The following is a 57,671-nucleotide window of genomic DNA, read 5'->3' on the forward strand; positions in this document are numbered from 1 at the left end:
TCATAATAATCATGCACTCTGCGGCTCTGGTGAGAGCGTTAAAAATAATGCGGGATTTATCTCCTCGCAAGATGCATTGAAGCTATTAAATAGTATTTCTTTTGACAAAGATAAAAATCATTAAATTAAAACAGACAATTAGCGGAAGAGAGTTATAATGAACCAACAATTATCATGTTAAGAAATTTAACCATTGGTTTTATTTTTATAATAAACCCAGAATTTGCATATGCAAATAAAATTGACTACTGCAAAACAATTGAATTCTCAGCAGGAGTTTTCAATAAAATGGAAATACAAAAGTCATCCGAGAAAGATGGTTGTCGAGAAAAGCCAGTGCCAATATTTTACAATGGCATTAAAGACTATTTTTACCTTTCTAAGGAGGCTTATCCACCAGGGGGCATAAGCTACATAACTTGGGATGGTGCGAAAAATAAATATGGTTACGATCCAAAAGAACTCAATACAACAATTGACAATATCATAAAAGAAAACACAAGCTTGAGTTATTTAAACAGTTTAAAATATCACGTCAACATCGAAACCTCCCCCAGAAAAAACGGTGCGCTAGTCATTTCTGACGTTATATTCCTAGATAAGAAAGATGCACCCATCAGCCTTATAAAAACATTGTTTTTTTACTCTCAGGATAATTATGCTGCCACTTATTACTCTGGACCAGTACAATATTCTGATGCAAAAAGAATTGACTATCTGATTAAGGTCACAGATTTATTCAATACTATGGAGATAAATTGGTAGCTATTTAATCATGCAAGACTTAAAATTTCCGAAAGCAAGATGCATCACCCTACTTAAATACTATTTTTCATCATGCGGTTAGGCAAGTCAATTTTATTTATTCTTGATATTCCGACAAAACCTTCCACATCGAAATTTAATTTCACGCAACAGCATATAATTACAACAACACAAACAGTTTCATAGTCAAACCTGAGAAATATAGTGGAGTAATTAAAAACTTAAAAAAATGACTGATAAAAAGCAACCTTAAATAACACCCTAACTATAACCCCTAAAAGTAATGAAAAAGGAGTAACATGAACAAGCTAATATTCCTTATTTATTTTGCGATATCCTTTCCAGCTCATTCGGCTACCGGAATATACAAAAGCGTATGGATGGATATGAATGGCAAACATGACGTAACATTAACGGTTATGGATGGTGGTTTTGATAGGGAATCATCTGCTGTCATTCTTCATGGTGAAGGGAAATTAAACAACAAGAAAGAATGGGTAATTAATGACAGCGTAAAAAACTGTACTGAAGATTCCGATATATCTATATATCCTAATTCATTCGAGCTCTTGGATTTATTAAAAAAAGATAATTATTACATCCTTTTTTCATACAGAATAAGTTGTAGTGGAGGCATTGATCCTGGAATTGTTAAATATTTTGCATATCGAAATGGTATAAAATACTCACTGCGGGGGGAGGAGCATATCATCATGGGAAGTGATAATTTTGGTGGGGAGGTATCTCCAGCACCAGACTTTAACCTCAAAAATAACAAACCCCTTCTGGAGTATATGCTTAAAAAATGGCCCTCCGTTTCGACTACTAGAATTAATTAGCTTTTCAAAAACTGATTAAACCATATGAATTCATCTCTTAATGAGTCACGCACTAAAAGACTCTAGCATTATAAAAACAAGTAAAATAAATTATGTTATTTATGACATATTTAAACCGAAATGACTTAGGAATATTTAATTTAAGAAAAGCTTTTCATAAGTCATTAGCATATTTTCATCTGTGCGGATACTGACAATTTAACTCTCCATAATTTATATTCGAGCCCAAAACATGCCAGTAAACCTAAATAATATACCTGCCCCCTATCTACGCCCTACTCCGCCCAAGCCATTGCGCTGGTTAGCTGCGTTGGTATGCCTTGTCGCGACAGGAATATTACTGATGCGATTATTGGGGAAATTGGTGGGCGATGCCACTTTTTGGTGGTTTGCCATAGGCATTCCCGTCATTTTTTGGCTGGTATTAATGGGAATTCGAATGGCTATTTACATGATGCAGCAAATTCAGGCCAACGCTTGGGACAAACGCCGTGAACAGGTGATTTTGCAGGAAGTACGGCGTGGGCGCCGTGCGTTGCAAATTCTGGCAGCGACTTTCAGCACAGCTCATCTGGCAAATGCTGAATTCACCGACGGTACCGAAGCTATGCTTCGTAATCAGCCAATGTTAACACCGCAAACTAGCTGGAAAAAAGAAAGTACTGTCCGCCACAGTAAATTGCCGACTTCCGAAGATCATGAGCCTCATGACCGCATTGCCGCTGCCTTTGCTGAACTTTTGGAAAGTTTCGTGAATACGTTCGCCTTTATCCGGCCAGATCATCCTATTGCTGTTTTACTCGAATCCGCCTCTTCAATACCTGATGCACAGGTGAAAGAGATCTGGCAGAAGGCCTGGAAAAAGAGAGCGTTTCCTCAGCCTATGCATTTTGTTCGGGGGAGCGGGCTTAGGGTGATCGACAACTGGCTGGATAACCATATCCAAGATGAAGATTTGCTATTGGTTGTCGCCTTGCATATCGCGCCTGATATAACCCTGTTCAGCGCAGAAGCCGTGGTCGGACTGTTACTCGGCAACCGGCTGACACAAAAGGATTTGTTACCCCTTGCTCTGCTTCATCGGCCAGAACTTTCGGAAGCGAATGATGAAATGTTACGCGCCACTGCTGTGCAGGCTGCGGACTGGGTACCTATGAGCATCGATAAAGTGCAGCACCTGTGGTTAACAGGAATATCGGCTAAAAGCGATGCTTACAGAGCGATCCTCAAAGTCAAAACTGCGCTGCCATTTACCGGCCTTGGGCAACAAAGTGACATGCACCATATAGACAGTTTTCTTGGCAATACGGCACTTGTAGCCCCTTGGCTAGCCATTGCCGTTGCTGCCAAGGCGATGAGCTATTCCCCTGCCCCACATTTTATTTTTAACGGCGAACAAGGCAGCGAAAGTGTCTGGAGTTGTGCCGTCTCTCCCAATGCTTCTCACAAGGAGAACATAACGTGAAGCGCATTGCCTTACCGATTAAAAAACCAGAAGTCTGGTTCTGGATTATTGCCTTACTATTTTTACTTACAGGCGCGCTACTTTGTTGGCTAGTCTGGCAGCACCCAGAACAGGTTGGGTTAATGCCAGACACGCCGCAGCGAGATCGCTGGCTGACAGGGTTGATGGTAGGAACTGGCGTTCTGAGCTGTTGCGCGTTGTTAACCTATGCCGGTACGCGGCTTTCGGGTAAAAAGCATTTTGATGAAATTCGTCAACAAGCCAAAGGGGATGATATTCCTAAGCCTGAAAAAGTAGCGAAAGATAAATCTCTGAACAAAATGGTGTTTCTGAAGCGCCATCTGCGCCTTCGCTACGGCCTGTTCTGGCGCAATAAAGTTCGTTTGCTGATGGTAATGGGTGAAGCCGAACAGGTTGCCGCGCTGGCACCTACTCTGGCAAGTCAGGGCTGGCTTGAAGGTCAGCGCACGTTGCTCATTTTTGGTGGCAGCCTGCATGAAGAAGGCGATCACTCGCGTCTGACTGAGTGGCGAAAGCTGCGCCGCACTCGGCCCTTCGACGGCATCGTCTGGGCGATGGCTGATGGGCAAAGCCGAAACGCTCAGTGGGTCGATGACGGCCTGCGATCTTTGGAAAAAATCGGCGATACGCTGCGCTATCAGCCTGCGGTTTATCTCTGGCAGGTGGTTGAAGGGAAAGCTGAGGGTCTCTCGCGCACGGAACAATCGATAGGAGCCATTTTCCCTGCAAAAATGTCATCCGAGTCGATTCAGTCTCAACTTAAATCCTTAACACCGCAGCTGCGCGAGCAGGGTTTACAGCAGGTATTTGTCGATCAGCAGCATGACTTCCTGCTGCGCCTTGCTCAATCACTGGAGAGCAGCACCGCCGCGCATTGGGGGAAAATACTCACCCCGTGGCTCGCCAGCTATGGCAAACGCATCCCTTTACGCGGCTTAATGTTCAGCCAGCCGGTATCATCGGCCACCTCTGCCGGCGTCCATGAAAAAACCTGGTCTGCACCCGTAACTTGGCAAGGGGTTTTAGAGGATTGTCGCGCGGCGCGTGGACAACGCGTTGGCCTGCCATGGGAGCAAACCCTGTGTTACAGCCTACTGGCGCTGATTATGCTTTGGGCAGCAGGAAGCCTGATGTCGTTTGCAGTTAATCGCCATCAAATGGTCTCAGCCAGCGAACTGGCGCAGAATCTGGCGAAGCCGCTTCCAGTGTCTGATGCGCAACTGATCGCCCTACAAGCCCTGCGCAATGATATCGGACGTTTACAAACCCGCGTTCAGCACGGCGCTCCTTGGTATCAGCGTTTTGGCTTAGACCAAAATGCGGCACTGCTTGATGCCCTACTCCCTTGGTATCGTCAGGCGAATAATCGCCTGATACGCGATGCCGCTGCGGACAGTTTGCAGCAGAAACTGAGCGTGCTGGCCAACCTTCCGGCGAATAGCCCGAAACGCGCTGTGCTGGCGAAATCAGGCTACGACCAGTTAAAAGCCTACTTGATGATGGCGAGACCAGAAAAAGCCGAAGGCCAGTTTTACGCGCAAGTGATGAAATCCACTGAGCCGCGTCGTGCAGGCGTCTCTTCCGGCCTGTGGCAGAGCCTGGCGCCAGATTTATGGCAGTTTTATGCTTCTAACCTGCCGACTCAGCCAAGTTGGAAAATCAACGTCGATAGCAGTCTGGTCACTCAGGCTCGTCAGGTGCTACTGGGTGAAATTGGTCAGCGCAATGCCGAAAGCACGCTATACGAAAATATGCTGCTGTCGGTTCGTCGCAACTATGCCGATATGACGCTGACTGATATGGCGGGCGATACCGATGCCCAGCGCCTGTTCCACACTGATGAAACCGTGCCGGGCATGTTCACGCGCAAAGCCTGGGATGAGCAAATCCAGCAGGCGATTGATAAAGCCGTGGCGTCGCGCCGCGAAGAGATTGACTGGGTGCTGAGTGATAATCGTCGCTCAGTTGCTGATGAAATCTCACCTGAAGCCCTGAAAAAACGCCTGACAGAACGCTATTTCATTGATTTTGCAGGCAGTTGGTTGAACTTCCTCAACAGTCTTCATTGGAACGACGCTCATAATTTATCTGATGTTATTGACCAGCTCACCCTGATGAGCGACGTGCGCCAGTCGCCATTGATTGCCTTAATGAACACACTGGCGTGGCAGGGGCAGACCGGGCAAAAAGATCAGGCCCTGTCGGACTCTCTGGTGAAATCGGCGAAAGCCTTGATCAATAAAGACGCGCAGCCAGCCATCGACCAACAGGCCCACGGCCCGGTCGGGCCGCTGGATGAAACCTTTGGTCCCCTGCTCGCCTTGATGGGCAAAGGCAGTGCGCAAAATATGATGCCTTCCGACAGTTCGCTCAGCCTGCAAACGCTGCTGACCCGCGTGACTCGCGTCCGTCTTAAACTTCAGCAGGTTGCCAATGCCTCTGACCCACAGGAGATGACACAGGTACTGGCGCAGACGGTATTCCAAGGCAAAAGCGTCGATCTGACCGACACCCAAGAGTACGGCAGCCTAATCGCCGCCAGTCTGGGAGAGGAATGGAGCGGTTTTGGGCAATCTATGTTTGTTCAGCCTTTGACTCAGGCTTGGGAAACGGTGCTGCAACCCTCTTCCGCCAGCCTCAACGATCAGTGGAAAAACGCCATTGTCGCTAACTGGAAATCAGCGTTTGACGGGCGTTATCCGTTCGCCATCAGTAAGAGTGATGCGTCACTGCCGATGTTGGCCGAATTTATTCGCAAAGACAGTGGCCGTATCGACAGCTTCCTGACCCGCGAACTGAGTGGCGTGCTGCATAAAGAAGGCACTCGCTGGGTGCCAGACAGGGTTAACAGTCAAGGATTGAGCTTTAATCCGGCGTTTCTCGAGGCGATTAATCAACTCAGCCAGATTTCCGACATCCTGTTTACTGATGGCAGTCAGGGTATGCGCTTCGAGCTGCTCGCCCGCCCCGTGCCAGACGTAGTGGAAACCAACCTATCAATTGACGGACAAAAGCTCAAATACTTCAATCAGATGGAAAGCTGGCAGAGCTTCCGCTGGCCGGGCGATACCTATAAACCGGGCACCATGCTGACCTGGACGAATGTTAACGCTGGCGCCCGTTTATACGGCGATTATCAGGGAACCTGGGGATTGATTCGTTGGCTGGAACAGGCAAAACAGCAAAAGCTTGATGAGGGGCGCTATCAGCTCACCTTCACAACCACCGATAAACAGCCGCTCCAGTGGATATTGCGCACCGAGCTCGGCAAAGGCCCGCTGGGCCTATTGCAGCTGCGCAACTTCACGCTGCCGACAAAAATCTTCCTGACATCAGAGACGCAAGCTACTGCTGAAAAGCCCTTTGACGCCGATGCAATAGCCCAAGAGTGATCTCCGCCCCTCTCGCTTAAAAATTCAACAGGACCCGTAATGACCACATTAATCACGCTGCAAGAGGCTTGCAGCGCCGAGTCTTCATCACTCTTGCAATTGGCAACTGAGCAGGCCGCACTCTGGAATAACTGGTTAAAACCGATCTCAGCGGATCAGCCTGCCGGTGAAGATCCGGGCTACGACGACGACTTTCAGCAAATGCGCGAAGAGGTGAATAAGCTCTCAGGTGCGAATACCACGCTTATCTGCGAGCTGTCGGAGAAATTGCTTACCGCCTATTGCAAGGATGTGCGGGTCGCCACCTATTACATCTGGGCGCGTCTGCATCGCGATGGCGAAGCCGGCTTTGCTGATGGTCTCTCCTTGTTAGCGGCTCTCCTTGGCGATTACGGCGAAATGCTCCATCCGCAACGTGCCACCAGCAGAAAAACGGCGCTCGAATGGCTTGCAGGCTCGCGCATGCTGGACAGCCTTTCACTCTATCCCGAGGTCGATAAAGCCGATTTTTCCCGCATCGTGGCGGCCCTGACACTTATCGAACATGGCGTAAGCACATGGCCTGAAGCGAGTCGCCCACAGTTCGGCGCACTCTACGCCGTGCTGGAAAATCGCCTCGCGCAGTCTGGCGGGATGCATGCCGTGGTGCCGCAAAATAGCGGCTCTTCAAGCCCCTCGACGGAATCCACCAACGCGTCCCCCTCACTGCGACCAGTGCAGTCCGGCCGCGACTTGCTGGATCAAGCAAAGACGCTGGCAAAATACCTGCGCGACCAGCCTCAGGGGTGGCTCTCGGGTCATCATCTGATCAAGAGCGTGCGTTGGGATACGGTTCATGAACTTCCTCCGCTGGACGCCAGTGGGCGCACTCGCTTACTGCCGCCGCGCCCGGAGTATCGCGCGCAGCTCAAGCGTCTTTACTTGCAACAGAGTTGGGTAGAACTGCTGGAACAGGCAGAGTCGATGTTTGCCGAAGGCGTTAACCACTTTTGGCTCGACGTGCAGTGGTATCTGCATCAGGCACTTAGCAAGGCGGGAGCGCCCTTCGACAGCTGGACCAGCTGTATTACTCAGGATTTGCGCCTGCTGCTGACCCGTCTCACCGGACTGGAAAGCCTGTGCTGGAGCGACGGAACGCCTTTCGCGGATGAAGTCACGCAAGATTGGATTAATCAGCAGGTGCTGGAATCGATCACTGGCTGGGGCAATGAACCCGCCGCTGCCGTCACCTCCGGCGAGGACGATATTCTACAGCTTGAAAGCGAGGCGCTGGCACAGGCCGACAGTGACGGCGTTGAAACCGCGATCCTCTGGTTGCAAGCACGTCCAGGAGTCACTACCCCGCGCCATCAATGGTTGTTACGACTGGTGATGGCCCGCGTCGCCGAGCAATATGGCAAGAACGACATGGCGCTCCACCTGCTTGCGGATCTAGATAACGGCGGCTCGTCACTCACTCTAAACCACTGGGAGCCGGGATTGGTTTTTGAGGTCAAAGCCCGACGCCTCAAGTTACTGCGTATGAAGGCGCAGCGCAGTGACAGCGACAAACTTCGCCTGCACAGCGATATGGAAACCTTGCTCAGCGGGCTAATAGCGCTCGACCCGGCAAGGGCTGCGGTGTTGTGTGGTTAACATTTAATAAGGGATTATTTTATGACACAAGGTTATTACTTGGTGGTGGAAGATGAAACCACCTGTGGCGGTATCATCATTGAAGGTGATACAACCCACACACTGTTCGGCAGAGCCGTGGCTCGCGAGGAAGATCGCGTAACCTGCGGCAAACACCCCGGCACTTACTTTATTATCGGCCATATTCCCGGGGATAAGATCCACGGCCGAAATTTCGCTGGCACCCTGCACAGCAAAAGCAGCTGTCCTTGCGAAGCAGAGTTTATTCCGTCAATGGTGGATGATACGTATGATTTAACTCCTTCTGATTCTTCTAAACCAAGTACTCAAGCAAGTGAATCCGCCGACAACAATAACCAAGCTAACTCGCCCAAAAATAAAATAATCTGTACGCATACAGATGGCGCCTTAATTGTCGCCGAATATATTGTTAATGAAATTAAAAAGAATGTAAGAAGTCAGACTGCGGAACAAATTAGGTTACTTATAGACAAAGAAACTTATAACGAAAGTATGAAAGAATGGGAACATAGTCCTTGGTATAATAAATTGAACCCACCACCGCAACTTTCACCGGTTACTGCGATGGCAATTTGGTTTCAAGCAGTAAAAACAGGATCGATTTGGGATCATAAGCATTTAATAAAATCCAAATTTAGTGAGGTAGCTGTAGAGCGTCAATTAAAAAGCCGCCAAATCTCAAAGAGCCATTATCACAAATACAAAAATCACGATTACTTCTATGATGTCTGGTCTAATATACATTATGGTTATGTAGGGTTAAGCACTGGGTTTTCAGTTGAAACTTTACTTGCAGGCTCAAACATGGAACAAATTAGAACCAGCATTGATTCGGTAAAAGATCCAATTGACGATATTGCTTGCGTAAACATAGGATTTAACTTGTATTATAAATACGGTAGGTACGCACGGGACTTAACCTCTATAGACATTCTAAACGCACTCGAAAATGAACCAGACATTAACTTGAAACAATCGAGACAAGACCATTTGTGTTTGAGTGTAAAAAAACCAAACTATACTGTTTAGAGTAAAAATCAATGAGAAAACCAATATTAGTCTCGACTTTAATTGTTGCATTATTTTTCACATCATTCTATATAATAAGTTTACTAAAGCCGAAAATATTGATCCACAACAATACAAGTCATAATATTTATATATACTTTGGCGAAAGTACATATGATGTAGACCCAAGCGTCGAAGAGGTTGATAAGATAATAAAAAGAAGACCCAACGAGCTCATGCCCGGCCAAAAAATAATGTTAAAACCTTCTTTAAAAAGATTATTAGCCAACGATTCGGAAGTGGGTGTCGGTTGGTATATTGGAGGGCAATATGAATATAATTCAATCAGCACATCGGGGCAATTATTTAAACTCTCCAAACAAGAAGGAAACTGCTCAATATCAATTATCATTAAAAGCGACACGGCTATTTTAAAGAAAGAGAACAAAACCATCTGTTACCAAAAACTTCATGCATTTTAAACAAGTTTATGATACCTATTAGCGAGCATCGTAGAGAAATCATGAGATATTCATTTAAAAAAAATACATACTTCGCTGGGTGATGATAATCGTAGCTTGTTTTGTTTATTTTACCTTAATAACAATAACATCGTTCCAAATAGGTGCATTTTATGAAAATCAAAGCATAAAACTCACTCCCCCAACTTCATTAAAAGAATATTATGATGCAATCGACGCTCTAACCAGTGCACTCGATAGTATCAATCGGGCATCTATTTATGGCTTTGTCATATCCATGTCCACTATCTTGTTTTCTTTTAAGAAAATTAGATAGGCATGATATTACTTAGGTTATGAGATCTAAAAGTGATATTTGATAAAAATTAGTTGGGACAACTCTAAAGGATCCTAAGTGAGAATGCCAATAATAATGATTACAGCAACTGTAATACTTTTAGCAATCATTACTGCTAAATTAGATCTCGTCAAGCCTACAATACTTATATCAAACAGTACAAAACATAACATTTACTTGTACTCTGGCGAAAGCATATATGGTGTTGAACCTAATGAAGAGGAAGTTGAAGAAATAATGAACGAGACACCTCAAATCATTAAACCCAATGAGTTAAAAAGGATATCGCCTTCTATTTTTAGGATGATGAAAAATAACACAAGGATAGATATAGGTTGGAGTGTTGGTAACAGACAATCTTATTACTCCATCAGCAGTGGCGGACAACCATTCACTCTCTCATCTGATGGAAGGATTTGTAAAGCATTAATAACCATATATGAAAAAAGATCTACCCTTGAAGAAATAAAGCGTGGATTCTGTTATAAAAGAATAACTCCATTCAGAGACACCTATGGACAGAACTAGAATAAATGACTTTATCATCTTAAATATTAAAAGTAACTTAGGGTAATTGACTGTCAGTTCAATAACCCTCACTTTTACCTGGCCATCCTCTTTGATAATTTCCATTATTGTAATAAGCGTTGTATTAATTCTTATACCACTGGATATCAAATATACCTTTGAACCTAACTTTGGGAATAGAGAATAGATTTTCTTAATTGAGGAACTATATCATATCGTTTACACGTTTTATTGGGTTTCGATTATCTCCTTCATCAAAATAACCACATTCATGCTCTTTATGTTCATGCGAACTTTAAAGAAAATAAAAGCTTAAAAACTTCCCCAATCACCACTCTTCATCATTGAGATCCCATGGATGACTTAACCCTGCGTTATTTTGACGCCGAAATGCGTTACCTGCTATACCCAATGCGACGGTAGGATGAATATACCCAAATCAGCTCCTTACTCTGCGGGCTGATAGTCCTCGACCCGGCAAGGGCTGTGGTGTTGTGTGGTTAACATTTAATAAGGGATTATTTTATGACACAAGGTTATTACTTGGTGGTGGAAGATGAAACCACCTGTGGCGGTATCATCATTGAAGGTGATACAACCCACACACTGTTCGGCAGAGCCGTGGCTCGCGAGGAAGATCGCGTAACCTGCGGCAAACACCCTGGCACTTACTTTATTATCGGCCATATTCCCGGCGATAAGATCCACGGCCGAAATTTCGCCGGCACCCTTCACAGCAAAAGTAGCTGTCCTTGCGAAGCAGAGTTTATTCCGTCAATGGTGGATGATACGTATGATTTAACTCCTTCTGATTCCTCTAAACCAAGTACTCAAGCAAGTGAATTCGCCGACAACAATAACCAAGCTAACTCGCCAAAAAATAAAATAATCTGTACGCACACAGATGGCGCCTTAGTTGTTGCCGAATATATTGTTAATGAAATTAAAAAGAATGTAAGTAGTCAGACTGCGGAACAGATTAGGTTACTTATAGACAAAGAAACTTATAACGAAAGTATGAAAGAATGGAGAAATAGTCCTTGGTATAATAAATTGAACCCACCACCTCAGCTTTCACCGGTTACTGCAATGGCAATTTGGTTTCAAGCAGTAAAAACAGGATCCATCTGGGATCATAAGCATTTAATAAAATCTAAATTTGGTAGACTAGCTGTAGAGCGCCAATTAGCAAGCCGGGAAGTTTCAAAGAGTCATTACCACAAATACAAAAATCACGATTACTTTTATGATGTCTGGTCTAATATACATTATGGTTATGTAGGATTAAGCATCGGATTTTCAATTGAAACTTTACTTGCGGGTTCAAACATTGAACAAATAAGAACCAGCCTTGAGTCTAAAAAAGATCCTCTCGACGATATTGTTTGTATGAACATAGGGTTTTCTCTATTTAAAGAATTTGGAAAATACGCAGAAGAGCTGACAGCTCAAGATATCCTAAATGCATTGGAATCTGAAAGTGACAATGTTCTTACGGAGTCGAGAGATGAACATTGGTGCATAAAAATCTCTAGTAATGGCTCGTTAGGGGAAACTAAATGATTAGCATTATAAAAAGAAGAAAAATCACCACAACTATATTAGCCCTGCTAATTATAATTACATCGGCTTATAAGTTAAAGCCACACATTATAATAAAAAACAACACAAACGAGATCGTCCGTGTTTATGTTATGGAAAGAGTTGTTTCCGAAGACGAACCGTCCATAGAGGAAGTAGACCAGCTAAAAAAAGTAAGGATTTTAAATCCTCAGGGAGAGATAAGCATCGCGCCCTCTTTCAGCACTTTACTACATAGAAATAAAGAAATAGACATTGGCTGGAGAACTATGCCTCCTGAAAAAAACAATACCAAAGTGGGCCATAAATGGTTTTTCATAAAAGCGACAAAAGGGAACTGTAGTTATTCCCTAACGATAAGTAATGATAACTACACTTTAAAAAATGAACATAGCCATATATGTATTAAACGTCTCACTCCAATAACTGACTGATTCTGATTAATAGTTAAATCTTTGAAACAACCAACTCACAGATTAAATCCCCAATCACCACTCTTTATCATTGAGATCCCATGGATGACTTAACCCTGCGTTATTTTGACGCCGAAATGCGTTACCTGCGCGAAGCGGGCGAAGAATTTGCTCGTGCGCACCCTGACCGCGCTGCCGGATTGAATCTGGATAAAGTCGGGGCTCGCGACCCCTATGTTGAACGCCTGTTTGAAGGCTTTGCTTTCCTGATGGGCCGCCTGCGGGAGAAGCTTGATGATGACCTGCCGGAGCTTACCGAAGGGCTGGTCAGCCTGCTTTGGCCGCACTACTTGCGCACCATCCCTTCCCTGTCGATCGTGGAATTCACCCCAGACTGGCGGGAAATGAAGGAGCGGATGACGATGCACAAAGGGTTCGAAGTTTTGTCGCGCCCGATTGGTGAACGCGCAACGCGCTGCCGCTATACCACGACTCAGGACATCGAGCTGCTGCCGATCTCGCTACAACGCGCCGCGCTGGACAGCGAGCCTGACGGTCGCTCGGTGATTCGCTTGCGTTTTAACTGCGGCGAATTGGCTGACTGGAGCAAAATTAGTCTCAAGCATTTGCCGATCTATCTTGATGCCGATGCCCCGCTGGCCTGCGCCCTGCATGAAGCGTTGACGTTAAATACGGCCAAAATGTGGATCCGCCTGCCGGGTCAGGCCGACCGTCAGCTGTTAGACGGCTTTTTCGCCCCGCAGGGTTTTAGCGAGCAAGACCAGCTGTGGCCGAAAGGCGATACAGCATTCAGTGGCTACCAGCTTTTGCTGGAATACTTCACTTTCCGCGAAAAGTTTATGTTCGTCGCCCTGGAAGGATTGGAATCGGTGCCGCTGCCGAACGCACTTCCATGGTTTGAGATTGACGTGGTGCTGGAAAAGCGTTGGGAACACGACTTCTCTTTCTCAGAAAAACACCTGCGCCTGCACTGCGTGCCGGTGATCAATTTGTTCTCGCTGGAGTCAGATCCTCTCACCCTCTCCTCTTTGCAGACGGAATACCTGCTGCGCCCAATGCGGGTGCAGGATGGCTATACCGAAATCTACTCGGTGGACTCGGTTATCTCGTCCAAAAACTCGGGTTATCAGGTGTACGTGCCTTTCACCAGCTTCCGCCACAAAGGAGGCATGCTGCGCCACGATGCACCCGAGTATTACTACCACACGCGAGTGAAGCGCGGTCCATCGGGCCTGCATGACACTTGGCTGGTATTGGGTGGCGAAGCTTTTGATAACCACACCGTGCCGGAGAGTGAGAATCTCTCCCTAAACCTGACGGGAACTAACGGCCAGCTGCCGCGCAAATCCTTGCAAAGCACGGTGCTGGATACCGTCGTCAAATCTACCGGCGCCAACGTGCGGGTGCGCAACCTGTCCGTGCCGTCGATGCCCTGTTACCCGCCGAACCGCGATCGTTTTCACTGGCGGGTGCTCAGCCATCTGGGCAGCAGCTTCCTATGGATGATGGACAGTGCCGAAGTGCTGCGCGGCACGCTCGCCCTGTATGACTGGACGGAAAGCGAGATGAACCGCCGCCGTCTGGATGCCATTGCCGACGTCAAACACAGCGAAATTGAGCGTTTTGAACGGGGGTATTTGCTGCGCGGCGTGCACATTGAAATCACCCTCGACAGCAACGGATTCGCCGGTACAGGTGATATTTGCCTGTTTGGCGAAATGCTTAGCCGCTTCTTCGCACTGTATACCGATATTCATCTCTTTAACCGCCTGACCCTGATACTGCAACCCACCGGAGAACGACTTGAATGGGAAGAGAATCACAAAACCCGCCTTCCCGGCTAAATGCCAGGTTAGAGCGGGATATCAGTAAGATTAATTTTTTCCGATTCTGCCAGTTGCTCGAACAACCCGGCATGCCGAAACTGGGAAGTACCGCCAACCCAGCGGACGATCCGGTGCGTTTTCGGCCCCATCCTGGGATGGGTTTTCCCGTCAGCGAACTCAAGGCGCTGGAAACCGATCCCGACGGATTGCCGACGGTACGCACCACCTTTATGGGGCTGTATGGCGTAGATTCCCCACTGCCAACATCCTATATCGACGACATCACCCAGCAGCGCGAAGGTCACGAGGCGCTGGCGGGTTTTCTCGATATTTTCAACCATCGCATCATGACCCAGTTTTATCGTATCTGGCGTAAATACTCCTACCCGGCGACCTATGAGGCGGGCGGCAAAGACAATATTTCGCAGAACCTGTTGGGCCTGATTGGCATGGGAATTCCCGGCTCGCAGCAGCATTTTGCTACGCCGACGTCGAGATTTTTGGCGCTGCTCGGCGTGATGCGCCAGCCGGGCAGAACGGCTGAAGGCGTACAGGCGCTGGTGCGATTACTGGCTCCGGCAACGCGGGCAGATGTCACACCACATTGCTTGCGTACTGTACGTATTGCCTCACCCATGGCATTTACCGACGAGGGCGCCGACTGGCTGCGCGACGCCACCGTATTGGGTGATGAAGCCACCGATGCCAACAGCCAGTTGCTTATCTCACTGCACACTGAAGATAGTGAAGAAGCCAAGGAATGGCTGCCGGATGGCTCGATTTATGCCGATTTTCTGGTGTTGTTGCGCGTCTACCTGGGTTGGCGCTACAAGGCACGCATTCAACTGACCGTCCCCATTCGCCTGCTTCCTACTCCCATCTTGGGCGATACGCCGATTTGGCTAGGGCTCACCGGCGTACTGGGGCTGGATGAAGAAGCTTCAACCCAAGACATACCTGATTATTTTACCGTGGAGCTGGGCCTTTATAGCGGCATGGCTACCCACAAGCCTCAAGAAGGAACACCGCGTGTTATTAAATACCGTTTGGAAAAGTAAAATCGGACTCCCCGTCTTGGCTCTGTTATTGAGCGGCTGCGGGCTGACTCAAACCGTAACGGATGGCACCGTTGCTGCCACCAAATCTATATTCTTCAAGCAGATAAAAGTCCTGCATTTGGATTTTACCGCCCGTGAAGCACTGAACACAGATGATAACGAGCAGAACTCTTCCTCCGAGCCGGTGATGGTGCGGGTCTATCAGCTACGCGACGACAAAACCTTCCAGAAAACGGTTTATCAACAGCTCGCCGAAGATGGCGAAGACGCGCTGAAAGAGGAGCTTCTGGCGACTCGCAGCCTAGTGGTGAAGCCGGGAACCTCGGTGTCACTGGACATGCCAATGGAAAAAGACGCCAAGTTTGTCGCCATCGTCGGCCTATTCCGCCATCCGGATATGAATAAAGACCACTGGCGGCTGCTGATCAATCGCGAAGAACTCGATCCCGATTCCCCTCGCGTCATTGAGCTGGGTAACAATAACCTGACGCTGCGCGCGGAGAAAAAGTGATGTCGCAAAGTCACTCGCCCTCACTCTACGAAATGCTGCTAGGCAACTTTGCCGGGGGGCTTAATCTGCAACAAGTCAGCGAGCAGGATCAGGTGATCCTCTCGGTGCTCGACAATATGCAGCGTATTCTCAACTGTCGCGCGGGGACGCTGAGCCATTTGCCGGACTACGGGTTGCCGGACATGAGCAAAATCCTGCAAGGGATGCCCGGCACCGCGCACTCGCTGTTGACCACGCTTTCGCACACCTTGTTGAAATATGAGCCGCGGCTAAAAAAAATCAAAGTGCTTCTGCTGCCGCAATCCACGCCGGGCCAGTTGGAATACGGCATTGACGCCGAGCTAAAGGAGTTCGGGCTGGTGCATTTCGGCACGGCTTTTATGCCCGAAGGCCGGGTGCTGATCCGCCATTTAAAACAGCAGCAGTATCTCTAACCCCCCTACGACTCGTCTGAAAGGAATCGATCAATGTCTATTGAGCGCCAGCTACGCACGGGTGGCGATCCCCGTCAGCTCGCTGATTATCGCGTTATCCGTGAAGAACTCGGCAAATTAACCCATCCGGCACGGCCAGAAGTGAACTGGCATAAGGTCGAACAGCTGTGCCTCAATCTGTTCCAGCAAAACGGAATCGAGCTGCAAACCGCCTCTTGGTATACCCAGGCGCGAGTGCAGCTGGCCGGTTTATCTGGTTTGATCGAGGGGTTGGCTATTCTTGAAGCCCTGCTGTCTCATCAATGGTCGGGGCTGTGGCCGCAGGCGGTGCATGCGCGCATCGAGATCCTCAACGGTCTCAGCCAGAGGTTGCAGCAGGCTCTGCGCTGTATGACGTTAGAATACCGCGACCTGCCGCAGATTTATCAGGCAGAAAAGCTCATCAACTCACTTTGCGACCAACTTCTGCGCCTTGAGCTGAAACATCTCAGCCAGTTGCAGGCTCTGAGTCGGCTGCTGCAAAACGCCGCGGTGCGGCTCGAAAACAGTCAGGACACCAGCGAGAGCGCCGTGGTGCTGCCCCCGTCGGCAGAGGTTGCTGCAACCGAAATGCCCATCGATCAGGATCGGCGCTGGGTGTATGTGGCGCAGGCCGAACCGGCCACGCCCCGGGTAGTGATTGCCCCGGCTGAGGCTAAACCCCCTGTCCAGTGGAAAGGGTTCGTGGCGGGCGTGTTGGTCACGGTGATAGTTGGCAGCGGTATCTCGGCGAGCATCAAGACCTATAAACATTCTCCGGTTAACCAACAGCTGGCAGCGACTTTGCCCGTTTTGCCTCAGCCAGTGAGTTCGCAGGAGCTGGCCGCGCTGAAGATCCAATACGCCGAGCAGCTGAATAAAGCCGCGCCGGCGTTTATCGCCAGCACCCAGCGCCAGACCGAGCAGCTTGCCAGACTGTCACCGCGCTGGGCGTTGGATAGCGGCACGCGGCTGGCCGAGCAGGCACAAGCCCTGTGGCCCACGGATCCAGCGGCCATCGCGCTCGCAAAAAGCTGGAATCAGCAGCTGAATGCCAACGCCGCGCCGCTAGACAGCCTAAACGGCTGGCACTCGGCCAGTACCCAGCTTCAGCAACTTGCCGATAAGCTAAACGGTTTAGACGAGCAGCGCGGAAAGTACATGACCGTCTCCCAGCTCAAATCCTCGGTATTCGCCATCCAGCAGGCACTGAACGCCGCGCCGCCGGTGGAAGAGTCGCTGCGAAAACTGGCCGCAGCGCGCCAGCAGAATGATCAAGTGCCGCCACAGCTGGTGAAGCAGCTGGATAACCAGTTTGTTCAGCTGCTGAGTCGGTATGTATTGTTGGCACCACTAAATGACAGCTCAAAAGCCAACTGAGCCTGACTCGAAGCCACAAAAAAGCCGCCCATCTCAGGCGGCTTTTGCATTTATTGGCGAACCACCAAGGCCATTAACGCAAGCTGGCTTGCTCGTCGCTGGTCAGATCCAAGGATTGGGATTGTCCCGTCTCGGAGGATTTTACCGCCGCTTCCAGCACGGCCATCACGGCCAAGGCTTCAACCGCAGGCACCGGGTTGGCGCGCTCGCCGTTTAAAGCGTCGCGAACTTGCATATAGTACTGGCGCTGATCGCCGTTCGGGGTGGCGATAGTGCGCGACGGGTGGGTGCCTTCAAACAGCACCAAGGCATCATCATCCTGCCCCCAGACATCACTTCCCGGAACCACGCCCGCCAACAGTTGGCTCTCCTGGCGGTCGGCGTTGGCCTTCACCACACTTCCCTTCTCGCCGTGAACCGCAAAGCGGGACGCGCCGCCTGCCACCAGCATGCTGCAATGCAAAATCACTTTATGCGTCGGGTAGTTCAGCACCACGTGTGCCCAGTCGTTGATCTCCGCGTTCGGGCGCAGCGTGGCAATATTGCCCTGCACCGTCTGCGGCAGGCCGAACAGTTGCAGCGCCTGATCAATCAGGTGTGGGCCGATGTCGAACCACAGGCCGCTGCCCGGCACGTTTTGCTCACGCCAGCGCACCCGCACTTCTGGACGGAAACGGTCAATGTGCGACTCAAAATGCGCCACTTTGCCAATCAGCCCCTGCTCAATCACCTGCTTCACGCCGAGGTAATCACTGTCCCAGCGGCGATTGTGGAACACCGACAGCAGGCGCTGTTGCTTATCCGCCAGCGCAATTAGCTCGCGCGCTTCCTGCATATCCAATGTAAATGGCTTATCCACCACCACGTGCTTCCCCGCCTCCAGCGCCACTTTGGCCAGCGGCGCGTGGGTGGCGTTAGGTGACGCGATGACCACCAGATCCACATCAGGATGGCGGATAGCCTCTTCTGGAGAAGCAATCACCAGAGCCTCCGGCAGGTCCGCATGGACTTTATCGGCATCGCGCGACGCCACCACCAGCAGGTTTAAGCCCGGCGTCGCGCCGATCAGCGGCGCATGGAAGGTCTTGCCAACAAAGCCGTAGCCAATTAACGCCACGTTGAGGCTTTTAGTGGCGGTGCGGGTCGTTTCACTCATGGTTTTCTCCTTGCGTCCCCGAGGCGGTGACGCTGACTTTGATCGAATCTTGCTCACCCAGCTCGCCCCACGGGCGGTCGATGAACAAGTGATGAATATCAGAAAGCTCGGCCACCAGATGCGGCTCGCAGCGATTGAGTTTGAGGTGATCGGCGACCAACCAGTGGGCGGCGCTCAGCTTGAGCATGGCGCGTTTCACTTCGGCATCCGCCTCCTGACTGGCACTCAGGCCAAGCTGGGCGTGGATAGCGCAGGCCCCCAGCACGGCGATATCTGCACGGTAGTGGGCCAGCATCGCAAGGGTGGCGCTGCCGGCAAACAGCCGCTGTTTGGCATCCCAGCTGCCGCCTAGCAGGATCAGCTGAATGTCCGCCCGCTCGCTCAGGCACTGGGCGATATCCAGCGAGGTGGTGATGACGGTCATCGGCCCGCGCAGGGCATCCGCCACCGCCAGCACCGTGCTGCCCGCATCAAGGAAAATCGTGCTGCCTGCGGGGATCTGCGCCGCCACGGACTGCCCCAACGTTCGCTTGGTGGTAGCAAGCAGATGGCTACGCCCCTGACGGTTCATGGCCGACAGGTCTAAGGCAATCGCCCCGCCGTGGTTTTTTTGCGCCAGCCCCTGACGCTCAAGGTCCGCCAGATCGCGCCGCACGGTATCCGCAGAAACCTGCATTTTTTGCGCTAAATCCGCGACATTCACTTGCCCTTTTTCACTGAGCAATTCCAGCAAAACCTGCTGGCGAGCCACTTTGTGCATTCGCCCTCCACTCGCAAATAACAGCATAAAAACGCAATATACTGCAAAAAGTAGCAAGTGTGAACGACCATTTTGCCGAATGGCATAGAAGGTTAAAGGGCTAACGGCACAGTTCAGATACCTGAACATACAATTGAGCGGCTAAACCGACACACAGGAGATACATCGCCCGTTTTAAATAAAGAGGTGCACAGAGCAGTGTCATCTCGCGCGTCATTCTGCTGCATATCGATCCATCTGACCTTTGAGGAAGAGAGCTATGCCAGACATTGATAACCCTGCCCGCCGCCGCTTTATTCAGACCGCCGCAGCCGGACTTGCCGCTTTTGAGCTGTGGCTGACGGCCTTACCTGCCAGTGCAAACTCCCATCTGGTTGCTGCATTGCCCGCAGCTTCTGGCAACAAAGTGCTGGGCGCCTTTAACAATATTCAGCAGATCCGCGCCGGAGATTTAAACATCGGTTATGTGGATGTCGGGCCGAAAAACGGTGAACCGGTGTTGTTGCTGCACGGCTGGCCTTATGATATCTACAGTTTTGTTGATGTCGCGCCGATCCTGGTGTCAGCGGGATACCGCGTGCTGATCCCTTGGCTGCGCGGTTACGGTTCGACGCACTTTCTCTCAGAGTCTACGCCGAGAAACGGCCAGCAGGCAGTGGTCGCGGTAGATGCGATTGCATTTTTAGACGCGCTGGGGCTTGAGAAGGTGGTGGTTGGCGGATTTGACTGGGGCGCGCGCACCGCCAATATTCTCGCAGCAATTTGGCCTCAGCGTTTTAAAGCCTTGGTGTCGGTGAGTGGCTATTTGATTGGTAGCCAAGCCGCCAATAAGAAGCCACTGCCCCCTGCGGCCGAGCTGGCGTGGTGGTATCAGTTCTACTTCGCCACCGAGCGCGGTCAGGCGGGATATGCCGCCAATATGGAAGCTTTCGCCAAACTCATCTGGCACACCGCCTCGCCAAAATGGCAGTTCAGCGACGAAGAGTTCGCCCGTTCGGCTCAGGCGCTGCACAATCCGGACCACGTCGCGGTGTCGATCCACAATTATCGCTGGCGTCTGGGTCTGGCCGAGGGTGAGTCAAAATACAATGATTTGGAGAATCGCCTGGCTGCTTCCCCACTGATTAAGATCCCGACTATCACCCTAGAGGGCGACGCTAACGGCGCGCCGCACCCTGCTCCGGAAACTTATGCCAATAAGTTCACGGGCAAGTATCAGCATCGAACCATCGGCGGTGGCATAGGCCACAACCTGCCGCAAGAGGCACCCGAGGCTTTTGCGCAGGCGATTTTGGATGTGGCGAATGGGTAGAGGTGTGGGGTTAGCTTTTACTCAACAGCTTTCGAATCGGCAGGCTCGGCTCTTTCTTGATGGTTTGCAGGAACTCCTGCGCGCGCTCGTTTAGCGCGTATTCTGCCGTCATGCCGAAATCTTGGACATAGGCCCACTTGGAGAACATCACCGGATCGCTCTCTTTCATAAACCACAGCATCTTGATGGCCGTCACCGCCACGGCGGGAATTTGCGTCACCGTGCCATTCAGCCACTTATTCAGCGTTGATCGCTGGACGCCGAGTAGAATACATAACGCGGGCTGTTCAATCCCTAAACGTGCCACGTAATCATGAAACTCTTTTGCTTTAACCGCCATAGACTTAGCTCCCTTCATTTTTTGCCTGCCGCATTCTACTCGCATCTTGTAGGCTTTTCATAGCGTAGCGAATCGCTACAATCTACACGACCTAAAAATCCACTAGCTCCCATAAAAACATTTATTAGCGACAAAATAGATGTTCCAGTAAAACCTATTCCCGTAGCTATTAAAACTTACATTTCTTGACAATGGTCAATCTTATAGCTGATGACTAAAGCAAGTCATATTCACCCTGTGTATGCTTCGTCAAACCTAGCCAAATATGAAGCTAAGAGAAATATTTTTTGTATCTAATGGATACTTATTTCAAGGGAGAAATAAAGACGTGTCGCAAAAATCTCAAAACCGTAATGCGGAAATCATCAAAGCCTTTATTGCCGGAAATACCAATAAAGCCGAGCTGGCGCGCTATTTTGGTGTTTCACCTTCGACGATTCGCCGCGTCCTGTCTGGCGTAATGATGGTACTCGTTGCGGCGACAGTTGCAGAGCCTGCAAGGGCCGGGTTAACCGGACTAGAGCTTGATGCCGCTAACCAGTTTATTTCGGAACATAATGATATGCCGCAGTACATGCGGAGTGCCATCCTCGGTGGTGACAGCTTGGCAACCGTGAACCAACAGCTGTTTGGCGCAAGTTATAATGTTCAGCAAACCAATCAACTGGTCCGTTTTGACGATCCTCACGAAATTAAGCTCTTATCCACTCCAACCTCATTCGACACGACCTCTACCCTGACACCAGTCGTTAGCACTGCCCCTTCTCAACCTGTTGCCGAACCTGATCCGCAGATTAAGATCAACACGCTAGCGATTCATGATGACCATCAGCTTATCAACAGTCTAGGGACCCAACTCGATAATGAAGATCATCAGGTTTCCAGCAATACTCGACGCATTAGTGAATTAGAATCCCAGCCCCTGCCCCATGATGGCGTCGATGGTAAGGATGGGGTTGACGGTAAGGATGGTATCGACGGCAAAGACGGCGCAACGGGTGCCACCGGCGCTCATGGACGCGACGGTGTTGATGGCAAAAATGGTATCGACGGCAAAGACGGCGCAACGGGTGCCACCGGCGCTGATGGACGCGACGGTGTTGATGGCAAAAATGGCATCGACGGCAAAGATGGGGCTGATGGCAAAGACGCTGATATGACTCAGGTTCATCAGGCAGAGAAGAATTCCGAAGTTGCCATATCATCTGCATCTGCGGCAACCTCGACTGCGGCTAATGCCCAGAAATCGGCTGAAGGCATTGCGAAGCAGCAGGCCATTATCTCAGGCGATCGCTACCAATCCATGCTACATGCCAGAGCGCATTCGGAAATGACTGCCGAAGTCACGGCTGAGGAAAAGCAGACCCAGCAACAAATTCAAGCGACCGAGGCGAAGACTCAGCAAGCTGCCCAACAGCAGCAGCGCCGAGCCAACTACTACGACCAGCAGATCAACGCGCTGAACAGTCAGGCGGAGCAGAATCACGCAGAAGTCTTGTCAGAATCCCACGCGCGCGCGGCGGGCGATCAGCAGACGTTGCAGCAGTCGCAAAACTACACCAATCAGAAATTCTCCGACCTTAAATCCCAAGTGGACGATAATAAGAAGCAGGCGAATGCCGGCATTGCTGGCGTCGCGGCGATGGCGAACATCCCGCAGGTGTCGCAAAACGCCACCTTCTCGGTGGGTGCCGGTGCGGGTGAATATGCATCAGAGGCGGGAATTGCCGTAGGCTTCTCGGCTCGCATCAACCATAGCTGGGTGACGAAAGCCACTATCGCCGGGACCACCTCCAATGACCCGGTGATTGGCGCAGGTTTCTCCGCCGAGTGGTAAGAGTGATTCAACGGGCGGGGTTAAAGCCTCTCCGCGATTAAGCAGTAGAAAAGAGAAATAATGATGATGAAAGCGATGAGTTTAGTTTTAGTGGCGATGGCGGCGGCGGGTTGCAGCTCCTCGGCATCGCGCATGGCGGATTGTCAGGCGCAGGGCATCTCGAAAGACGCCTGTTATGTTGCCGCGCAGTATGCGCAGGCCACGCCGAAATACAAAAAAGTTACCGCGCGAATCGACGGGATCGACATCAAAATCTATCCCGCCGACAAGCAGGGTTACATTGAATCCACGGCGGCGGCGCTGGTTGAAGAAAACGCCGATGCTCAGGTCTATCAGAAAGGCATTTTTACCGCCATCTGGTACAAAAGAACGCACCAAGTGGCGCTGCTGCGCGACGGCAAGTTTGTGGCGAAAACCAAGATTTGACCACCCGCTAGCGCGGCGGGCTTAATCCAAATCCGCCCCGTTGCTGGCAATCACCTTCTTATACCAATAGAAGGATTTTTTGCGGGTGCGCGCCAGCGTGCCCTGCCCGGCGTCGTCGCGGTCGACATAGATAAAGCCGTAGCGTTTGCTCATCTCCCCGGTCGACGCCGACACCAAATCAATGCAGCCCCACGAGGTGTAACCCATCACAGGGATGCCGTCTTCGATGGCTTCGCCCATGGCTTTGATGTGCTCGCGCAGATAGCTGATGCGATAGTCGTCGTTGATTTCCCCTTGCCCGTTGACCACGTCTTTAGCCCCTAAACCGTTTTCCACCAGGAACAGCGGCTTCTGGTAGCGGTCATACATCATGTTCATGGTGATGCGCAGGCCCAGAGGATCAATGCCCCAGCCCCACTCGCTGCTTTCGATATAGGGGTTGCTCAGGGATTTAACGATATTGGCCGCGCTGCTGTTGTTCTCATTCATCTCCGCCGAGGCGCAGCGCGAGGCGTAATAGCTGAAGGAGACGAAATCCACGGTGTTTTTGAGAATGTCGTCATCGCCCGGCTCTGTATGAATCTCAATCCCTTGCTCTTTAAACTGTCGGCGGGTGTAAGACGGATAAGCGCCGCGCGCCTGCACGTCGATAAAGAACAGGTTTTCGCGGTCTTTTTGCAGCGCCGCCCACACGTCTTCTGGTTTACAGGTTCGCGGGTAGAAATTCCCCCCGGCCAGCATGCAACCCATTTGGTTGTGCGGGTTAATTTCATGGGCAATTTTGGTGGCAAGCGCGCTGGCGAGAAGCTCATGGTGCGCCGCTTGATATTTCACCTGCTGCTTATTTTCTCCCTCTTCGAAGGCCAATCCCGCGCCGGAAAACGGGCTATGTAGCAGAATATTAATCTCATTGAAGGTCAGCCAGTACTTCACCAGCCCGTCGAAAGCTGTAAAGCAGGTGCGGGCGTAGCGGGTGAAAAACTCCACCATTTTGCGGTTACGCCATGAACCATATTCGGTGACCAGATGCATCGGCACGTCGAAGTGGCACAGCGTCACCAGCGGCTCAATATTGTGCTTTTTGCATTCGGCAAAGAGATCGCGATAGAAGGCGATGCCCTCGGCGTTGGGCGTCAGCTCGTCGCCCTGCGGGTAGAGGCGGCTCCAGGCAATGGAGGTGCGAAACACGCTGAAGCCCATCTCGGCCATTAGCGCGATATCTTCTTTATAACGATGATAAAAATCGATCGCCTGATGGCTCGGGTAAAACTCGTCATCGCGCAGGGTAACGCGTTTTTCCAGCCCGGTTTTCACTGCCAGCCGATGTTCGCCGTGAGGCAAAGTATCTACCGTCGCCAGCCCTTTTCCCCCTTGGTTTACGCCGCCCTCGGCCTGATTGGCGGCAATCGCGCCGCCCCATAAAAAACCGTCAGGAAATGTGGATGTGTGCATCAGAGGTCCTCTCTCGTTACTCAATCAAATATTTTTCAGTGGCGTCAGCGGGTTATTTTCTGGCTGAGTTGTTTCACTTTTTGGCTGCTCGACGGGGATATCTTCGAAGCCGAGCAGCAAGGTGGTGATAAAGGAGATCACCACCGCCAGCACCATCACGGCGAACACCCAGACGATGCTCATCGGGTTGCTTGGATCGAAGAATTGCACACTGGTGAACAGCCCCGGCGAGGCCATGGAGTGGCTGGCAAGGCCGCCAATCCCGGCGATACCGCCACAGATAAAGCCGCTAATCAGGCAGGCAATCAGCGGGCGTTTTAGGCGCAGCGCCACGCCATACAGCGCCGGTTCAGAAATCCCCGCAACAATCGCCGAGGCCGCTGCCGCCAGCGCGGTTTGGCGCAATTCCGGATTTTTAGTGCGCCACGCCACCGCCAGCGAAGAGCCGCCGAGCGACAGGTTGGCACCGATTTCCGAAGGCATCACCATCGCCTCTTTGCCGGTTTCGGCAATGGTTTGAATAATGGTCGGAGTGAAGACGCGGTGCATGCCGGTCATCACCAGCAGTGGCCAGATAGCCCCCATAATGGCGACGGAGAGCCAGCCGAGATAGCTGTGCACGGTGTAAACCAGCGCGGAAATGCCGCTGCCGATCCAGATACCCAGCGGGCCAATCAGCATGATGGCGATCGGTGCGGCGATCAGCACAATCAGCATTGGCTTGAGGAAGTTTTTAGTCACCGCAGGGGTGATTTTGTCCACCCAGCGCTCAATGTAAGAGAGCAGCCAGGTCATGCACAGCGCGGGGATCACGGTGTAGGTGTATTTCACCGCCGTCACCGAGAAGCCGATAAACTCCACCGGCTGGCCCTGCGCGGCTTTCGCCATCAGGTCGATAAAGTTCGGGTGAACCAGCACCCCGGCGATAGCAATCGCCAGCGACATATTGGTTTTAAATTTGATTGCCGCCGAGGCCGCCACCATCACCGGCAGGAAGAAGAAGGCGCCGTCGCCAATCACGTTGAGGATAATCAGCGTCGACGAGCCTTTGTCGAAGACGCCGGTCATGTCTAAAATCATCGCCAGCAGCTTGACCATCGAGCCGCCAATGATCGCCGGGATCAGCGGCGACATGGTACCTATCAGCGCGTCGAGAATGCTCGCGCCAATGCGCCTCAGCGTCAGGCGTTTTTTCTCCGGCTGCGCGGGCTGACCCGTCGCGCCCTGCGGCAAAAGTTTCACCACCTCGGCATAAGCCTGAGAAACCGTATTTCCAATAATCACCTGACACTGCTGGTCAGTATTGACCACGCCCATCACGCCGCTGATGGCTTTCAGCCGCGCCAAATCCACGGCGGTTTCGTCCACCAGCGTGAAGCGCAGCCGGGTCATACAGTGAGTCACCGCCGCCACGTTGCCCGCGCCGCCGACGGCGTCGACAATGGATTGCGCTACTGCCGCATAATTTTTTGACATGAGTGGTAATTCCCTCGTAGAGACGCATTATTTTTTTAAATTCATGGCGTTATGTACTGATGCAGGGATGAAACTCAGCGTTCCGTGATGAGTTTCAAGAAATAAGTAACCGGTTCCACATAAGAGTGTTCATATGCGAGAATGAGTTCAAGAGCTTGAAGGGCAGAATTTTTGATTTGTGATCTTGATCGGCTTGGGCAATTCGTGGCGCACAAGCCATGCCTAAGGGCGTGGGCTGCGTGTAGAATGACAATAATTTTCAAGGATTCAGGAACACCCGATGTCTACGATGAAAGAAGTGGCGATGAAGGCAGGTGTCTCAAAGGCCACCGTGTCACGGCTGTTGTCAGGGAAAGGGTATGTCAGCGAGGCCACCAAGGTCGCGGTCTATCAGGCGATTGAAGAGGCGGGATATCGGCCTAATTTGCTGGCCCGCAATCTTGCAACCAGCAAGTCCCAGTGCATTGGCTTGGTTATCACCAACACGCTGTATAACGGCAGCTACTTCAACGAATTGCTGTCTCAGGCGGCCAAAAAGCTCGAGGACAACGGGCGGCAGCTGATTCTGGTCGACGGTAAACACAGCGCCGAGGAGGAGCAGCAGGCGATTCAGTTCCTGCTCGATTTGCGCTGCGACGCGGTGATTGTCTACCCGCGCTTCCTGACCGTGGATGCCATGGACGCCATCATCAGCCAGCACAAGCAGCCGATCATGGTGGTGAACAGAAAGCTGCGCAGCCACCAGAGCCACTGCATCTTCTGCGACCACAAAGGCTCGAGTTTTCAGGCTACCCGGCATCTGCTGGCCCAAGGACATCGCGATATCGCCTTTATCACCGGCTCCCTCGACTCCCCGACCGCCATTGAGCGCCTGTCGGGTTATAAAGCAGCGCTAGAGGCACAGGGTTTGCCTATTCGCCAAGAGCTGATTGTTAAAGGGAAATGGACCCCGGCCAGCGGCGCGGCGGCGATAGAATCCCTGCTGGCGGCCAATACGCCCTTTAGCGCGATTCTGGCCAGTAACGATGATATGGCGATTGGCGCGATGAAAGCCCTGCACGCCGCCAAACTCAGCGTGCCGGAAAACGTCTCGCTGATGGGCTTCGACAACATCCCCACCGCCCCCTTCTTGCAGCCCGCGCTGTCGAGCATTAAAGACCCGGTCAGCGGCATGGTGAACGAAGTAATTAATCGCCTGATCGCCATGCTCGACGGCGGCTATCTGTCGCAAAACAATGCCTTTTCCTCAGAACTGATCCTCAGAGACTCCGTCGCCCCCGGCCCCTATTTCGGGCAATAAAAAATCCGCGACAAGCGCGGATTATTTTATTTTTTATGCTCCGAGGCATCTCCTAAATCATTCGTGTTGCAGGCACGAAGGATGACGAGGACGCTATAAAACACCCTGAGCTATCATCGCATCTGCGACTTTCACAAACCCGGCAATATTCGCGCCGTGCACATAGTGAGTCTGCTTACCCTCGCCGCCGTGCTCGACGCAGGCTTCGTGGATATCACGCATGATGTGCTGCAAGCGGGCGTCCACCTTCTCGGCATTCCAGCTCATCCGCGCTGCATTCTGCGCCATCTCCAAGCCTGAAGTTGCCACGCCACCGGCGTTGGCCGCCTTACCCGGCGCGAACAGCACGCCTGCCGCGAGGAAGGCGTCGGTAGCCTGAATGGTGGTGGGCATGTTGGCCCCTTCCGCCACGGCTTTCACCCCGTTAGCGATCAGCCGATGCGCCGCGTCGATGTCCAACTCGTTTTGCGTGGCGCAAGGCAGCGCGATATCCACCGGCACGTTCCACGGCTGCTGGTCGGCCAAAAAGTCCAGACCGCGCTCGCGGGCGTACTCTTCGACACGGCCATAGCGGGAGTTTTTAATCTCCGCCAGGTGCGCCAGTTTGTCCGGCGTAAAGCCCGCTTCGTCCACCACCGTGCCACCCGAGTCGGAGGCGGTGATCACCCGCGCCCCCAGCTCCATGGCTTTTTCAATGGCGTACTGCGCCACGTTGCCGGCACCGGAAACCGCCACTTTGCTGTCAGCAAAGCCCAAACCGTGGCGTTTTAACATCGCCTCGGTGAAGTAAACCAGCCCGTAGCCCGTGGCTTCAGGGCGGATCAGGCTGCCGCCGAATGACAACCCTTTGCCGGTAAACACGCAGGCAGTATTGTTGGAAAGCTTCTTCATCATGCCGGACATAAAGGCCACTTCGCGCCCGCCCACGCCAATATCCCCAGCCGGAACGTCAGTATCCGGCCCCAGATGGCGATACAGCTCGGTCATCAGTGCCTGGCAGAAACGCATGACTTCAGTTTTGCTTTTGCCTTTCGGATTGAAGTCAGAGCCGCCCTTGCCGCCGCCCATCGGCAGCGTGGTCAGGGCATTTTTGAAGGTTTGCTCGAAGCCGAGGAATTTCAAAATCGACAAATTCACCGACGGGTGGAAGCGCATCCCACCCTTGTAAGGACCAATCGCCGAGTTGAACTGCACGCGCCACGCGCGGTTAACCTGCACTGTGCCGCTGTCGTCAATCCAGGCCACGCGAAACTGGATCACTCTTTCGGGTTCAACCAGGCGTTCGAGCAGGCTTTGCTCGAGATAATGAGGATTTTGTTGCAGAAAGGGCCACAGCGAGGTGAAGACTTCGCGCACGGCTTGTAGGTACTCAGGTTGGTGGGCATCGCGTTGTTGTAACTGTTCTAAAAATGACTCCAGAGAAGTTAAACCATTCATCAGTAATTCCTTTTTTTCTAAAAACTCCCCCCGGTAATTTTTTGTTCAAGCTTATTATGAAAACCGCCGGGGCCGATGTTGTGCCACCCGAATATAACATTGGTTCATATTCAGACTTCAAGGCGGATGGGCAAAAAGAGTGCAAATTTCCCCTAAAGTTTTCCCACCAATGGCCGATAACTCCCAGTTGTCACTTCGATTGAACATTAAAAATTTTGCTTAAGTCCGATCTTTTTACTGTATCTGCTTGAAAATAGGCTAGTTACTGCCAACACAAGGCGAACTAGGAATATTCTTATGATACCGTCTACCCCACACATCACAGCAAAAATGCGTCGGGACAGACGCAACTTACAGCCGGCCTAGCGTTTGGGAGGAACCTAAACCTTAGCGGCACGCTATCAGGCAAAAAAGATGAACGAAGATTCTGATGTAATGTATCGGTTGCTGGTTCAAAGCGTTGAAGACTATGCCATTTATATGCTGACCCCCGAGGGTATCGTCGCTAATTGGAATGCCGGTGCGCAACGCGCCAAAGGCTATTCCCGCGACGAAATTGTCGGCAAACACTTCTCTTGTTTCTATATCTCTGAAGACCGCGACAGCGGCTGGCCCGCTCACGGGCTGGAAACCGCGCGCCGCACCGGCCGCTATGAGTCCGAAGGCTGGCGGCAGCGCAAGGATGGCTCGCGATTTTGGGCCCACGTCATCATTGAGGCGGTGCGTGACGCCGGCACCTTGCTGGGCTTTGCCAAAGTGACCCGCGACGTCAGCGAGCGCCGCCTCTACGAGCAGGAATTACTGGCGGCGAAAGAGATTGCCGAAGCCAGCAATGAGAAAATGACCGCCCTGTCGCAGTTCCTCGACACGGTGATCGCCAATATCCCCTCTTCGGTTATTGTCGAAAATGCCGTCTCGCGGGAGATCTTGCTGGTCAACCGTCAGGCCGAATTGCTGCTGGGCAAGACACGCGAACAGCTGATTGGCAATCGCCCGCAGGATTGCCTGAATCGCGGGATCAGCGATTATCTGAATAAACAGTCGGATGAGTGCCTGCGCTCCGAAGGCCTGCACAAAAGCGAGCAACAGCTGGCGACGCCGATTGGCGAACGCACGCTGCAAACCACCGCCTCGATGATCAACGGCAGCGATTCACACACCAGCTATGTGTTGATGATTGCCGATGACGTCACCGATCAGCACGCGGCCAACGCCCGTATTCACCATATGGCGCACCACGACAATCTCACCAGCCTGCCTAACCGCGTGCTGTTCAGCCAGCGCCTGAATGAAGCCTTGCAGCTGTCGAAAATCACCCATCGCCTGACCGCCACGCTCTGTCTGGACTTGGACAACTTTAAGAATGTGAATGACGCCCTCGGCCACCAGATTGGTGACGAATTGCTGCGCGGCATCGCCAAACGCCTGCGCTTTGTGCTGCGGGAAAGGGACACGCTGGCGCGCGTCGGCGGCGATGAGTTCGCCATCGTGCTGCCGAGCCTGCCTTATATCGACAAGGCCTACCAGATTGCCCAGCGGCTGATTGAAGCCGTGAAGCCGCCCATCACCATTGAAGGCCACTCACTGACCGTCGGCCTGAGCGTGGGTATCGCCATCGCTGAAAACAGCGACGACACCCCGGAGCACCTGCTGCGCTGCGCCGATATGGCGCTGTACGAAGCCAAGCGCAACGGCCGCAATCGCTATGAAATGTTCCGCGAAGAGATGGACGAGGCCGCGCGCAAACGCCGCGATATTGAGCTGGATCTGCGCGACGCCATCACCAGCAAACAGCTGAAACTTTATTATCAGCCGATCACCGACAGCGCCCACGACGCGGTGATTGGCTATGAGGCCCTGATGCGCTGGAATCACCCGATTAACGGGCTGATCATGCCGATGGACTTCATTCCGATCGCCGAAGAGACCGGGCTGATTCACAGCATTGGCGCCTATGCGCTGCACGAAGCCTGTCACGAAGCGGCCAGCTGGGTCGGCAATCAGACCATCGCCGTTAACCTCTCGCCGGTTCAGTTTAAAAACAGCTCGCTGATTTCAGTGATTGAGTCGGCGCTGAGTGAGTCCGGGCTGGCGCCGAATCGGCTGGAAGTCGAAATCACCGAATCGGTGCTGCTCGACAATAACAACGCCAACGTGGCGACGCTGGCGCGCCTGAAGGAGCTGGGCGTGCGCATTGCGCTGGATGATTTCGGCACCGGTTATTCGTCGCTGAGCTACCTGCGCTCGTTCCCTTTCGACAAAATCAAAATCGACAAGTCGTTTATCAACGATATGCAGGACAGCCGCGAAGCGCTGGCGATCATCCGCGCTATTACGGGCATGAGCCGCAGTCTGGATATCCAAACCACCGCCGAAGGGGTGGAGACGCCGGAGCAGTTCCGCCGCCTGAAAGAAGAGGGTTGCTCGCTGTTTCAGGGCTACTACTTTGGTCGCCCTCAGCCGTCTGAGTCGCGTTTGACCGGTTTCACCCCCGCCGCCGCCCCGCTGTAACTGCTGAAAAATCAATGCTGACCGGGCGTGTTTCTGCGCTCGGTCACATCCCCGCTGCAAACCGCACTCAAATGCCAATACAAATAGAAATCATTATTATTTCACTTTATTATTCGTTACCCTGTTTCTATTAGCTTGGTTTATCTATCTCTCTGACAGCGACGATGCAAACAATTCTTGATAGTTTCCGCGATGGCCCGATCAGCTGGGTCGCCGACAGTTTTAAGCCGATGACGCCGCTGGTGACTAACGCCCTGCCAATGTCGCTGCTCACCACCGCCGACGGCTGCGCCAGCGTGCTCGAGCGTTATTTGACGCTGCACGCCGAAGACGCCCGTCAGGTGGAAAAACGCCGCGCGCGCATCTCAATGTGGTCCCAGTGGTATTTCGCCAACCTGTTGCCGAGCTGGGTGATCATCTCTCTCAGCCACGGCTGGCAGCTGCCAATCGCCGCCGACAATGTCTATCTCGCTCTGCAAGATGAAGGTTTGCCTCACCAGATTTACCTCGATGGCCCCGGCGCGGCTTTTACTTCGCCGCAGCCGTTGGACCGTTTCGCAGAGATGATCGAACAGCATCTGCGCCCGGTGTGTCAGGCCATGGCGGAGATTTCCGGCCTGAAACCGGGGATTTACTGGAGTAACGCGGGGATCCGCGTCGGATGGGGAATTAAGCAGGCGGAGCTGGTTAACGCAGATATCTCCGACGGCATGGCGCTGCTCAATGCCCGCGAGTTGCCCGACGGCGGCAAGAACCCGCTGTTTCAGCCTATGCGCCCGGAAAATCCGCTGGATGAGAACAGCCCGCAGTTCCGCCGCCAATGCTGCCTGCGCTATGAATTGGCCGACCACGCCATGTGCCCTTCCTGCCCATTATTGCTAGCAGAGCGTAAATCCGGAAAAAAACGCAAAAGTCCGGCCTGAGAATTGCTTACGTTTCCAGCACATACAAAAGCGCCTAAGCTTAGCGTAAAAAATCATTGGATCTTAAACTGAGAAAATTATAAGAATTGAGTTATAAGCCCCGCCAATCAGACAACTGACTGATGACGGGGATAGACCAACGAGCTTTTCATTGAGAGAAACCATCATGAATAAGAAATCGCTGGCCTCAGATGTGCTCGGCACACTGGCGCAACCCGTTAGCCGTGTTTGGAATATGTTAACTGGCAAGCAAGAGCCACTCAGAGCAAGGATTGTTCACCGTTACGCCGTACCCTCGTCGCGCACCATCAGCGTCGCAGAAGGTTTCTTTGGGTTCATCCCCATCGAATCTTATGAAAACGAAAGATACATTCTGGAAGTGGCTTACGCCGACCAGCAGTATCAGGTAGAAGTCCCGCGTAACTATTATCAGAAGAGCAACATTGGCGACGGCATTGATATCCACACGCTGTAACCCTGAAACTGACTGATAACCCTTTGATGTGAAAAAGGCTACTCCTGCGGGATGTAGCCTTTTTTATTGCCTTAATTCTCCCCCTCGGCATAAAAACCTCGGCCTGCCGCACAGTTTTGCTTCAATTTTCGCCAAAGAATGAAAATTATTGACATAATAACTTAGAGAATTAAGAAAATTGTTTACACGATTTTAACCCAACACTCGACACATTATAAAAACAAACCGACTTCCTCTGAGGTACTACATGACCACTTCTCAACCAGGTTCCACATCCACCTCCCTCCCCGAGACTCCCGCCGTTAGCGCCGCCCAGTCGCGGCGGGCGCTGGTTGCCGGATCCGTCGGCAACTTCATCGAATGGTATGAGTTCGGTGTCTATGGCTATCTGGCGACGCTGATCGCCGGCAACTTCTTTACCCTCGAAGGGCAAAGCGGATTATCGGGACTGATCCTCACCTATGCTTCCTTCGCGCTGGCCTTCTTCTGTCGCCCGATTGGCGCGATTGTTTTCGGGCGAATTGGCGACCGCATTGGCCGCAAGCCGACGCTGATTGCCGTGGTCTTGCTGATGACCGTCGCCACGGCGCTGATTGGCCTGTTGCCAACCTACGCGCAAATTGGCGTCGCCGCACCGCTGCTGCTGACGCTGCTGCGCATGTTGCAGGGGCTGTTCGCCGGTGGTGAATTTGGCGGTGCTGTGTCCCTGATGACCGAGTTCGCCCCCAAGGGGAAACGCGGGCTGTACGGCGCGTGGCAGTCCTTTACGGTTTCTCTCGGCCTGCTGACCGGCGTGGCGCTGGTCGCGCTGTTGGTTCACAACCTGCCGGACGCCGACATGAAATCCTGGGGCTGGAGAATTCCCTTCCTGCTGGCCCTGCCGATGGGCTTCGTGGCGCTGTGGCTACGTTTAAAATTGGATGAGACACCCAGCTTTGAAGCCAGTAAGCAGACTCCCGCCAAAGGCCCAAAAAGCGCGGCGGATAAAGCCTCTGCGGCGGCCACTTTCAAAGCCATCGTGCTGGGAATTGGCCGCATGATGGGCTGGTCCGCCGGTGGCTACACCTTCCTGGTGGTCATGCCCTCTTATCTGCAAACCTCGCTGCACGCCACCTTCCTACAAGCCTTGGTGGCCACTGTGTTGGCGAACGTCGGCTTTGCGCTGGCGATCCTACCTGCGGGTATCCTCAGCGACAAAATTGGCCGTAAAAAAGTGATGATTGGTGCCATGCTGGTGGTTATTCTGCTGACCTTCCCGCTGTTGCATCTGTTGCAAAATACCGAAAGCAGCCTGATTGCCAAAGGCATCGCGGTGCTGATCGCCGGTGCGGCAATCGGCATGATTGCCGGACCCGGCCCGGCGATGCTGGCCGAAATGTTCCCGACCCGCGTGCGTTATACCGGCCTCGGCCTCTCCTACTCGCTGTCCAACGCCGTGTTCTCCGGCTGCGCGGGGCTGATTATCACCAGCCTTATCAAGCAAACCGGTAATTTGGATATCCCCGCCTATTACGTGGTGGCGACCTGCGTGGTTAGCCTGTTTGCGCTGATGACCCTGCGCAAAGACGACCACCTGCGCGAACTGGAAAAGTAGGCAATAAGATGAATACATTTTCGAGCTCTTTAGGTTTGGAAGCTCGCCTGCGGGCTTTGCAGGGCAGTTTTTCACAGGCAGAAGAGCGGGTGATTCGCCTGATAGCCGAAGACCCGCAGCGCGTCGCCAAGCTGAGCGTCACGGCGTTGGCTAAGCAGGCCGCCACCAGCAGCGCCACCGTGGTGCGAGCCAGCCGCACGCTGGGATTTGACGGCTACCCGGCGCTGCGTCTGGCGCTGGCGGCGGAAAACTCGCGCGCGGCTGCCCACTCCAACCCCCCCTTAGTGGCGGATATTAGCGATCAGGACAGTCCACAGCAGGTGCTGAAAAAGCTGTTGGCTTTTGAGGTGGAAGGGGCAACGGCGACGGCGGAGTTGATCGACGAAGGCAGTCTGGAGCAGGCGGTGGCGGCATTGAGCCGCGCCCGGCGCATAGACGTCTATGGCGTCGGCGCCTCGGCGCTGGTGGCTCAGGACCTGTGCCAGAAACTTCGACGTATCGGCATCGTCTGCCAAACCTACGGCAGCGGCGATGAGAGCCTGGTCAGCGCCTGCCTGCTCGGCTCGCAGGACGTCGCTCTTGCCATCTCCCATTCGGGGGAAACCCTTGAGGCGCTTGAGCCTTTGCAGCAGGCGAAAAACGCCGGGGCCTATACGCTAGCGATCACTGCTAACGCGCGCTCTGCGCTGGCCCGTAAAGCTGACTGCCTGTTATTAACCAGCGGGCGGGAGCTGGGTTTTCGCGCGGCGGCGATGGCCAGCCGCACCAGCCAGTTGTTGATCATCGACTGTCTGTTTATTGGCGTTACCCAGCGACTGCCCGCCGCCCGCGAGGCGCTACAGCGCACCCACGAGGTGGTTGCCAACCAGCGGAAACGCTAAATCAGGCTACGTCCCAGACTGTCGACCCTTTCTATTGCCGCCCTCATGGCGGCAAAATCCACGTCAAACGGCATATTGGCCATATCGGGCGCGGTCAGGCTGTGGTCAATTATGCTGGCGATATCCTGCTCGGTGAGTTCGGCAGAAAGCTGTGCCAGCTGGGTGGGAATAGCGCTGGCTCGCGCCAGTGCCAGCGCGGCGTGCAGTTCATCATCACTGCGGTTTTCCAGCGCCAGCAGGCAGAGGTTGCCAAAGCCCACCAGCAACCCGTGGGGGAAATGGCGGGTTTTACTGCACGCGGTGAAACCTTCATAGAGGGCATGGGCCGCGCCTGTATGCGCGCCGTTACTCATAATCGAGGTCAAACCGGCATAGAGGAAGATGGCGTCCAGCACCTGTTCCAGCGCGTTATTCGCCTTCCCCTGCTCCACCGCCAGGCAGGCATCGGCGGCAAAATGTTCAATTTGGGAAAAGCACAGCGCGCTGTTGGTCCGCGCCACGCCCGCCAGCCCGGTGAGATTATTTTCATCGCTGATGGCGCGGTATTCATACCATTTCGCCAAGGTGTCGCCGATCCCGGCCGCCAGCCAGTTAAGCGGCGCCTGAGCCAGTAAATCCGCATCAATCACCGCCGCCGCCGGGCCATAGGCCAGTGGCAGCATGTCGCGAAAACGGCCATCCTGATGGTAACGAAACGCCAGCGACGTCACCGCCGCACAGGTGCCCGGAATGCTCGGCAGCGTCACCACCGGCAGGTTACAGGCCACGCCCGCCGCCTTGGCGGTGTCCAGCGCCCGACCGCCGCCGGTGGCGATAATCACCTCGACGCCCTGCACCCGAAACGCATCCGCCAGCCGGGAGATCTCCTCCTGACAGCACTGGCCGCTGAGCACTGCATGTCCCAGATAGCTGACCATCTGCTGCTCGAGCTGGTCAATCACGCTCGCCTCAACGCTGGCAATCGCCCGTTTCCCGCCAACCAGCAATGCCCGCTGCCCCAGACGGCCACACATCGACCCTAAATGTTTTATCGCCCCGCGACCGCGCAGCACGCTAGCGGGGAATACCAAGCGATGAGTAAACATGGTGACCTTTTGAAATCGCAATAGGGTTAATGGAAGATTAGTCGTTGGCGGGGGGTTTTGCTGGTAAAAGGTTGGCGGCGGGCCAACTTCCGCTAAAAAACTTAAATTCAATTTCAACTACAAGGTCAAGGTCGAGGTCAAGGTCGTGGGCGTCGGCCCACACCGACCAAGGGAATGCTTTAAGGTCAAAACCGTGCGCTGCCGCCACACCGGCCTCAAGGGGCGCCTATCGCCGCGCCCCTTGAGAATCCCCGGCTCTTTACTGCGCGCTTCGCTCGTTGGGTGGACGTGTTTCAGGGGCTTCCGTTATCCACCGCAAAATGTCGCCGCTTAGGCGGTGCCTTCGCTTCAGGATTACTCGGCCGCTGGCCTCGCCCTTCGGGTCGTTGCTTTGCAACGCTGTCTCGCTTCGCTCGGCTCGAGCCTTTGGTCTCGAACCATTCGCTCAGCGCCATTTTTGACTGCGGTTTTGAGGCATTTCACCCGTGCCGTTCCAGTTGTTTTGGTTTGCTCCCTCCCCTATTTAGGTGGGGTGTTTCTCACATAAGCCACTGAATCTTTTGCAATACTCCTCCCAGCCTCCTTATCAGTGAGCAGAAAAGAACTCCACTGAAACGGTTCGGTATAAATGCCAGTAGGCCGCATTCAGAAGTGACGCCGAGCAAGAGGTGGAAAACCGCGAGTATTTTTCGCGGGTTGGAATCCCGCAGCGAGGGAACCGCCTAAGCGGCGGCACTTCGCGGCGATCACCGTGGCTGCTGAAATACGGCCATTCCAACCTGCGAAGCCTCGGTCACACAGCAATTAAAGCGCGGGTGTCCAGAGGGCGCGCGCTTACGCGCCTTCTGGGCCAGTTTGCGTGGCAACGCAAGGTTTTGAATTTAAGAAGTTTCAGCGCTTTCTCAAAAGCGCTCCAACATCAGCCCCGCTCTCAACCCCATGGCGACAGAAGGATTCGGAAACAACACGAACTCCTCATTCTTTTCGACTTGATACGCCTTGCCGCTCTCCTCGGCTATCAAAAAACCTTTCGGATAAGGGGTAAAGTTCAGAGCCGTTGCCGGGACGTGAAGCTGGAAATCCTCTTGCGAGCGGATGATATCCTGCGTGACACGGTAACTTTCAAGCGGCTGGTCGGCGTGCCTTGACGGCAATGGGGTGGCGCTAACCAAGGACTGCAATGCCTGACGGATTCCGGTGAACTGCTGGTGATCGTTGCTGCCGAACGGCAATGCCTTGCCTAGCTCTAGCGTGCAGCTGTCGGCACCAAAAACTTCGCTGCTGAAATGGGTAAAAGTGCCGCCGGGGGAACGGTGATAAACCAGTGCGTCGAGGCCCGCGGCGTCGAGCCATTTCAGCATGTCGGGGCTGTAGGGCCTGTCCTGCAACGGCAACAGGCCAAAGCGCACGTGCAGTGAACCACGGATGGCGGTGTGCAGATCATAGTGATAACGATAGGTCGCCCCCGCCGCGGTCGAGGTGCGATAGAACAGCGCCATCGCCTGTTCTAATTCATGGGCGCGACGGGTTTCGCCGTTGGGGCAATAGCGGGTGTGCCTGCCGCCGAACATGCGGTTCATATCGGCATCGACAAAACGCTTATTCACGCGCATTGATGCCGGGTTGCCGAGCAGCACCAGCAGCCTGACGTGCAAAGGCCGCTGGCCGCTCAGCAGCTCGCTCACCAATTGGTTGAGCAGCTCGATGGGCGCGGTTTCATTGCCGTGAATGCCCGCCGAAATCACAACCGCGCTGTGACAGGCCTGGTGCGGCGACAGCTCCAGAATGCCCTCTTCGCGCCATATCCAGTCAAGATTGGGCGTCTGCCCGGTGATGGCTACCGGGGCTTCGCCGCTGAGGGTTTGCGCCAGAAAATCAAACATGTTTCGCTCCTTGATGGCGGCAACTTAGCGCTGGAAGGGGTAAATCACTCCAAGGCCCAAAATTTGCGTCAGTTCATCTAAAGCATAGCGAACTTCGGTCAGCAGCTGTGGGTCAGCGAGATCTTCAGCGTGCATTCGGTCGCGATAATGGCTGTCGACCCACTGGTTAAGGCGAGCAAAAAGCGCGTCATTCATCAGCGAGCCGTCATTGACCGCCGCCAGCTCGGCGCGGTTCAGCGCTACCCGCAAACGCAGGCAGGCCGGGCCGCCGCCGTTGCGCATACTTTCGCGCAGGTCGAACACTTCCACCTGATTAATCGGCCCGCCGCTCTCTTGCAGTTCACACAGGTAATCCCAGACCCCGACGTGCTGGCGCGACTCCTCGGGCACCACAATCATCATCTTGCCGTCGTTCTTACTCAGCAACTGGCTGTTGAACAGGTAAGTGGCCACCGCATCGTCAATCGACACCTTAGACTGAGGCACTTCAATGGGATGGAAATCCAGCTCCAGCGCGGCCATTTTGCGTCGGATCTCCTCCAGCGCGGCGTTGCTATTGGCAAAGGCCTGTTGATGGTGAAACAGCACGTTGCGGTTGCTGACGGAAATCACGTCGTTGTGAAATACGCCGCGATCGATAGCTTCCGGGTTCTGCTGCACAAACACGGTCCGGTCGGCGGAAAGCTGGTGCAAACGGGCCACCGCGTCGCTGGCCAGGCGGGTTTGTCGCGCCGGATAGCGCACTGGCTCATTTCCCCCGGTGATTAATCCGTCGCGGCCATAGACAAAGACCTGCACGCCCGGCTTATCGTAATCGCCGCACAGCCGGTTGTGGTTGGCCGCCCCTTCGTCCCCTAGCGCCGCCACCTGCGGCAGCGCGTCGTGGTGGGCGAAATGGCCGTCATGCTTAAAAGTGGCGCGCAAAATCGCCGAAGTGGTGTCGGCTTCAATAGCGCGGTGAAACTTATTATTCAGGTTAGCCACGGTGAAATGGGCGCGGCCGTCGGCACTGTCGGCCGATGGCGACACCGTCGCGGCGTTAGCCACCCACATGGAGGATGCCGAACTCAGAGAGGACAGCAGGCGCGGCGAGTAAGCCTGCGCCTGCGCCAGCACGTCGCGATCGCTGCCGCCAAAGCCCATCTGGCGCAGCGTGGCGAGGTGCGGACGCTCGTGCGGCGGCAACACTCCCTGGGCGAAACCCAAATCCGCCAGCGCCTTCATCTTCAACAATCCCTGCTTGGCCGCCAGTTTTGGGTTAGCCGCCGCATTCTGATTGCGGGTGGACGCTTCATTACCAAAAGAGAGACCGGCGTAGTGGTGGGTCGGCCCAACCAAACCATCAAAATTCGCTTCACTTCCCGACATACAACTCTCCTCTCGCCGTCTGCAATGCGGCTTAAGCGCCGCTAAAATCAATGCCCGGTGACAACGTCACAGGCAGTTCAAGTCTGTCTGTTTCCAGCGAAGCCATCGGCCAGGCGCAGTAATCCGCCGCGTAATAGGCACTTGGGCGGTGGTTGCCCGAGGCGCCAATGCCGCCGAAAGGTGCGTTGCTGGATGCACCGGTTAACGGCTTATTCCAGTTCACAATCCCGGCCCGGGCTTCGGTTAATAGCTGGTCGAACTGGGCGCGGTCGGTGGAAATCAGCCCGGCGGCCAAGCCGTAGCGCGTCTGGTTGGCAATCTCGATGGCCTGATTGAAATCGTCATAGCGCAGCACGCTGAGCAGTGGGCCGAAGATCTCTTCGTCCGGCACGCCCGCGATGCCCGTCAGGTCAATAATGCCCGGCAGCAGCAGCGAGCTGTGTAGGTCAGGGCGAGTCATGGTCAGCAATGGCTTGCCACCGAGAGCAATCAGCTCATCTTGCGCCGCCAAAATGTGTTTGGCCGCGACGTCGGAAATCACGCCGCCCATAAAAGGCTGCGGCTGGTCGTCCCAGTGGCCCACCTTCAGATCGGAAGTCACTTCCACCAGCCGTTTGAGGAATCTGTCCCCCGCCTCGCCCTTCTTGACCAACAGGCGGCGCGCGCAGGTGCAGCGCTGCCCGGCGGAGATAAAGGCCGACTGGATAGTCAAGTTAACCGCCGCGTCGATGTCTTCAACTGGCTCGACGATCAGCGCGTTATTGCCGCCCATCTCCAGCGCCAGAATTTTCTCCGGCTGGCCCGCCAGTTGGCGATGCAGCTGGTAGCCGGTCCCGGCGCTGCCGGTAAACAGCAAACCGTCGATTTGCCCGGACGCCGCCAGGGCTTCGCCCGTGCTACGCCCGCCCTGCACCAGATTGATCACGCCATCAGGTAAACCGGCCTGCTGCCAAAGTTTGACTGTCTCTTCGGCGGTTTTCGGCGTCAGCTCGCTCGGCTTAAAGACAATGGTATTTCCCGCCAACAGCGACGGCACGATGTGACCGTTCGGCAAGTGGCCGGGGAAGTTATAAGGGCCGAACACCGCCAGCACGCCGTGTGGACGGTGGCGCAGTACCGCCTCGCCGTCGGGCATTGGGGTATGTTTCTCGCCGGTGCGCACCTGATTGGCTTCAAGGGAAATCGCCACTTTGCCGATCATCGCCTGCACTTCGGTCAGGGTTTCCCAGTGCGGTTTGCTGGTTTCAAGGCTGATAACCTCGGCCAGACGGCTTTTATGCTCGGTCAGCAGCTCGGCGAAACGGGCAATGACCGCCGCTCGGTCTGCCAGAGATTTACGCGCCCATGCGGGGAACGCCGTGCGCGCCGCCGTGCAGGCCGCTTCGACATCTTCCGGGCTGGCGCACAGCGCCGACCACAGCCCGACATTATTGGCCGGGTTGGTTTTCTCCAGCAGCGCGCCCTGTCCGCTACGCCACTGTCCTTGAATAAAGAGTGCTGGATGCATCATGCGAGACTTTCCTCTGGGTTTGAGTCGGTTACTTGATTTGGCGCGACGCGGTTCTCCCGAAAGGGATAGAGCGCGACGGCGCGCACGCGGTCGCCCTCTTTCACGCCCAACTGCTCGGCGGTGGCTGCGTCAAGGGTCAGCCGGTTCATCACCGGATCACCGGCGACCAGCGTGGCGCAGAAGCCCTGATAATCTTCACGCGCGACCACGTACAGCGGCGCGTCCTGCTCTTGATTTGGCTGGCCGATATGCACCGGCAGCAGGCGGCTCTCTCTCACCGCGCGCAGCTGGTCGATTTCCCCTTCCAGCGTCGGACCGCCGTCGAAAATATCCACGTAGCCGGTGTAACGCAGCCCTTCACTTTCCAGCACGGCCCGCGCCGGAGCGGTGTGCGGATGCACTTGCCCGATGACCGATCGCGCCTCAGGACTAAGCAATTCGGTGTAGAGCGGATGTTTTGGCATTAGCTCGGCAATAAAGGATTTCTGCCCCATGCCGGTCAGGCGGTCGGCTTCGACAAACTCCATGCCGAAGAAGTGCCGCCCGACGCTGTCCCAAAATGGGGAATGGCCGTGGTCGTCGGACACGCCGCGCATCTCGGCAATGACTTTCGGCGAGAAGTGCTGGCGGAAGGCGGCCAAGAACAGGAAACGCACCTTGGATAACAGATGGCCGTTCTTGCCATTGCGGTGTTCCGGGTCGAGGAACAGGGTGCAGAGTTCGGTAAAGCCGGTGTGGTCGTTGCTAAGAAACAGCGTCGGCACCGGCTTATAAATGTTCAGGCTTTTCGAAGCGTGAACCAAGGTGCCGAGGCGGAAGTTGTACCAAGGCTCACTCAGGCCGACTGCCACCTCAATGGCGCTCACGCCGACCACTTGCCCCAGTTGGGTATCTTCCAGCACGAACAGGAAACCCTGCTCGGCCTTGTCCAGCTTCCCCGCCCATGTGGCGAGCGAACGTTCAATTCGCGCGCGCAGCTGGGTTTCGTCTTTGGGTAATGAGGTCAAACCGATGCCGGTTTTACCGGATAACTTCAAAATATCGGCGAGGTCGCCAAGCCGCACGGGTCTAATTAACATCATATTGTCTACCTCGCAAATAGGGGCTTAACTCAGGCGCACAGGCGTTTTACGGCGCGCTCAAGTCGGTTCAAACCTTCTTCAATATCAGACCCGGAAATAATCAGGGATGGCGCAAAACGCAGCACGTTTGGTCCGGCAATCAGCGCGATCAGCCCCTCTTCCGCCGCCAAGGTGTTGAGCTGCTTGGCCTGACCGTTGAAGCGTTCGTTCATCACCGCGCCGAGCAGCAGGCCCGCGCCACGCACTTCGGAGAACACCTGGTACTGCTCATTAATGCGCTTCAAGCCGTCGATAAACCACTGGTGGCGCTTCTGCACGCCGTTAAGCACCTCTGGCGTGTTAATCATCGACAGCACGGTGCCCGCCACCGCCGTTGCCAGCGGGTTACCCCCGTAGGTGGTGCCGTGCGTGCCCGGCTGGAACAGCACGCCGTACTTGTCGAGCGTCAGCATCGCGCCAATTGGGAAGCCGCCGCCCAGCGCCTTGGCGGTGGTCAAAATGTCTGGCACCACGCCGTAACCCTGATAGGCATACAGCTCGCCGGTACGGCCTACGCCGGTTTGCACTTCGTCGAAAATCAGCAGCGCGCCGTGCTTGTCGCACAGTTCACGCAGCCCTTGCAGGAAGCTCGCCTCGGCAGGCACCACGCCGCCCTCGCCCTGAATTGGTTCGACGATCACCGCGCAGGTGCGCTCAGAAATGTGATCAGCTACCGCGGCTAAATCGTTAAACGGCAGGTGGGTGATGTCTTGCGGCAGCGGCGCGAAATCTTCTGAATATTTCGGCTGACCGCCCGCGGTCACGGTAAACAGCGTGCGACCATGGAAAGCATTTTTGAAGGCGATGATTTCGCTCTTATTGCCGCCCTGCTTGTGGCCGTACAGGCGAGCCAGTTTCAGCGCGGCTTCGTTGGCTTCGGCCCCAGAGTTACAGAAGAAGACTTTTTCGGCGAAAGTGGCGTCAATCAGCTGTTTCGCCAAGCGCAGCACGGGTTCATTGGTGTAGCCGTTGCCCAGATGCCAGACTTTATCGGCCTGCTCCACCAGCGTTTTCTTCACTTCTGGATGCGCGTGGCCCAGTGCGTTAACCGCAATGCCGCCAGCGAAATCGACATAGTCTTTGCCCTCTTGATCCCACAGCCATGAGCCCTCTCCGCGTACCAACACGAAGGAGGCTGGCGCGTAGGTCGGTACCAGCCAGTCATCAAAGTTTTCACGGCTAACGTTGAGTTGTTGTTGCATATCTACCTCAGAGTCAAAGGGGACCAAACTGCTGTGAAGTTGTTACATTTAAGTTAAAAATTTTACTCTCTTTGGTTGATGATAGATTGCAGCCTTCGTGCCAGCAAAGGGAATAAATGCATAAAATCGGCTGCGTCACGAAAAAACAACCACTTAATAACCGCAGTTATTCACTTAAAATGAATAAAAAGTGAATAGTAGAAAATCAAACCCTTTTGCGCCTTGAAGGTGTTCCGACTGAATATGCAGCAAGATTTGGAGGAATATTTCGCTCAGGATTGTGATCGAAGGCATGTTGGCGGTGAGTGCAAGAGAGGATGTTGCTCGATATGGGTGAAAGTGACGCACCCTTTTGGGGAGACTGCGCATTGCTGGGTCAGGGGCAATTCGTGATAGTTCTCACAATCTGGGCATTATGTTGCTGATGTCGATACCTCGCGGGTGGCGAAAAGTAATTCCTCACTTTTTAATGTTATTTTTATGTTATAAAAATGATGCTTACTTGATCTAAAACCGCACTATTTCACCTCCCAATCCTGCTCATTTCTCATGCCTTGAATTTTATTTAACCTTAATTTAACAATTAAAATCATATAAATTAACATTTCCGGACTTTGATCACATTTTGTTTACTTTGCTGCGAGAAGCGCATAGCGGCTTGTTAATCTCAATACGTGGAAAAAATAACCACTACCCACGCCCTACACATAAGATCATAAGAAGGTACCAGCCATGAAATTTAACCTCGCATTAGTCAGCGCATGTGTGGTTTCTGCATGCATGTTGATCTCAACACCAAGCTTTGCTGCCGATAAACCCTACGACATCGCTCTGGTGGCTAAAGTCACCGGTATTCCTTGGTTCACACGCATGGAAGTGGGGGTGAAAGATGCCGCCCAAAAATTACACGTCAACGCCTATCAGGTCGGTGCTTCTACTCCAGACCCGGCGGCACAGGTTAAAGTCATCGAAGATTTAATCGCCAAGAAAGTTGACGCCATTATTGTGGTGCCTAATGACGCCAAAGTATTAGAGCCGGTACTTAAAAAAGCTCGCGACGCCGGTATCGTGGTATTAACCCACGAATCTCCAGACCAGCAAATTGGTCAATGGGATATTGAAACCATCGACAGCCAGAAATATGCCGAAGCGAACATGGATGAATTAGCCAAAGATATGGGTGGCAAAGGCGGTTACGCAATTTATGTCGGTTCACTCACCGTGCCATTACATAATGCCTGGGCCGATGCGGCTATTAAGTATCAGAAACAAAAATACCCGGATATGCATGAAGTGACTTCTCGCCTGCCGGTTGCTGAGAATATTGATAAGTCCTACTCCACCACGCTGGATTTAATGAAAACCTATCCTGAAATGAAAGGGATTATCGGTTTTGGTTCATTAGGCCCAATTGGTGCAGGCCAGGCCGTTCAACAAAAACGTGCGAAGAATAAAATCGCCGTGGTGGGTATTGCGATGCCAGCTCAGGCCGCGCCTTACCTGATGCGCGGTGATATTAAGAAAGTCCTGCTGTGGGATCCTAAAGATGCCGGTTACGCCTTAGTTTCCGTGGCTGACCAGATGCTGCAAGGCAAGCCTGTCACCAAAGATTTAACCATCGATGGTCTGGGCAAAGCCGACGTAGATATGGATAAACACGTGATTCGCTTTAATAAGATTCTGGAAGTCACACCAGACAACGCGAAATCACTGGGCTTCTAATAGGTCAGTATTTACTTATTTTTTAAACCCTGAATTATTTACGTTGCATCAAGGCGGCAACTGAATGAATCCCAGTCACTTACTCAAGTAAGTGACTGGGATGAATGAAGGCAGCCAACGCAGAGGCAGCTTAAAGGATGACGGGTTTTCGCCACACCAGAGAAATAGGAAGGGATACGGCGTAGTTTGTTGTGCCGTATCTGCTTTCTTAACTGACCAGCTTGAACGCAGTAAGGATTCAGTCGATGACGATTAATTCCAGTTCACCTACCTCCCCTCATTCCGCCGAGGCATTTATCAGCCTTGAGGGAATAAGCAAAAAATTCCCCGGTGTACTTGCACTGGATAATGTCACGCTGACATTAAATAAAGGTGAAGTGCATTGTCTTGCAGGCCAAAACGGCTGCGGAAAAAGTACCATTATTAAAGTGATTTCCGGCGTCTATCAGCCAGAAAAAGGCGCGACCATCACTATTGATGGCAAATTGTTTCACTCTTTAACGCCACAACTCTCTTCTTATTACGGCATTCAGGTTATTTATCAGGACCTGTCGTTATTCCCCAATTTATCCGTGGCCGAAAATATTGCCATTCACCGTTATTTGCCGGGCGGCGATTTCTGGGTACATCGCGAGGCAATGCGCAAAAAAGCCATTGCCGCAATGCAACGCGTAGGGGTTTCTCTCGACCCGGATCGTAAAGTGGAAAAGCTGTCGATCGCCGACCGTCAATTGGTGGCAATATGCCGGGCAATCGCTGCAGACGCGAGTCTGGTTATCATGGACGAACCGACCGCCTCCCTCACCCGCACCGAGGTTAACGGCCTGCTGCGCGTGGTCAACGAATTGAAAGCCGCCGGGATTTGCGTGGTGTTTGTTAGCCACCGTCTGGACGAAGTGATGGAAGTGGCCGATCGCATTAGCGTGATGCGCGACGGCAAATTGGTGGGCACTTACCCGGCCAGCCAGCTCGACAGCAATGAGCTGGCCTTCCTGATGACCGGCCAGCGTTTCAGCTACAGCCACCTGCCGCATCGCGCACCGGCGGACGTCACGCCTTTGCTGGAAGTGAGCCATCTCAGCCGCGCCGGGCAGTATCAGGATATCTCCCTGTCACTGCGCCAGGGGGAGATCACCTCGATTATTGGCCTGTTAGGCTCCGGGCGCACCGAACTGTGCATGAGCCTGTTTGGTATGAGCCAGCCGGACAGCGGCGACATCAAAGTGAACGGCAAGAAAGTCACTTTACGCAGCAACCGCGATGCCATTCGTCACGGCATTGCCTATGTGTCAGAAGACCGCCTGACCCAAGGCTTAATCATGGAGCAGTCGATTTACGACAACACGCTGGTGTCAATTTTCAACAAACTGCACACCCGCGCGGGCTTGATGGATCACCGTAAAGCCGCGTCAGTGGTTAAAGACCTGATCCGCGATTTGAACATTAAAGTCTCGGACAGCGGCCTGCCGGTGAAAACCCTCTCGGGCGGTAATGCGCAGCGTATTGCCATTGCCAAGTGGGTGGCGACTCATCCGCACATTCTGATCTTGGATTCGCCGACCGTGGGCGTAGATATCGCCAACAAAGAGGGGATCTACCGAATTGCGCGCGATCTCGCTGAGTCCGGCATGGCGGTTTTGATGATTTGTGACGAGATCCCGGAAGCCTATTACAACAGTCACCGCGTGCTGGTGATGCGTAAAGGCGAATTGATTGCTGAATTCGCCCCGCACCAGTGCAGCGAAGCGCAGATTGCGGAGGTGATTAATGGGTAGTTCAAAAATGGAAAGAAGTTGGCTGAGTAAAGCCATCGGCCAGCACGAGTTCTGGTTGGGTTTACTGGTGTTGGTTCTGGCGATTGGCCTGAGCGTCAGCACCAAAGAGTTCTTAACCCTCGGCAACCTGACTGATGTCGCCACCAGCTACGCCATTCTTGGCATTCTGGCCTGTGGCCTGTTTGTGGTGCTGATTGCGGGAGGCATCGACATCTCCTTCCCGGCCATGACCTCCATTGGCCAATACGTGATGGCGAGTTACATCATCCACCACGGCGGCAGCTTCCCGCTGGCGTTTGGTATGGCGATGGGCGTGGGCCTGCTGCTCGGGCTGGTCAACGGCTTCTTAGTTTACTGGCTGCGCGTTCCGGCGATTATCATCACCATCGCCACCCTGAACCTGTTCTACGGCCTGCTGGTGTATCTGACTAACGGCACCTGGCTGTACGGCTTCCCGGACTGGTTTATGAATGGCATCAACTGGTTCTCATTCACCGCTGGCGATGGCTATGACTATGGCCTGACGCTGCCGCTGCTCAGCCTGCTGGGGGTGATTATCGCCACCGGCGTGCTGATGAACCGCACTCGCGTCGGGCGTCAAATCTACGCCATGGGCAGCAACCGCGACGCGGCCTCACGCCTTGGGCTAAACATCCTGCGTCTGCACTTTTATGTTTACGGCTTTATGGGGCTGTTGGCGGGCATCGCGGCAGTGGTACAAGCACAAATCACCCAGTCGGTGGCTCCTAATTCGCTGCTAGGTTATGAGCTGACGGTGCTGGCTGCCGTGGTATTGGGCGGCACCAGCATGACCGGTGGGCGCGGCTCACTGACTGGCACCGTGCTGGGCGTGATGCTGCTGGCCTTCCTGCAAAACGGCCTGACCCTGCTGAGTATCTCCTCTTATTGGCACCAAGTTTTCAGCGGCGTGATCATTTTGGTCAGCATCAGTAGCACCGCCTGGAACGAAAAACGCAAACTGGCGAAGGGAATGTAACATGACAACCTTAACCCGATTTTTCCCCGGTGACCGCATCATCCGTTTGCAGTTGCTGATCATTCTGGCCGTCGCCGTGCTGTTCTCTTTCACGCTCGGTGGTCGCTTCTTTAGTCTGGGTAACTTCCAGTCAATCTCTTCCCAGCTGCCTATCTTGGGCATGTTGGCGCTGGGAATGGGCATCACCATGCTGACCGGCGGGATTAACCTGTCGGTGATCGCCGGAGCCAACGCCTGTTCGCTGGTGATGGCGGCGATTTTGGTCGCCCACCCTGACCAGCCCGCCTTCTTCCTGCTGGCGATGCTGGCGGGATTGGCCGTGGCGCTGGCGATCGGCTCGCTAAACGGCGTATTAATCGCCTACATCGGGGTGTCGCCTATCCTCGCCACCCTCGGCACCATGACGCTGATCTCCGGGCTAAACATTCTTCTGACCAACGGCACCGTTATCTCCGGTTTCCCGAAAGCCATTCAGTATTTGAGCAACGGCAGCCTGCTGGGCATTCCCGTCGCCCTGCTGCTGTTCCTGCTGGTCGCCGTGCTGCTGTGGGTGCTGCTCGAGCACACCACCCTTGGCCGCAGCCTGTATCTGATGGGGTCTAACGAGCAGGCCACGCGCTTTAGCGGCGTGAACACTCACAAAGTCACTATCGCGGTTTACGTGCTTTCCGCCCTGCTGGGCTGGGGCGCGGCGCTGCTGATGATGTCGAAATTTAACTCGGCCAAGGCCGGTTACGGCGACTCCTATTTACTGGTCACGATTTTGGCTTCGGTCCTCGGCGGCATTAACCCGGATGGCGGCTTTGGTCGCGTGTTGGGACTGGTTCTGGCACTGGTGGTACTGCAAATGCTGGAAAGTGGTCTGAACCTGATGGGCGTGAGCAGCTACTTAACTATGGCGTTATGGGGCGGAGTATTGATCCTGTTTATCGCTTTACAGAATCGTAAGTCCTGACAGACTTTTAGAACATTAAGGGAAAGAAACATGGCGAGTTATTTTATTGGCGTTGACGTCGGGACAGGCAGTGCTCGCGCAGGCGTGTTTGATATGACGGGACGCCGGGTGGGTCAGGCCAGCCGCGATATTACCTTATTCCGCCCTAAAGCTGATTTTGTCGAGCAGTCTTCCGACGAGATCTGGCAAGCGGTGTGTAACGCGGTAAAAGACGCGATGAGTCAGGCCGATATCAACCCGATTCAGGTGAAAGGCTTGGGCTTCGACGCCACCTGCTCACTGGTGGTGCTGGATAAAGAAGGTAAACCGCTGACCGTCAGCCCGTCCGGGCGCAACGAGCAGAATATCATTGTATGGATGGACCACCGCGCCATCACGCAGGCCGAGCGCATCAACGCCACCGGCCACCGCGTGCTGGAGTTCGTCGGCGGTATTATCTCGCCTGAAATGCAAACGCCAAAACTGCTGTGGCTGAAGCAGCACATGCCGAGCACCTGGAACAACGTAGGTCATCTGTTTGACCTGCCAGACTTCCTGACTTGGCGCGCCACGCAGGACCCAACCCGCTCTCTCTGCTCCACCGTCTGTAAGTGGACCTATATCGGTCACGAAGACAGATGGGATCCGAGCTATTTCAAACAGATCGGGCTGGAAGATTTGCTGGAAAACAACGCGGCGAAAATCGGCAGCGAAGTGAAAACCATGGGCCAACCTTTGGGCCATGGGCTGACTCAACGCGCCGCCAGTGAAATGGGCCTGATGCCCGGCACGGCGGTGAGTGTGTCAATCATCGATGCCCACGCGGGCAGTTTGGGGATCTTAGGTGCCAGCGGCGCATCTGGCGAAACGGCCGACTTTGACCATCGTATCGCGCTGATTGGCGGCACCTCGACGGCGCACATGGCGATGTCACGCAGCGCGCGCTATATCAGCGGCATCTGGGGGCCATACTACTCGGCAATCCTGCCAGACTACTGGCTGAACGAGGGCGGGCAGTCCACCACCGGCGCGCTTATCGACCACGTAATTCAGTCGCACCCTTGCTATCAGGATCTGCTGAAACAGGGCAAAGACAGTGGCAAAACTATTTATGAAGTGCTGAACGGCATTCTGCGCAAAATGGCCGGCGAGCCGGAGAACATCGCCTTCCTTACCAAAGATATTCATATGCTGCCCTACTTCCACGGCAACCGTTCGCCGCGCGCAAACCCAACGCTGACCGGCACCCTGACTGGCCTCAAACTGTCGCGCACCCCGGAAGATATGGCGCTGCACTATTTGGCGACCATTCAGGCGCTGGCGTTAGGCACGCGCCATATCATTGAAACCATGAATCAGAGCGGCTACTCCATCGACACCATGATGGCGAGCGGCGGCGGCACCAAGAACCCGGTGTTTGTGCAAGAGCACTCCAACGCCACGGGCTGCGCGATGTTACTGCCGGAAGAGAGTGAAGCCATGCTGTTGGGCAGCGCCATGATGGGCACCGTGGCCGCCGGAGCCTATGACTCCCTGCCGGAAGCCATGGCGGCGATGAGCCGCATTGGTAAAACCGTGACGCCGCAGACCAACAAAATTAAAGAGTATTACGACCGCAAATATAAGGTGTTCCATGAGATGTACCACGACCACATGAAATACCGCCGCCTGATGCAGGAGGATTTTTGATATGTCGCCATCCCTTAACGTCAATGAGTGGCAGCTAGCCTGTACGGGCTGGCAGACCTACAGCCAAGAGATTCTGGCCTTACAGCAGAATATCGACCAGCAGGTCTGGCAGCGGGTGCTCAACACCCTCGCGGAATGTAAAGGTAAGATAGCCGTGACCGGCGTCGGCACCTCGGGTATCGCGGCACGCAAAGTGGCGCACATGCTGGCCTGTGTCGAGCAACCGGCGATTTACCTCAATCCGACTGACGCCGCCCACGGCGATCTCGGTTTCCTGCGCAGCGACGACGTGGTTATCATGATTTCGCGCGGGGGGAATTCGGAAGAGCTGACTCGTCTGTTACCAACCCTTGCCAGCAAAGGGGTGACGCTGATTAGCGTGACGGAGAATCTGGATTCGGCCATTGCGCTGGCTTCAAAGCTGGTGTTGAAGACCCATATCCAGCGGGAGATCGACCCGCTGGACATGCTCGCCACCACCTCAATTGTGCTGGTGCTGGCTATCTTCGACGCGATTTGTGGCTGCATCATGCTGCGCAACGGCTTTGATAAGCAGACGCTGCTGGCGGTTCACCCCGGCGGCAACGTTGGTAAAACCTTGCGTGAGAATGAAGCCTAGTCGCCTTTCAGATCAGGTCAGTGCTTCAGCTCGTCAGTCACAATATTGGCAATAATCTGGATGGCCCGCGCGGTGTGCGGGCCCCATTCAAACGAGGTATTGATACGAATACAGTGCCGGTAGCGATCGTCCACCGCGAACATGGTGCCGGGCGCAATGCTCACTCCCTGCGCCAGCGCACGCTGATAGACCTTCGCCGCATCCACCTTTTCGCCTAAATCCAGCCATAAAAAATATCCCCCTTGCGGCTGAGACACAGACACGCTCGACGGAAAAGTCTCGGTGATGGCGTTGAACATCGCCATTTGTCTCTGTTCCAGCTGGCGACGCAGGCGGCGCAGATGGGTGTCATAGCCGCCCTGCTGCATATAGTCGGCCAACGCCAGCTGAACCGGCACGCTGGCTGACAAGGTGCTCATCAGCTGCAATCGCTGGATGCGCGCGGCGTAGGCCCCCGCCGCCACCCAGCCAACGCGAAAGCCGGGAGCCAGACATTTTGAGAATGAGGAGCAGTGCAGAATTTCACTGCGATTTTCCGACGCTTTGAGCGGCATAGGTCGCTCACCGCCGAAGTACAGCTCGCCATAAACATCATCTTCAATCAGCGCCACGCCGTGGGCCTGCAAAATCGCCACCAGCCGGGCCTTCTTCTCTACCGACAGCGTGCAGCCGAGAGGGTTCTGGAAGTTGGACATCAGCCAGCAGGCTTTGATCGGATAGGTATCTAGCGCCTGCTCCAAGGCGTCGAGATCCATGCCGTTGCGCACGTCGGTCGGGATCGCCACGGCTTTCAGCTTACGGCGCTCAATCGCCTGTAGCACCCCATAGAACGCGGGCGACTCAATCGCCACCCAGTCTCCCGGCTCGGTGACGGCTTGCAGGCTGAGGCCCAGCGACTCCATGGCCCCCGAGGTAATGACAATTTCGTCCGGCGGCACTTCCATGCCGTTTTGCGCGTAACGCTGGGCTATGTTGCGGCGCAGCTCCTCATTGCCCGGCGGCAGGTTGGCCATGGCGCTATGAGGCGACATACGGCGCACCGCGCTGGCCAGGGAGCGGGCAAGGCGCGGCTGGGGGAACAAAGTTGGGTCCGGGAATGCCGAGCCTAAAGGCACCACCGACGGGTCTTGGCCACCTTTGAGAATGTCGAAAATGGCGTCATTAACATCCACCTGCTCGGCGGCGTGCAGAGTTTGATTGGCGCGGCGATTCAGCTCGCGCACCTTGCGCGGCGCGACGTAATAGCCCGACTGCGGCCGGGCAACGATTACGCCCTGACTTTCCAGCAGCTGGTACGCCTGTAGGACGGTCATCAAGCTCAGGCCGGACTGTTTACAGCTATCTCGCAGCGACGGCAGTTTGTCGCCGGGCAGCCACACCTGTGAATCAATCTGCCGACGCAGGGTCTGCGCCAGATTTTCATAACGAGAAAGTGCCATAGAGTCATTCACTGTTATAGATAATGTTAATGAAATGCCAACTATTATAGGCAAATTGGTTAATTCATGGCGAACGAAACCGAGGTTAAACGGAGAATGATTAGTTTAGGTGTCGTCTGGTGGCCAAACATTAACCGTGATAATGTTTTTGCAACCCGCTTTGCGGTCGGATAATTCTGAGCAAGTGCTAAGGGATCGTTTGCAACCTTACGCTTTCTAAACGTTTTCTCCACTTTCGGCGGAAAAACGTTAGCGCACCTTTCACTCTTTTACATCTTCCTCGTATTACTATTCATTCATAGGTTTAGACTTTCCTTCGTCAACACAAAACGGGCAACGTGCCTGAAACCCTATGAGGAATCTAATAATGCGTAAACTTACCGCAATGATTGTGGCTTCAACTCTGGCTCTGAGCTCGGCTTCTTTCGCTTTCGCCGCTGACACTACGCCAGCACCTGATGCACCTGCCCCTCAAGGCAAAATGATGCACCATAAAGGCCCGCACCACATGAACCCGTTCGCTGGCCTGAACCTGACTGAGCAGCAAAAAACTCAGATGAAAGAGATCATGAAAGACAGCGGCGCACGCCCTGACCGCGCGGCCATGAAAGCGCAGATGGACACCATGCACGGCCTGGTCGCCTCTGACAGCTTCGACGAAGCCAAAGTGAAATCGCAGATTGATACCATCACCCAGGCACAGTCCCAGCGCATGCTGGAACGCGCTCGCGCTGAGAACAAAATGTACAACCTGCTGACGCCAGAGCAGAAGAAACAGTTTAATGAGAACTACCAGAAGCGCGCTGAGAAAATGGAAAAAATGCGCGACCATAAACCAGGCCAGCCAAAACCGGCTGCTGCTGAATAATCGCTTAACCGCTCAGGCTCAACCGGTCAGCTTTGCTGGCCGGTTTTTTTTGTATTTATTCATCTTATTGAGCATTTTTTCTGTGCTCCCCGCCCCCTTACCCAACGAAATCCCAAGCCATATCACAATTCTGTTGTTCTCATTTCACCTGTCGCCGCCAAGCCACTACCTTAAAACTGGGATTTAAGCTGATCGTTCAGGAACTTCTGCGCTGCGGTTGAGCATGTTCCATTCATACCTCACCCAAACTCTGCACCTATAAAACATAAAACGGGCCTACAGGACCCGTGACACAAGGAGTAGTACACATGAAAAGCGTCAAGTCTGGGATAACCTGGCTGGTAGTGGCGTTAATCGGCGCCTTTGCCTTTGGCATGTTGGCCCTCAGCCGTGGAGAGCACGTCAACGCGGTGTGGCTGGTAATAGCCGCCATTGCTTGTTACAGCATCGCCTATCGTTTCTACAGTCTGTTTATCGCCAAGAAAGTGTTCGAACTGGATGACCGCCGCATGACGCCCGCCGAGCGCCACAATGACGGTCTGGACTATGTTCCCACCAATAAATGGGTGCTGTTCGGCCACCACTTTGCAGCAATTGCCGGTGCAGGCCCGCTGGTCGGCCCGATCCTTGCCGCGCAGATGGGCTTCTTGCCGGGCACTATCTGGATCCTGGTCGGCGTGATGCTGGCGGGCGCGGTGCAAGACTTCCTTATTCTGTTCATCTCAACCCGCCGCGATGGTCGCTCGCTGGGTGAAATGGCCAAGCAGGAGCTGGGGCAATTCGCCGGAGTGATCACCATGCTAGGCGCGCTGGGCGTGATGATTATTATCCTGTCCGCGCTGGCTCTGGTGGTGGTTAAAGCGCTGGCAGACAGCCCGTGGGGCCTGTTCACCATCGCCGCCACCATTCCTATCGCGCTGTTTATGGGCGTTTATATGCGTTTCCTGCGCCCGGGCAAAATTGCCGAAGTATCGATTATTGGCTTCGTGCTGATGATGCTGGCGATTATTTACGGCGGCAACGTAGCGGCGGATCCTTACTGGGGGCCGTTCTTCACGCTGCACGGCACCACGCTGACCTGGGTGTTGGTGATTTACGGCTTTATCGCCTCGGTTCTGCCGGTTTGGCTGCTGCTGGCCCCGCGTGATTACCTCTCTACCTTCCTGAAAATCGGCGTCATTGCCGGGTTGGCGGTGGGCATCGTATTTGCTATGCCTGAAATGAAAATGCCCGCGGTAACTAAGTTTATCGACGGCAGCGGCCCGGTGTTCTCCGGCGGCCTTTTCCCGTTCCTGTTTATCACCATTGCCTGCGGCTCCATTTCGGGTTTCCACGCGCTGGTTTCCAGCGGCACCACGCCTAAGCTGGTCGAGCGCGAAAGCCATATCCGCTTTATCGGCTACGGCGCGATGCTGATGGAGTCCTTCGTGGCGATTATGGCGATGATCTGCGCCTCGGTTATCGATCCGGGCGTCTATTTCGCCATGAACTCACCGGCAGCGCTGATTGGCACCACGGTAGAGAGTGCCTCTCAGGTGATTAACAGCTGGGGCTTTGTGGTGACGCCGGACACGCTGGCGCTGATTGCCAAAGACGTGGGTGAGAACTCCATTCTCTCCCGCGCCGGTGGCGCACCGACCTTTGCCGTGGGCATGGCGCACATCATCACCGAAGTGTTTAATAGCCGCGCCATGATGGCGTTCTGGTATCACTTCGCCATCCTGTTCGAAGCCCTGTTCATCCTTACCGCCGTGGATGCCGGTACCCGCGCCTGCCGTTTTATGGTGCAAGACTTGGTGGGCGTCGCCGTGCCTTCGCTGGCCAATAACCGCTCTTGGATTGGCACCATAGCCGGAACCACCGTGGCGGTCGCTGGCTGGGGCTTCTTTGTCTATCAGGGCGTGGTCGACCCACTGGGCGGCATCAACACGCTGTGGCCGCTGTTTGGTATCGGCAACCAGATGCTGGCGTCGATGGCCTTGATCCTCGGCACCGTGGTGCTGTTTAAAATGAAGAAGCAGCGCTATGCGTGGGTAACCATTCTGCCGACCGTGTGGCTGTTTGTGACCTCTATGACGGCGGGCTGGCAGAAGATTTTCCACGAGAAGCCGTCGATCGGTTTCCTCGCTCAGGCGAAGAAATTCTCGGCAGGCATCGACAGCGGTGAAATCATTAAACCGGCCAAAACTCTTGCCGATATGCACACCATCGTGATTAACAATCAGATCAACGCCGCGCTGTGCGCCTTCTTTATGCTGGTCGCCGTCACCATGCTGGTGTCGTCGTTCTTCGTGATCCGCCGCGCGCTGAACTCCGCCACCCCGACAGTGCATGAAACCGCCGTGGTACAACGCCGGGAGGCCCGCAATGTCTGAAAACTGTTTACTGTTGAAAGCGCCGCGGCCCGCGGCGCTAGTCATCCATCACTGCCAGCCGCTGTTCGTGGTCGAGCCTCGCCCAAAGAACGCTTTGCAGTGGCTAAGACTCGCTGGACGCCGCGTCGCCCAAAGCTTCCGGCTGATGGTTGGCGTGCAGGATTACGGCAATTACGTGGCGCACTTTCGCGTTCGCCACCCAAGAGGCACGCCGCTGTCGGAGCGCGAGTTTCATCGCAGATGTTTGGAAGCCAGATTCCCGAGTGAAGGCGGCAAGATGGGGAAATGCCCATGTTAGGATCAGGTGGGTGAACTGCTGTTCACCTTTTTAAGTTTAAGGTCAAGGTCGTGCGCTGCCGCCACACAGGCCTTAAGGTCAAAACCGTGGGCTCGCCGCCCACACTGGCCCAAAGGTCAAGGTCGTGCGCTGCCGCCACACCGGCCTTAAGGGGCGCCTATCGCCGCGCCCCTTAAGAATCCCCGGCTCTTTACTGCGCGCTCCGCTCGCTGGACGGACGTGTTTCAGGGGCTTCCGTTATTCACCGCAAAATGTCGCCGCTTAGGCGGTGCCTTCGCTTCAGGCTTCGAGCCATAGGTCTCGAACCGTTCGCTCAGCGCCATTTTTGACTGCGGTTTAGAGGCATCTCAGCCGTGCCGTTTCAGTGATTTTGCTTTGCTCCTCCGCTATTTAGGAGATGAGCAGAAAAAAAATCCACTGAAACGGCACGGTATAAATGCCAGTAAGTCGCGTTCAGAAGTGACGCCGAGCAAGAGGTGGAAAACCGCGCGTTAGTTTGCGCGGGTTGTAATCCCGCCGCGAGGGAACCGCCTAAGCGGCGCCACTTCGCGGCGAACACAATGGCCGCTGGAACATGTCCATTCCAACCCTGCGCAGCCTCGATCTTGCAGCAGCAAAAAAACGCAGGATTCCAAAGGGTTTCGTTTAAAACCCTTTGGGCCAGTGTGGGCGGCGAGCCCACGGTTTTGAATTTGAATTTGAATTTGAATTTGAAGTTAAAAAGCGCCCCCGGGCAGCAGCCCCTACTTACTTAATTCTCGCCATTTGGTCATCCAAATTCACTTTCCCCTTGATGGCTTTGTTCTTCACTCTGCGCGACCACATCGCGGTAATAATCGGTACCAGAATCGAGGTTACGATGACCGAGGTGGCGACCAGCGCGGTGGCTGCCGGGGCGGCGGCTTTGAACTGGGGGACCATCTCGGCGATTAACACCGGGGTGGCGACGGCGGCTCCGGCGGAACTTGATGCTGCGATGCCTGCCGTGCCGTCACCTCCACCGATAAACTTGTCGGCCAGAATCAGCGGGATGCCGGTGACGATAATCACCGCGATACCCAGTGCGATACCTAACAGGCCGGTTTGTGCAATCACCGCCAGATTGATGGTATTCCCCAAAGCGAAAGCGAAGAATGGGATCAGCGTCTGCACGGCTTTGCCGAAGAACTCG

At 53.9% G+C, this 57,671-nt stretch carries 47 protein-coding genes, 1 other RNA gene and 2 pseudogenes (2 of these 50 running past the window's edge); 35 read left to right on the forward strand and 15 right to left on the reverse strand.

Going from position 1 to position 57,671, the window contains the following annotated elements:
• The 17 genes and pseudogenes from V2154_RS11060 to V2154_RS11135 all read left to right on the forward strand — a co-directional run.
• A protein-coding gene (locus V2154_RS11060) for a hypothetical protein (RefSeq protein ID WP_353502293.1) crosses the window boundary here: on the forward strand, nucleotides 1–124 show its final stretch. 515 nt of this gene lie to the left of the window's left edge; the window shows 124 of its 639 coding nt (coding positions 516–639); the start codon falls outside the window, past its left edge; it ends in the stop codon at nucleotides 122–124.
• Between the two features lie 50 nt (nucleotides 125–174).
• Nucleotides 175–765, forward strand: coding sequence for a hypothetical protein (locus V2154_RS11065; RefSeq protein ID WP_353502294.1), 591 nt, complete (start codon nucleotides 175–177; stop codon nucleotides 763–765).
• Nucleotides 766–1,064: 299 nt separating this feature from the next.
• Complete coding sequence (locus V2154_RS11070; protein ID WP_353502295.1) at nucleotides 1,065–1,604, forward strand: M949_RS01915 family surface polysaccharide biosynthesis protein; 540 nt, start codon at nucleotides 1,065–1,067, stop codon at nucleotides 1,602–1,604.
• A 232-nt stretch (nucleotides 1,605–1,836) separates the two neighbouring features.
• On the forward strand, nucleotides 1,837–3,069 hold the full coding sequence (locus tag V2154_RS11075; RefSeq protein ID WP_496350366.1) for a KPHS_23130 family T6SS system protein: 1,233 nt from the start codon (nucleotides 1,837–1,839) through the stop codon (nucleotides 3,067–3,069).
• Nucleotides 3,066–6,482: an ImcF-related family protein gene (locus V2154_RS11080; protein ID WP_353502297.1), complete on the forward strand. Its 3,417-nt coding sequence runs from the start codon at nucleotides 3,066–3,068 to the stop codon at nucleotides 6,480–6,482. The genes V2154_RS11075 and V2154_RS11080 overlap by 4 nt, the downstream gene beginning before the upstream one ends.
• A gap of 39 nt (nucleotides 6,483–6,521) precedes the next feature.
• Nucleotides 6,522–8,117: a type VI secretion system protein TssA gene (gene tssA / locus V2154_RS11085; protein ID WP_353502298.1), complete on the forward strand. Its 1,596-nt coding sequence runs from the start codon at nucleotides 6,522–6,524 to the stop codon at nucleotides 8,115–8,117.
• A gap of 21 nt (nucleotides 8,118–8,138) precedes the next feature.
• Nucleotides 8,139–8,459: pseudogene (locus V2154_RS24950) on the forward strand (PAAR domain-containing protein); the annotation flags it as partial.
• A gap of 312 nt (nucleotides 8,460–8,771) precedes the next feature.
• Nucleotides 8,772–9,167, forward strand: a pseudogene (locus V2154_RS24955) (polymorphic toxin type 44 domain-containing protein); the annotation flags it as partial.
• 11 nt (nucleotides 9,168–9,178) lie between these two features.
• A complete protein-coding gene (gene tsiR / locus V2154_RS11095; protein WP_441656082.1) occupies nucleotides 9,179–9,628 on the forward strand; it encodes an immunity protein TsiR in 450 nt (149 codons plus the stop codon).
• 400 nt (nucleotides 9,629–10,028) lie between these two features.
• Nucleotides 10,029–10,493 (forward strand): immunity protein TsiR, encoded by a 465-nt coding sequence (tsiR, locus tag V2154_RS11100; RefSeq protein WP_496350370.1) that lies wholly within the window; start codon nucleotides 10,029–10,031, stop codon nucleotides 10,491–10,493.
• A 525-nt stretch (nucleotides 10,494–11,018) separates the two neighbouring features.
• Nucleotides 11,019–12,056, forward strand: coding sequence for a polymorphic toxin type 44 domain-containing protein (locus V2154_RS11105; RefSeq protein WP_353502302.1), 1,038 nt, complete (start codon nucleotides 11,019–11,021; stop codon nucleotides 12,054–12,056).
• Nucleotides 12,053–12,508, forward strand: coding sequence for an immunity protein TsiR (tsiR, locus tag V2154_RS11110; protein ID WP_353502303.1), 456 nt, complete (start codon nucleotides 12,053–12,055; stop codon nucleotides 12,506–12,508). The genes V2154_RS11105 and tsiR (V2154_RS11110) overlap by 4 nt, the downstream gene beginning before the upstream one ends.
• Nucleotides 12,509–12,588: 80 nt before the next feature.
• The gene (tssF, locus tag V2154_RS11115) at nucleotides 12,589–14,352 is read left to right on the forward strand and encodes a type VI secretion system baseplate subunit TssF (protein WP_353502304.1); all 1,764 of its coding nucleotides are present in this window, start codon (nucleotides 12,589–12,591) and stop codon (nucleotides 14,350–14,352) included.
• Nucleotides 14,316–15,392: a type VI secretion system baseplate subunit TssG gene (gene tssG / locus V2154_RS11120; protein ID WP_353502305.1), complete on the forward strand. Its 1,077-nt coding sequence runs from the start codon at nucleotides 14,316–14,318 to the stop codon at nucleotides 15,390–15,392. Before tssF ends, tssG begins: the two co-directional genes overlap by 37 nt.
• A complete protein-coding gene (gene tssJ / locus V2154_RS11125; protein WP_437342032.1) occupies nucleotides 15,322–15,903 on the forward strand; it encodes a type VI secretion system lipoprotein TssJ in 582 nt (193 codons plus the stop codon). The genes tssG and tssJ overlap by 71 nt, the downstream gene beginning before the upstream one ends.
• Complete coding sequence (gene tssE, locus V2154_RS11130) at nucleotides 15,903–16,337, forward strand: type VI secretion system baseplate subunit TssE (RefSeq protein WP_353502307.1); 435 nt, start codon at nucleotides 15,903–15,905, stop codon at nucleotides 16,335–16,337. The genes tssJ and tssE overlap by 1 nt, the downstream gene beginning before the upstream one ends.
• Before the next feature lie 33 nt (nucleotides 16,338–16,370).
• On the forward strand, nucleotides 16,371–17,735 hold the full coding sequence (locus tag V2154_RS11135; RefSeq protein ID WP_353502308.1) for a VasL domain-containing protein: 1,365 nt from the start codon (nucleotides 16,371–16,373) through the stop codon (nucleotides 17,733–17,735).
• A gap of 73 nt (nucleotides 17,736–17,808) precedes the next feature.
• Here the strand turns inward: V2154_RS11135 and V2154_RS11140 are convergent, their stop codons facing one another.
• Both V2154_RS11140 and V2154_RS11145 read right to left on the reverse strand, forming a co-directional pair.
• A complete protein-coding gene (locus tag V2154_RS11140; protein ID WP_353502309.1) occupies nucleotides 17,809–18,891 on the reverse strand; it encodes an oxidoreductase in 1,083 nt (360 codons plus the stop codon).
• Complete coding sequence (locus V2154_RS11145) at nucleotides 18,884–19,651, reverse strand: DeoR/GlpR family DNA-binding transcription regulator (protein ID WP_353502310.1); 768 nt, start codon at nucleotides 19,649–19,651, stop codon at nucleotides 18,884–18,886. Before V2154_RS11145 ends, V2154_RS11140 begins: the two co-directional genes overlap by 8 nt.
• A 259-nt stretch (nucleotides 19,652–19,910) precedes the next feature.
• Between V2154_RS11145 and V2154_RS11150 the strand changes: the two genes are divergently transcribed.
• On the forward strand, nucleotides 19,911–20,963 hold the full coding sequence (locus V2154_RS11150) for an alpha/beta fold hydrolase (RefSeq protein ID WP_353502311.1): 1,053 nt from the start codon (nucleotides 19,911–19,913) through the stop codon (nucleotides 20,961–20,963).
• Between the two features lie 10 nt (nucleotides 20,964–20,973).
• On the opposite strand, the gene V2154_RS11155 is transcribed toward V2154_RS11150, so the two are convergent.
• Nucleotides 20,974–21,303: a hypothetical protein gene (locus V2154_RS11155; protein WP_353502312.1), complete on the reverse strand. Its 330-nt coding sequence runs from the start codon at nucleotides 21,301–21,303 to the stop codon at nucleotides 20,974–20,976.
• A 328-nt stretch (nucleotides 21,304–21,631) separates the two neighbouring features.
• Between V2154_RS11155 and V2154_RS11160 the strand changes: the two genes are divergently transcribed.
• Together V2154_RS11160 and V2154_RS11165 are read left to right on the forward strand one after the other, a co-directional pair.
• Complete coding sequence (locus V2154_RS11160; RefSeq protein WP_353502313.1) at nucleotides 21,632–23,140, forward strand: YadA-like family protein; 1,509 nt, start codon at nucleotides 21,632–21,634, stop codon at nucleotides 23,138–23,140.
• A 60-nt stretch (nucleotides 23,141–23,200) separates the two neighbouring features.
• The gene (locus V2154_RS11165; protein WP_353502314.1) at nucleotides 23,201–23,566 is read left to right on the forward strand and encodes a hypothetical protein; all 366 of its coding nucleotides are present in this window, start codon (nucleotides 23,201–23,203) and stop codon (nucleotides 23,564–23,566) included.
• 21 nt (nucleotides 23,567–23,587) lie between these two features.
• Here the strand turns inward: V2154_RS11165 and V2154_RS11170 are convergent, their stop codons facing one another.
• Both V2154_RS11170 and ascF read right to left on the reverse strand, forming a co-directional pair.
• Nucleotides 23,588–25,018, reverse strand: coding sequence for a 6-phospho-beta-glucosidase (locus V2154_RS11170; RefSeq protein WP_353502315.1), 1,431 nt, complete (start codon nucleotides 25,016–25,018; stop codon nucleotides 23,588–23,590).
• A gap of 24 nt (nucleotides 25,019–25,042) precedes the next feature.
• Nucleotides 25,043–26,494, reverse strand: coding sequence for a PTS cellobiose/arbutin/salicin transporter subunit IIBC (gene ascF / locus V2154_RS11175; protein ID WP_353502316.1), 1,452 nt, complete (start codon nucleotides 26,492–26,494; stop codon nucleotides 25,043–25,045).
• Nucleotides 26,495–26,774: 280 nt separating this feature from the next.
• Between ascF and V2154_RS11180 the strand changes: the two genes are divergently transcribed.
• Nucleotides 26,775–27,794 carry a LacI family DNA-binding transcriptional regulator gene (locus V2154_RS11180; protein ID WP_353502317.1) on the forward strand — a complete coding sequence of 340 codons (1,020 nt, stop codon included), beginning with the start codon at nucleotides 26,775–26,777 and terminating at the stop codon, nucleotides 27,792–27,794.
• A gap of 93 nt (nucleotides 27,795–27,887) precedes the next feature.
• Here V2154_RS11180 and gdhA read toward each other — a convergent pair whose 3' ends face one another.
• Nucleotides 27,888–29,231: an NADP-specific glutamate dehydrogenase gene (gene gdhA / locus V2154_RS11185; RefSeq protein ID WP_353502318.1), complete on the reverse strand. Its 1,344-nt coding sequence runs from the start codon at nucleotides 29,229–29,231 to the stop codon at nucleotides 27,888–27,890.
• Nucleotides 29,232–29,645: 414 nt separating this feature from the next.
• Between gdhA and V2154_RS11190 the strand changes: the two genes are divergently transcribed.
• The 5 genes from V2154_RS11190 to V2154_RS11210 all read left to right on the forward strand — a co-directional run bounded on the left by V2154_RS11190 (nucleotide 29,646) and on the right by V2154_RS11210 (nucleotide 35,615).
• Nucleotides 29,646–31,742: a sensor domain-containing protein gene (locus tag V2154_RS11190; protein ID WP_353502319.1), complete on the forward strand. Its 2,097-nt coding sequence runs from the start codon at nucleotides 29,646–29,648 to the stop codon at nucleotides 31,740–31,742.
• A 164-nt stretch (nucleotides 31,743–31,906) separates the two neighbouring features.
• The gene (gene fhuF, locus V2154_RS11195; RefSeq protein ID WP_353502320.1) at nucleotides 31,907–32,665 is read left to right on the forward strand and encodes a siderophore-iron reductase FhuF; all 759 of its coding nucleotides are present in this window, start codon (nucleotides 31,907–31,909) and stop codon (nucleotides 32,663–32,665) included.
• Nucleotides 32,666–32,831: 166 nt separating this feature from the next.
• Nucleotides 32,832–33,140, forward strand: a complete 309-nt coding sequence (locus V2154_RS11200) for a hypothetical protein (RefSeq protein ID WP_034790896.1) — start codon at nucleotides 32,832–32,834, stop codon at nucleotides 33,138–33,140.
• 247 nt (nucleotides 33,141–33,387) lie between these two features.
• Nucleotides 33,388–34,734, forward strand: coding sequence for an MFS transporter (locus V2154_RS11205; RefSeq protein ID WP_353502321.1), 1,347 nt, complete (start codon nucleotides 33,388–33,390; stop codon nucleotides 34,732–34,734).
• Between the two features lie 8 nt (nucleotides 34,735–34,742).
• A complete protein-coding gene (locus V2154_RS11210) occupies nucleotides 34,743–35,615 on the forward strand; it encodes a MurR/RpiR family transcriptional regulator (RefSeq protein ID WP_353502322.1) in 873 nt (290 codons plus the stop codon).
• Here V2154_RS11210 and V2154_RS11215 read toward each other — a convergent pair.
• The 7 genes from V2154_RS11215 to V2154_RS11245 all read right to left on the reverse strand — a co-directional run bounded on the left by V2154_RS11215 (nucleotide 35,612) and on the right by V2154_RS11245 (nucleotide 43,784).
• On the reverse strand, nucleotides 35,612–36,700 hold the full coding sequence (locus tag V2154_RS11215; protein ID WP_353502323.1) for an iron-containing alcohol dehydrogenase family protein: 1,089 nt from the start codon (nucleotides 36,698–36,700) through the stop codon (nucleotides 35,612–35,614). The two genes, V2154_RS11210 and V2154_RS11215, sit on opposite strands and share 4 nt — an antisense overlap.
• A gap of 352 nt (nucleotides 36,701–37,052) precedes the next feature.
• A non-coding RNA gene (locus V2154_RS11220) (RtT sRNA) lies at nucleotides 37,053–37,150 on the reverse strand.
• 452 nt (nucleotides 37,151–37,602) lie between these two features.
• Nucleotides 37,603–38,583 carry a succinylglutamate desuccinylase gene (astE, locus tag V2154_RS11225; RefSeq protein WP_353502324.1) on the reverse strand — a complete coding sequence of 327 codons (981 nt, stop codon included), beginning with the start codon at nucleotides 38,581–38,583 and terminating at the stop codon, nucleotides 37,603–37,605.
• A gap of 24 nt (nucleotides 38,584–38,607) precedes the next feature.
• Nucleotides 38,608–39,951, reverse strand: a complete 1,344-nt coding sequence (gene astB / locus V2154_RS11230) for an N-succinylarginine dihydrolase (RefSeq protein ID WP_353502325.1) — start codon at nucleotides 39,949–39,951, stop codon at nucleotides 38,608–38,610.
• 31 nt (nucleotides 39,952–39,982) lie between these two features.
• Nucleotides 39,983–41,461, reverse strand: coding sequence for a succinylglutamate-semialdehyde dehydrogenase (astD, locus tag V2154_RS11235; protein ID WP_353502326.1), 1,479 nt, complete (start codon nucleotides 41,459–41,461; stop codon nucleotides 39,983–39,985).
• On the reverse strand, nucleotides 41,458–42,543 hold the full coding sequence (gene astA / locus V2154_RS11240; protein ID WP_353502327.1) for an arginine N-succinyltransferase: 1,086 nt from the start codon (nucleotides 42,541–42,543) through the stop codon (nucleotides 41,458–41,460). The genes astD and astA overlap by 4 nt, the downstream gene beginning before the upstream one ends.
• A gap of 29 nt (nucleotides 42,544–42,572) precedes the next feature.
• Nucleotides 42,573–43,784, reverse strand: coding sequence for an aspartate aminotransferase family protein (locus V2154_RS11245; protein WP_353502328.1), 1,212 nt, complete (start codon nucleotides 43,782–43,784; stop codon nucleotides 42,573–42,575).
• Between the two features lie 732 nt (nucleotides 43,785–44,516).
• Here V2154_RS11245 and V2154_RS11250 point away from each other — a divergent pair.
• The 6 genes from V2154_RS11250 (at nucleotide 44,517) to V2154_RS11275 (ending at nucleotide 51,520) form a co-directional block, all read left to right on the forward strand.
• Complete coding sequence (locus V2154_RS11250) at nucleotides 44,517–45,506, forward strand: autoinducer 2 ABC transporter substrate-binding protein (RefSeq protein ID WP_353502329.1); 990 nt, start codon at nucleotides 44,517–44,519, stop codon at nucleotides 45,504–45,506.
• Between the two features lie 245 nt (nucleotides 45,507–45,751).
• On the forward strand, nucleotides 45,752–47,281 hold the full coding sequence (locus V2154_RS11255; protein ID WP_353502330.1) for a sugar ABC transporter ATP-binding protein: 1,530 nt from the start codon (nucleotides 45,752–45,754) through the stop codon (nucleotides 47,279–47,281).
• 7 nt (nucleotides 47,282–47,288) lie between these two features.
• A complete protein-coding gene (locus V2154_RS11260) occupies nucleotides 47,289–48,278 on the forward strand; it encodes an ABC transporter permease (protein ID WP_353503980.1) in 990 nt (329 codons plus the stop codon).
• Between the two features lies 1 nt (nucleotide 48,279).
• Nucleotides 48,280–49,233 (forward strand): ABC transporter permease, encoded by a 954-nt coding sequence (locus V2154_RS11265; RefSeq protein ID WP_353502331.1) that lies wholly within the window; start codon nucleotides 48,280–48,282, stop codon nucleotides 49,231–49,233.
• 30 nt (nucleotides 49,234–49,263) lie between these two features.
• Complete coding sequence (locus V2154_RS11270) at nucleotides 49,264–50,901, forward strand: FGGY-family carbohydrate kinase (RefSeq protein ID WP_353502332.1); 1,638 nt, start codon at nucleotides 49,264–49,266, stop codon at nucleotides 50,899–50,901.
• Between the two features lies 1 nt (nucleotide 50,902).
• Nucleotides 50,903–51,520, forward strand: coding sequence for an SIS domain-containing protein (locus V2154_RS11275; protein WP_353502333.1), 618 nt, complete (start codon nucleotides 50,903–50,905; stop codon nucleotides 51,518–51,520).
• 17 nt (nucleotides 51,521–51,537) lie between these two features.
• Here V2154_RS11275 and V2154_RS11280 read toward each other — a convergent pair whose 3' ends face one another.
• A complete protein-coding gene (locus V2154_RS11280; RefSeq protein WP_353502334.1) occupies nucleotides 51,538–52,959 on the reverse strand; it encodes an aminotransferase-like domain-containing protein in 1,422 nt (473 codons plus the stop codon).
• Nucleotides 52,960–53,326: 367 nt separating this feature from the next.
• Between V2154_RS11280 and spy the strand changes: the two genes are divergently transcribed.
• From spy to V2154_RS11295, 3 genes are all read left to right on the forward strand, one after another.
• Nucleotides 53,327–53,827: an ATP-independent periplasmic protein-refolding chaperone Spy gene (gene spy, locus V2154_RS11285; protein ID WP_353502335.1), complete on the forward strand. Its 501-nt coding sequence runs from the start codon at nucleotides 53,327–53,329 to the stop codon at nucleotides 53,825–53,827.
• A gap of 308 nt (nucleotides 53,828–54,135) precedes the next feature.
• Complete coding sequence (locus V2154_RS11290; protein ID WP_353502336.1) at nucleotides 54,136–56,202, forward strand: carbon starvation CstA family protein; 2,067 nt, start codon at nucleotides 54,136–54,138, stop codon at nucleotides 56,200–56,202.
• On the forward strand, nucleotides 56,195–56,500 hold the full coding sequence (locus V2154_RS11295) for a YbdD/YjiX family protein (protein WP_353502337.1): 306 nt from the start codon (nucleotides 56,195–56,197) through the stop codon (nucleotides 56,498–56,500). Before V2154_RS11290 ends, V2154_RS11295 begins: the two co-directional genes overlap by 8 nt.
• Before the next feature lie 747 nt (nucleotides 56,501–57,247).
• Here V2154_RS11295 and kdgT read toward each other — a convergent pair.
• Nucleotides 57,248–57,671, reverse strand: partial view of a 2-keto-3-deoxygluconate transporter gene (gene kdgT / locus V2154_RS11300; RefSeq protein ID WP_353502338.1) — the 3' end only. It continues 575 nt past the right edge of the window; only the last 424 of its 999 coding nucleotides appear in the window; the start codon falls outside the window, past its right edge; it ends in the stop codon at nucleotides 57,248–57,250.

The organism is Ewingella sp. CoE-038-23, from assembly GCF_040419245.1.
GTDB classification, from domain to species: domain Bacteria; phylum Pseudomonadota; class Gammaproteobacteria; order Enterobacterales; family Enterobacteriaceae; genus Ewingella; species Ewingella allii.

Bases quoted from the DNA above. Each gene is read 5' to 3' on its own strand.
- V2154_RS11065 (WP_353502294.1), top strand. From the start codon at position 175: ATGTTAAGAAATTTAACCATTGGTTTTATTTTTATAATAAACCCAGAA.
- V2154_RS11070 (WP_353502295.1), top strand. From the start codon at position 1,065: ATGAACAAGCTAATATTCCTTATTTATTTTGCGATATCCTTTCCAGCT.
- V2154_RS11075 (WP_496350366.1), top strand. From the start codon at position 1,837: ATGCCAGTAAACCTAAATAATATACCTGCCCCCTATCTACGCCCTACT.
- tssA (WP_353502298.1), top strand. From the start codon at position 6,522: ATGACCACATTAATCACGCTGCAAGAGGCTTGCAGCGCCGAGTCTTCA.
- tsiR (WP_441656082.1), top strand. From the start codon at position 9,179: ATGAGAAAACCAATATTAGTCTCGACTTTAATTGTTGCATTATTTTTC.
- tsiR (WP_496350370.1), top strand. From the start codon at position 10,029: ATGCCAATAATAATGATTACAGCAACTGTAATACTTTTAGCAATCATT.
- V2154_RS11105 (WP_353502302.1), top strand. From the start codon at position 11,019: ATGACACAAGGTTATTACTTGGTGGTGGAAGATGAAACCACCTGTGGC.
- tsiR (WP_353502303.1), top strand. From the start codon at position 12,053: ATGATTAGCATTATAAAAAGAAGAAAAATCACCACAACTATATTAGCC.
- tssF (WP_353502304.1), top strand. From the start codon at position 12,589: ATGGATGACTTAACCCTGCGTTATTTTGACGCCGAAATGCGTTACCTG.
- tssG (WP_353502305.1), top strand. From the start codon at position 14,316: ATGGGAAGAGAATCACAAAACCCGCCTTCCCGGCTAAATGCCAGGTTA.
- tssE (WP_353502307.1), top strand. From the start codon at position 15,903: ATGTCGCAAAGTCACTCGCCCTCACTCTACGAAATGCTGCTAGGCAAC.
- V2154_RS11135 (WP_353502308.1), top strand. From the start codon at position 16,371: ATGTCTATTGAGCGCCAGCTACGCACGGGTGGCGATCCCCGTCAGCTC.
- V2154_RS11140 (WP_353502309.1), bottom strand. From the start codon at position 18,891: ATGAGTGAAACGACCCGCACCGCCACTAAAAGCCTCAACGTGGCGTTA.
- V2154_RS11145 (WP_353502310.1), bottom strand. From the start codon at position 19,651: ATGCACAAAGTGGCTCGCCAGCAGGTTTTGCTGGAATTGCTCAGTGAA.
- V2154_RS11150 (WP_353502311.1), top strand. From the start codon at position 19,911: ATGCCAGACATTGATAACCCTGCCCGCCGCCGCTTTATTCAGACCGCC.
- V2154_RS11155 (WP_353502312.1), bottom strand. From the start codon at position 21,303: ATGGCGGTTAAAGCAAAAGAGTTTCATGATTACGTGGCACGTTTAGGG.
- V2154_RS11165 (WP_353502314.1), top strand. From the start codon at position 23,201: ATGATGATGAAAGCGATGAGTTTAGTTTTAGTGGCGATGGCGGCGGCG.
- V2154_RS11170 (WP_353502315.1), bottom strand. From the start codon at position 25,018: ATGCACACATCCACATTTCCTGACGGTTTTTTATGGGGCGGCGCGATT.
- ascF (WP_353502316.1), bottom strand. From the start codon at position 26,494: ATGTCAAAAAATTATGCGGCAGTAGCGCAATCCATTGTCGACGCCGTC.
- V2154_RS11180 (WP_353502317.1), top strand. From the start codon at position 26,775: ATGTCTACGATGAAAGAAGTGGCGATGAAGGCAGGTGTCTCAAAGGCC.
- gdhA (WP_353502318.1), bottom strand. From the start codon at position 29,231: ATGAATGGTTTAACTTCTCTGGAGTCATTTTTAGAACAGTTACAACAA.
- V2154_RS11190 (WP_353502319.1), top strand. From the start codon at position 29,646: ATGAACGAAGATTCTGATGTAATGTATCGGTTGCTGGTTCAAAGCGTT.
- fhuF (WP_353502320.1), top strand. From the start codon at position 31,907: ATGCAAACAATTCTTGATAGTTTCCGCGATGGCCCGATCAGCTGGGTC.
- V2154_RS11200 (WP_034790896.1), top strand. From the start codon at position 32,832: ATGAATAAGAAATCGCTGGCCTCAGATGTGCTCGGCACACTGGCGCAA.
- V2154_RS11205 (WP_353502321.1), top strand. From the start codon at position 33,388: ATGACCACTTCTCAACCAGGTTCCACATCCACCTCCCTCCCCGAGACT.
- V2154_RS11210 (WP_353502322.1), top strand. From the start codon at position 34,743: ATGAATACATTTTCGAGCTCTTTAGGTTTGGAAGCTCGCCTGCGGGCT.
- V2154_RS11215 (WP_353502323.1), bottom strand. From the start codon at position 36,700: ATGTTTACTCATCGCTTGGTATTCCCCGCTAGCGTGCTGCGCGGTCGC.
- astE (WP_353502324.1), bottom strand. From the start codon at position 38,583: ATGTTTGATTTTCTGGCGCAAACCCTCAGCGGCGAAGCCCCGGTAGCC.
- astB (WP_353502325.1), bottom strand. From the start codon at position 39,951: ATGTCGGGAAGTGAAGCGAATTTTGATGGTTTGGTTGGGCCGACCCAC.
- astD (WP_353502326.1), bottom strand. From the start codon at position 41,461: ATGATGCATCCAGCACTCTTTATTCAAGGACAGTGGCGTAGCGGACAG.
- astA (WP_353502327.1), bottom strand. From the start codon at position 42,543: ATGATGTTAATTAGACCCGTGCGGCTTGGCGACCTCGCCGATATTTTG.
- V2154_RS11245 (WP_353502328.1), bottom strand. From the start codon at position 43,784: ATGCAACAACAACTCAACGTTAGCCGTGAAAACTTTGATGACTGGCTG.
- V2154_RS11250 (WP_353502329.1), top strand. From the start codon at position 44,517: ATGAAATTTAACCTCGCATTAGTCAGCGCATGTGTGGTTTCTGCATGC.
- V2154_RS11255 (WP_353502330.1), top strand. From the start codon at position 45,752: ATGACGATTAATTCCAGTTCACCTACCTCCCCTCATTCCGCCGAGGCA.
- V2154_RS11260 (WP_353503980.1), top strand. From the start codon at position 47,289: ATGGAAAGAAGTTGGCTGAGTAAAGCCATCGGCCAGCACGAGTTCTGG.
- V2154_RS11265 (WP_353502331.1), top strand. From the start codon at position 48,280: ATGACAACCTTAACCCGATTTTTCCCCGGTGACCGCATCATCCGTTTG.
- V2154_RS11270 (WP_353502332.1), top strand. From the start codon at position 49,264: ATGGCGAGTTATTTTATTGGCGTTGACGTCGGGACAGGCAGTGCTCGC.
- V2154_RS11275 (WP_353502333.1), top strand. From the start codon at position 50,903: ATGTCGCCATCCCTTAACGTCAATGAGTGGCAGCTAGCCTGTACGGGC.
- V2154_RS11280 (WP_353502334.1), bottom strand. From the start codon at position 52,959: ATGGCACTTTCTCGTTATGAAAATCTGGCGCAGACCCTGCGTCGGCAG.
- spy (WP_353502335.1), top strand. From the start codon at position 53,327: ATGCGTAAACTTACCGCAATGATTGTGGCTTCAACTCTGGCTCTGAGC.
- V2154_RS11290 (WP_353502336.1), top strand. From the start codon at position 54,136: ATGAAAAGCGTCAAGTCTGGGATAACCTGGCTGGTAGTGGCGTTAATC.
- V2154_RS11295 (WP_353502337.1), top strand. From the start codon at position 56,195: ATGTCTGAAAACTGTTTACTGTTGAAAGCGCCGCGGCCCGCGGCGCTA.